Here is a 54873-nt window from a genome sequence, read left to right on the forward strand (position 1 = left end):
GCTACCGCCTGGACGCCTCCCCGTCCGGCGCGAGTTGCACCCCCACCTCGGCTGAAGCCGATCTCGCCCTGGACGTAAGGGAGTTGGGGGCGCTCTACCTGGGCGACGAGTCGCCGGTCCGGCTGGCGGCACTGGGCCCCATCGAGGAACGCACGCCGGGAGCGGTGGCGCTGGCGGAGGGGATGTTCCGGGCGGCGCGGCGGGCCTGGTGCCCGGACATCTTCTAGGACCGGCCCCGGCCTGCCGCCGACGGCAGGTCGCGCCACCGGATGCCAACTGCCGGTGGGGACGAAGGCACCGGTCTTCGCGACCACGAGTTCAGGTTCGGTCTCGAACGGGTGCTGGACGGGACCGAGTCCCTGGTGGAGGCGCGGGCGCGGGGGCGGGGCGGCGAGACGATGACCCTGCGGTCCGTCCACCAGGCGCTTCCGGCTGTCGGCGTCCGGCCCGCCCGTCGCCCGTGCGACCGTTCTCGGACGTCAAGTCCGGTTGAGGTCAAGGCGTACGCTTCATGGTCATGAGCGGAGAGACACCCGAGCCGCCCGCGACGGCGGAGCATGCGGCGCCCGCGCCACATGCGCCGATGAGCCTGCGTGAGCGCAAGAAGCAGCTGACGTACCAGGCGATCTCCGATGCCGCGATCGCGATGTTCGTGGAGCGGGGCTTCGACAAGGTCTCGGTGGCGGAGGTGGCGGCTGCCGCGGACATTTCCAAGCCGACGCTGTTCCGGTACTTCCCGGCCAAGGAGGACCTGGCCCTGCACCGGTTCGCCGACCACGAGGACGAGTCCGCCCGCGTGGTCGCCGCCCGCGCGGACGACGAGTCCCCGCTGGACGCCCTGCGTCGCAACTACCTGGACGGCCTGGAGCGACGCGACCCGGTGACCGGGCTCTGCGACGTGCCGCAGGTGCTGGCGTATCAGCGGATGCTGTACGGGACGCCGTCCCTGGTCGCCCGCATGTACACCTACCAGGGCCGCTCGGAGGCGGCGCTCGCCCGCGCGCTGGGCGACCGGGTGCGGGACAGGCTGGCCGCGGGCCAGATCATCGCCGTACTGCGCATCCTGGCCCTGGAGAACTGGCGGCGGATCGAAGCGGGGGAGAGCGCGGATCAGGTGTACGACGGCGCGGTCGAAGCGGCCGAACTCGCCTTCGTGCAACTGCGGTCGGGACTCGGCGCGCAGTAGCGGCCGGCGTGGTGCGCGGCCTCGGCCGCCCGCCGGGCACGGGGCCGCTCAGGCGGGGACGTCGCCGGCGTGCACCACCGCTTCGGCGATCTCGCGTACCCGGTCGAACGTGATACCGGTGCGCTGTTCCACGGCGAGGGGATGGTCGGTGGGTTCCAGCTCGATCCGGGGACGCAGACCGATCGGGCGGGTGTGGGCGTTCGTCTTGAGGTTGGTCGTGCGGGGCGAGTACAGCCCCAACTCGGTGCTCAGCCACCCGAAGTACGGCTGCTCGGACTCCCGGCCGGGCGTCTCCCACACGTCGAGGGCCCGCCCGAAGTTCTCCCGGCTGAGCGAGACCCAGACACCCCAGGAGAAGGGCTCCTCGCTGCCGAGGACGGGTATCTCGATCAGGCCCTTGATGAAGTAGTGCTCGTGTCTGACGATGCACTGGTCCGAGGAGAGCATGCTGTCGGGATCGTTCTCCAGGCTCGCGTCCCAGACGTCGGGTGCCATGGTCGAGTACCCCATCGGTAGTTCCGCGTGGTGTTCGCCGCAGCAGGAGCAGGTGTAGCCGGGGTCGATATCCATGGGCGGGATCCTAGGCCGTGTGGTTCCGGGGGCGGGCGTACGAGGTCCGTTCCCTTCCCCTGCGTACACCCGCCCTGCGCGCCTACACGGAACGGCCGAGCACGTCCTCCCGTACGTCGGCCCACTCCAGGGAGTGGCGGATGCCCTCCGCCAGCGAGTAACGCGGCTGCCAGCCCAGCAGCCGCTTCGCCCGGTCGCTCCGGGTGTACGCCCCCGCGACATCGCCCGGCCGGGCTTCGGCGTCGACCGCGGGCACGGGTGCCTCGACCACGCTGTTGAAGGCGTCGAGGAGCTCGCGCACGGTGGTGCCCGTGCCGGAGCCCAGGTTGATGACGGTGGAGGTGGCCGCCGGCCCGGCCCCCGCCTCCGGCAGGACGGTGTCGAAGGCACCGAGCGCGGCCACATGCGCGACGGCGAGGTCCCAGACGTGGACGTAGTCGCGGATGCCCGAACCGTCGCGCGTCGGGTAGCCGGTTCCGGTGACCTGGAACGCGGTGCCCTCCTCCTGCGCCTGGATCATCTTGCCCAGGCCGTGGCTCGGGCGCCGCAGCTGAAGTCCCGTACGCATCTTCGGATCTGCGCCGATCGGGTTGAAGTAGCGCAGGGACACAACGCGCAGAGGCTGCGTGGCGGCGATGTCGGTGAACATCGCCTCGCACACCGCCTTGGTGCGCGCGTACGGGCTCTGCGGGGCGACGGGGGAGTCCTCGTCGACCGTCAGATCGGTGTCCGCCCCGTAGATGGAGGCGGACGAGCTGAAGATCATGCGGGTACAGCCGTTGCGCAGGAGGTGGCCGGCGAACTCCAGGCTCTTGGCCACGTTCGCCCGGTAGTAGCCGACCGGGTCGGCGACCGAGTCCGGGACCACGATCAGGGCCGCGCAGTGGACGACGGCGTCGATGTCCGGGTGCTCGGCGAAGACCCGGTCGATCAGCGGGCCGTCCGCGATGTCGCCCTCGTAGAAGGCCCGCCCCGTCGTGAACTCCCGTCTGCCCGTGACCAGGTTGTCGAGGACGACCGGAGTGATCCCCGCGTCCGCACATGCGGACGCGACCGTGCTGCCGATGTAGCCCGCGCCTCCGGCGATCAGGACCTTCATGCCGTGCCTGCCTCTCTGTGGCTTTCCGCGTCGCCGCCTCCGGCCGGTGTGGTGCGCGATGCCGCAGGGCCGGACCGGCGGGCGGAGGCGGAGCTGCTGAGGCGATCCTAGGCGAGCGCGGTCGGCCGCCGGGCCGCATGTCCGGCACCGTTCCATGCAGCCCTCCCGCTGGTCGCGAGATCCGAGCAGCGCCATGTCGTCCTCGTCGAGCGTCTGCCGGCCGGCGGCCATGCCCCGGTCAGGCGCCGACGTAGGCCGCGAGGTGCTCGCCGGTGAGGGTGGAGCGGGCGGTGACGAGGTCGGCGGGCGTGCCCTCGAAGACGATCCGGCCGCCGTCGTGACCGGCGCCGGGGCCGAGGTCGATGATCCAGTCGGCGTGCGCCATGACCGCCTGGTGGTGCTCGACGACGATGACCGACTTGCCGGAGTCGACGAGCCGGTCGAGCAGGCCGAGGAGCTGCTCGACGTCGGCGAGGTGCAGGCCGGTGGTCGGCTCGTCGAGGACGTAGACACCGCCCTTGTCGGCCATGTGGGTGGCCAGCTTCAGCCGCTGCCGCTCGCCGCCGGACAGCGTGGTGAGCGGCTGGCCGAGGCTGAGGTAGCCGAGCCCGACGTCGGCGAGCCGTTCGAGGATGCGGTGCGCGGCCGGTGTGCGCGCCTCGCCGTCGCCGAAGAACTCCTCGGCCTCGGCCACCGACATCGCCAGCACCTCGCTGATGTCGCGGCCGCCGAGGTGGTACTCCAGCACCGACGCCTGGTACCGCTTCCCCTCGCACTCCTCGCAGGGAGTGGCGACACCGGCCATCATCGCCAGGTCGGTGTAGACGACGCCGACGCCGTTGCACGTGGGGCAGGCACCCTCGGAGTTGGCGCTGAACAGGGCCGGCTTCACGCCGTTGGCCTTCGCGAACGCCTTGCGGATCGGGTCGAGCAGTCCGGTGTACGTCGCCGGGTTGCTCCGTCGCGAGCCCTTGATCGGGCTCTGGTCGACCGACACCACACCCTCACCGGCGGGGACCGACCCGTGCACGAGCGAACTCTTGCCGGAGCCGGCGACGCCGGTGATGACGGCGAGCACCCCGAGCGGGATGTCCACGTCGACGCCCTGCAGGTTGTTCGCCGTCGCGCCGCGGATCTCCAGCGCGCCGGTCGGCTTGCGTACCGTCTCCTTGACGGCGGCCCGGTCGTCGAGATGGCGGCCGGTAACGGTGTCACCGGCCCGCAGCTTCTCGACGGTGCCCTCGAAGCAGACGGCGCCGCCCGCCGTACCGGCGCCGGGACCGAGGTCGACGACGTGGTCGGCGATCGCGATCATCTCCGGCTTGTGCTCGACGACGAGCACCGTGTTGCCCTTGTCCCGCAGCCGCAGCAGCAGGTCGTTCATCCGCTGGATGTCATGGGGGTGCAGGCCCGCGGTGGGCTCGTCGAAGACGTATGTGACATCGGTGAGCGAGGAACCGAGGTGGCGGATCATCTTGACGCGCTGCGCCTCGCCGCCCGACAGCGTGCCCGCCGGCCGGTCGAGCGCGAGGTAGCCGAGGCCGATCTCCACGAACGAGTCGAGGGTCTCCTGCAGCGCGGTGAGCAGCGGCGCCACCGAGGGCTCCTCCAGGCCGCGGATCCATTCGGCGAGGTCGCGGATCTCCATCGCGCAGGCGTCGGCGATGTTGATCCGCTCGATCTTCGACGACCGGGCCCCCTCGCTCAGCCGCGTCCCGTCGCACTCGGGGCAGGTGGTGAAGGTGACCGCCCGCTCCACGAACGCCCGGATGTGCGGCTGCAGCGACTCCTTGTCCTTCGACAGGAACGACTTCTGGATCTTGGGGATCAGCCCCTCGTAGGTGAGGTTCACGCCCTCGACCTTCACCTTGGTCGGTTCCCGGTACAGGAAGTCCTGCATCTCCTTCTTGGTGTATTTGCGGATCGGCTTGTCCGGGTCGAGGAGGCCCGACTCGGCGTAGACCCGGACCGTCCAGAAGCTGTCGGACTTCCAGCCGGGGATGGTGAACGCGCCCTCGGCGAGCGACTTGGAGTCGTCGTAGAGCTGGGTGAGGTCGATGTCGGAGACCGTGCCCCGGCCTTCGCAGCGCGTGCACATGCCGCCGGTGCGGGAGAAGGTCGCCTTCACCGCCTTCCTGGCGCCGCGCTCGACGGTGATCGCGCCGCTCGCCCGGACCGAGGCGGTGTTGAAGGAGTACGCGCTGGGCGGGCCGATGTGCGGCTTCCCGAGCCGGCTGAAGAGGATGCGCAGCATCGCGTTGGCGTCGGTGGCGGTGCCGACCGTGGAGCGGGGGTCGCCGCCCATCCGCTGCTGGTCGACGGCGATGGCGGTCGTCAGCCCTTCGAGTACGTCGACCTCGGGACGCGCCAGCGTCGGCATGAAGCCCTGCACGAAGGCGCTGTACGTCTCGTTGATCAGCCGCTGCGACTCGGCGGCGATCGTGTTGAACACCAGCGAGCTCTTGCCCGAGCCGGAGACGCCGGTGAACACCGTGAGGCGGCGCTTCGGGATCTCGATACTGACGTCCTTGAGGTTGTTCTCGCGCGCGCCGTGCACGCGGATCAGGTCGTGGCTGTCGGCAGTGTGCGGCGCGGACGACTGCGTGTCCGTCCTCGGGGCCATGCTCATCGTGTCTCCATCTGTCGGGCGGGGCCGCTTTCGCGGTCCCCGTCGGCATCGCTCGGCTCGATCTGCTTGGCTTCGAGCCGCACGCCTGGTTCTCCTTCGCTCCGGCCGCTCCGCCCGCTTCGGCCCGTGAAGCTTCTGGGCCCCGGCCACGCGGCGTGCCCGGCCGAAGGAAGCGTCGACCGGCCGGCGGCCGTCGTGCAACGGCTCGCGGCCGGGCGTCCCGGTCGCCCCTCGCGCCAGGCCAGCCGCGGCGCGGGGAGAAGCGGAACCAGTGGTACGGGGTGGGCGGCGCACGGGTCGAAGCCGGTGCGCGGGGCGCACCGGTCGCTCCGCTCCTGCGGCAGCGCGTCGACCTCGTGGGCCTCGGCCGTCCCGCGATCATGGACACGCCGCGGGTGTGGGCCCGGCCCCGGTCGAGGATAGCGGCAGGGCGGCGCTACGGCTTCGGTCATGGCTGAGGACGGTAACCCCGGCCCCCCGTCGCGCGTGGGCGTATTCCGGCCGGCAGGTCTTTTACCGGCCACCATTCGACGGTGACCAGGCGTGACGACCGCCGAACCGGGGGCGTCCGGTACCTCGGATCGGCCGAGACTCCCGAGTCCCCGAACCCGCACCACGTCGGCCAGTCGGAAACCGGGTGCGGACTGTCGGCGCGGTGGTGTGTGATCGAGGGCATGGCGATTGTGTTGCGCAAGCCGGGGGTCGACGGGCTGAGCGAGGCCGTGGGCGTGCTGCGGGGGTGGCAGTACGACGGGGCGCCGATGCAACTGCATCCGGGGGACCTGGGCTGGTTCTGCCGGTTGAGTGCCGAAGCGACCGCTGCGGCGGTCAGGACGTGGAGCCGGGACGGACAGATTCTCGCCGTCGGGCTGCTGGACGGCCCCCGGTTGTTGCGGCTGACGATCGCGCCGGACGCTCAGCGGGAGGAGGCGCTGGCGCAGCAGTTGGTCGATGACGTGACCGAGCCGGAGCGCGGCGTGCTGCCCGAGGGGAAGGCGGACATCGAGGCGCCGATGGGTGCACTGGTCCAAGATCTGCTGTTCGAGGACGGCTGGAACGCCGACGAGCCGTGGACGCCGCTGTGCCGCGACCTCACGGAGCCGGTGAACGACCCAGGCGTACGGATCGAGGTGGTCGGGCCGGAGCAGGCGCACGTGTTTGCCGCCGTACATCGGGCAGCGTTCGACGGGTCGAGGTTCACGGATGAGCGCTGGCACGCGATGGCGGCCGGATTGCCGTACGCCGACGCCCGGTGTCTGGTCGCGTACGACGACCAGGGCAACGCGGTGGCGGCGGTGACGGTGTGGTCGGCCGGTCCGGGTAGGCCCGGGTTGCTCGAACCGATGGGCGTGCACCGGGAACATCGCCGTCACGGCTACGGCGAGGCGATCACTGTCGCCGCGGCGGCCGCACTCCAGGAGCTGGGCTCGTCGAGCGCGATCGTCTGCGCCCCGAGTTCCAATGTCGGCGCCGTCGCCACCTACAAGTCAGCCGGCTTCCAGCAGCGCCCCGAGGTCCGGGACCGACACCGGGACGCCTAGTCGCAGAGCAGGTTCGCTGAGACGCGGGCCCGGATCGGATCGGCTTTGGTGAGATGGGAGTGGGCCGCTCAAGACGGGACACGAGGACGGCAGTGTCCTGTCCCGGATAACTGTGGGCATGGTGGGTGAAGCTTCCCCTTGATGTTGGACACCCGGAGACTGGGACGTGAGGTTCCAGAGGAAGTAGTGCCAGGTGGGAAGCAAGAGCAACCGCAGTAGGCGGTACGCGGAGGAGTTCAAGCGCGACGTGGTCGCGCTGGTTCGGTCCTTCGGCAAGACCGTCACCGAGGTGGCCCGGGAGATCGGGGTCGGCGCCGAGGGACTGCGGAACCGGGTCAAGCAGGACACGATCAACCGCGGGCAGGGGGCTCCGGGTTACTTGGACACAGGTCGTTGTCCATGACCCGTGTTTACGCGCGGATCGCCGACCGGACTTTCGCCGATGAGTACTTCGCGGTCTCGGAGAAGGTCGAGGCCCTCTATGACGCCCCGCGCCAGCTGCCGGCCGAGGCTGAGGGCTCGGAGATGGCCAAGCTCCGCAGGGAGATGCATCGCCGGATGCTCGGAAACGGCTACTGCGCTCGCCCCGTCGAGATGGACTGCCACTTCGAGTCGGTCTGCGAATCCTGCACGTTCTTCGTCACCACGATCGAGTTCCGCCCCACTCTCCAACGCCGGCGCGACGGCGCGGCAGCCAAGGGGCAGGTGGCACGGGAACAGATCTTTGACGGACTTCTCAGTCGACTTGATGAGGATGCCTCCTGATCCCCTATCCGAATGGGTCTGCGTCAAGGGGCAGAAGCTGGACCAGACCCACCGAAGTGTTGTCGTTCGGGGAAGCGTGGACGACGCGGACTGTCCAGCGACCTGCTCGTATCGGGAGGGGGGCCTGCTCCGGCAGTCCTCCGCCGTTTGGGTACTCGACGTCCAATTCAGCTCCGGCGGTGACAGAGTCCATGAGCACCGCCGGGCCATCCGTCTCCCAGGCACCGCACTTCTCCCAGGGGGTGGTGGGGTCGGTGAGTACAGCCTTGGCTGCGGCGATCAGGTCGGCCTCGGAGTCGGCGCCGAGCCAGCGGACGAAGGCTTGCTGTTCCTGCAGGTAGCAGGTGGTTGCGGGTTGGTCTGCCAGGACAAGTCCCTTCGCGCCCTCCCCGTCGATAGCAATCACGCCCGCCAGTTCGTCCACCTCGCAAGCGCGGTCGTAGTCGTCCGAGACATCCCCGTCGCCAATGACCATCCCCGACTCCGTGCAGCCACGCCATTTATCCAATACGGAAACTGGTACGGCGATCAGGGGGCCGCCCATCGACTCGACCCAGGTGAGGGAAGATTCGGCTGAACCGACTGTGGTTGAGGAGGACGCCTTCATCGCGCCAGTATCACCCGGCGCTGCCAATGCTTTCCTCCGGCTGCGGAGCAGTCTTAGTGACATCTTGCCGCGGACCGGCCCACCCTCGATGACATCGGAGCGGAGCGAGTGAGGCTGGGCACCTGGCCCCCCACCACGACCGGTGACTTGACATCGAGACCCGCATATTAGAGGCGTGCCGCGCGGACGCATCCGCTACGACAACCTGCGAGCAGCGGTCGAGCGGGTACTGGGGTTCTCCCGCGCCAGGGTGGAATCCGACCGGTGGACGGCGTTCCGCTCGCATTGGGGCATCGACGCGTTCTACTGCCGGCCCGGCATCGAAGGGGCGCATGAGAAAGGCGGCGTCGAGGGGCAGATCGGGTACTTCCACCGCAACCACTTCGTGCCGGTGCCCAAGGTCGCCACGCTGGCGGAGCTGAACGAGAGCTCGACCGTCGCGGCGCGGAACTGCTGTTCCAGGTCCTGACCGAACGCGAGGAACAGCGTCGCCATCGCCTCCAACGAGTCCTTCAGCGGCTGGACGAAGACCTTCACCGACCCCCCGGCTCTGCGCGGCCATCGTGGCCCCGCGACTTTCAACGGCGTCATCATCCAGACCGGCACCGAGTCCTGCCGCCTGGCCCACACCAAGGCCCAGGCCGAACGCGCCGAAGCAAGTTGACCGGCCGCCACACGAGAGGCCCCCGATAACCAGCCCGATCCAGAGCCGGAGTGACCCTCAAGGGTGACCGAAGGTCATCGCCTCGGCGACGCCCAAGGCGCCCTTGACGGGACACGCCAGCTCGCATCATGCCCACACGGGCGTCCCCACAGCACCACCTACTGCCGGGATGGCGCTTGTTGAAAACCGGCATCACCGGCTCAGGGATGGCCGCAGTTGCTTGATGGATCTCCCACCGACGTCACCCTCTGGAGTCCGTTTCCCGAGACTCGCCATGGAACTTTCTCGCTAGGAAAACATGTGCCATGCTGGCAACCTCATCGTTATCTGGCCAGGAAGGTCGTGCGGTTCCGTGTCTCTTGGTGCTCATGGCAGCGGCTCACAGCATGCGGTGGTGTCCGCAGCACAGGCGACGGACGCCCTGGCTCACGTGGAGTCGGTTCGGGGGGAAGTGCGAGGGCGACGCGCTCCCGGATGGTTCCCGGCAGTGGCGGCCCTGCTCGTCGGTCTGGATGTGGCGGCGCTTGCCACCTCACAGGAGGTTCCGCTGCTTTCTCTCCCGGCGGTAGTACTCACCTGGTGCATCGCGTGGCTGGTTCGCCGGATGAGCGTCCAGGCCAGAGGTGTGAAGGAGGCGTTCTCCGAACGCCTGCGCAACCTGCGGATCGTGGGGGAGGCCGTGGGAATCGTCGCGTTGAGCATCGCTGTCTGGGCGGGGTGCCAGCTCGGTGGCGGCGGGCGAGTCACGTGCATCGTGATCCCTGCCATTGTTGGCGCCGTGGCGGCCTGGGGCGTTTTCGTCCGTCGCAACCAGAACCTGACTCCGGGTGCCAAGGGCGGCCATGCCCGTTGAGGGGGGCCTGTCTGAAGCGGGCTTCAACGAACTCATTCATCACCCCAGCCGGCTGGCCGTCATGGCTTTTCTCTCCGGCTGCATCGAGGCGGACTTCGCGCTCGTCCGCGACCGATGCGAATTGTCCGACTCGGCGCTGAGCAAGATTGCCAGGACACTGGAAGAGGCCGGCTACGTCGTTGTCCGCAAGGGCCGTGTCAGCCGCAGGGCCCGCACCTGGCTCTCCTTGACTGCCGACGGCGGCGATGCACTGGCCGCCCACCTCGACACGCTCCGTGCCATTGCCACGGCAGCCCGCTCCGCCGCGCATGACGCCGACACGGGCCACCACACCGCCTGACCCGGCGGCTCACCGCTCGAGTCTCTCCGCTGTTGAGCGGCGAGCCAGCGGGGCAACGAGCGGGGGCTGGCCACTTCTAAAGAGCGCCATCAGCCGCGAGTAACGTCACAACTCACTGACATTGATCACGCCCGCGAGCCCAGAACGACTCCCGAACTCACCGACAAACGACTCCCTCAAGAACACAGCCAGTTGGCCCGTCTGGCCAGGTAGGTGCTCAGCCGGAGCTTGCAGCGCAGACCGGGTCCGGCCCAGAGGCTAGCGGCCGACGGTGCTCCAATCGGCGGGGGCGGGCGGCACCGTACGGCCTGCGGCGTGCTCGCGGAGGCGCCGGGTCAGTTCCGGCAGGTCGTAGGCGGGGAAGCTCACCTGGAGGAGGCGCAGGCCGAAGTGCGATGGCTGGTCCTCCTGGAACATCGCCGTGTCCATCGGCTTGATCTTCACATCCCAGGCGTCCGGGGCGGCCCAGTGAGTCATCCGCACGTAGAAGGCGTCTCGCGGGCCGGCGTTCGCCGCGGCCGAGAGGAAGGCGAGGCCGCTGTCGACCGGGAAGTCGACGAGCATCCAGCCGCGGCGGGACTCCACCCAGTCCGCCATGTGCGGCAGCTTCTCCGGCCAGCCCGCGTTGCTCTCTGCCAGGTCCTGGCAGCAGGTGAACGTGTCGAGGCCGCACTTCCAGATCGCCTGAATCGTGGGTGCGAGCTGTTCGTCGACCTGGGCGTGGCGGCTACCCACCCGGACGAGAACGGTCGGATGCGTTCCTTCGTGAGACGTCATCGCAGGAGCATAGAAGCGGGGTACGGCATCGAGGCAGGCGGAGCCGCCAGGCCGCTTGGGCCGCTCCGCAGGGCAACTGCAGCGCACACCAGCCGTGCGCGTCGCCGCGAACTTGGCCGCCGACCGTGAGTCGATCCGGTTCAGCGGTCGGCAGTCCACCACCAGCCCCCTCCCGTCCTCGAACCGAGCGAAGTAGTCCGGAGCGTGCGAGATCCGCTTGCCCCGCTCGTCTTTCCAGAACAGCCACAGCGGCTGCGAACAGCAGCCCCGTCACCTCCGGGGTGAAGTCGAGCAGCATTGCGTGATCCCGCTCCAGCCAGGACTCGAACCCCACGTGCCCGCCGGTCGTCGCCGACCAATACAACCCCGGAAAATGCCGCTGCCCGCGATACGACGGAAACCCCCGCACCGGCAGCCCTGCCTCGAACTCCACCGAGACCACATCCGCCAACGGCCGCCGATGCTCACCCTCGTCATCCCGCCAACCGGCCTCGAACTGGTCCACGGCTGGCAACGCCTGCTGTGCTGTTCCTTGTTCCCCCATATGAACCACTGTGCAGAAGCGGCGGGACCGAGAAGAAAGAATGGGACCAAACCCCTCATCCGGTTGATCGAACACCGCTGGCATACGGCGAAAATGAGCAGGCGTTCAAGCTCAGCAGCCCATACGTTCGGCCGCATGGCTGACGAATGTTTCGGGCATCCACGGCTCGCCGCGATCTATGACCCACTCGACCCCGATCGCAGCGATCTCGACGCGTACATCCAGATGACGGAGGAGTTCGGGGCACGTCAGGTACTGGACATCGGCTGTGGGACAGGCGTGTTCGCGCTTCTGTTGGCTGAACGCGAGATCGAGGTCGTCGGCGTCGATCCCGCCCAGGCGTCCATCGACGTGGCCCGAGCCAAACCGGGCAGCGGGCGAGTGCGCTGGATCTGTGGCGATGCCGCCACACTCCCGCCGATGCGGGTGGACCTGGCAACCATGACTGCGAACGCCGCCCAGCAGATCCTCGATCCGCAGGCATGGCGGGAGACCCTGCGCGGCGCGTACCAAGCACTACAGCCTGGCGGCCGTCTGGTGTTCGAGACCCGTGATCCAGCCAGACGCGCTTGGGAAGAGTGGAATCGCGAGGCCTCATATCGTGCTTGAATTCGATCGGTGGTTGCGAACATCCAAGGGGAGATGGTTCGCATGCCTCGTGGAGGAGCCAATCGCATGCCGTCGTCGGCCAGACGGCGGTACTTCGAGCTGCGGCGCAAGGGCCTGAAGGGGGCAGCGGCCGCCCGCCAAGTGGGCGTATCGGTGAGCTGCGGGTCCAACTGGTTCATCGATGCTGGAAGCATGATCATTCCTGACCCTCCCATCTCGCCACGCTTCCTGACCCAGGACGACCGGATCGCCATCGCCGACGGTCTGCGCGCCGGGCGGAGCCCGGTCGTCATCGCCGCCGAGATCGGCAAGAGCGTTTCGACGGTCTACCGGGAGATTGGACGCGGCCGGAAGGAGAACGGGGAGTACGAACCCTGGTGGGCACACAACCAGGCGCTCCTGCGTCGCCAACGCCCCAAAGAAGAGAAACTCCGCGACCACGGACCCCTGCGCGCGGCAGTGCGCGAGAAGCTCGACGAGAAGTGGTCCCCGCAGCAGATTGCTCGACACCTCGCACGCGAGCACCCGAACAACCCTCGCATGCGGGCCTGTCCGGAGACGATCTACCGTGGCCTGTTCGCTGGCCTTCTGGGCAAGCGTGAGGGCCGACTGCGCACCGGACGCACCCGCCGCAAGCGGCAACGCCGTGGCGTCGTCTCACCCAACAAGATCAAGAACATGACGCTCGTCCATGACCGACCCGCCACGGTCAACGATCGTGAAACGCCCGGCGATTGGGAGGGAGACCTCATCATCGGACGCGCTCAGCGGTCCGCTATAGGCACCCTCGTCGACCGCACGACCCGCTTCGTTCGCCTGATCCACCTGCCGCACGGCTGGAAGGCCCAGCCGATGCGCGACGCCCTGGTCTCGCAGACCGCCGATCTGCCACGAGCGTTGCGGCGGACCCTGACCTGGGACCAGGGGCGCGAGCTCGTCCTCCATGAAGAGATAGAGGCCCTCTCCGGCTTCCGGATCTATTTCTGCGATCCTCATTCTCCCTGGCAGCGCGGCACCAACGAGAACATCAACGGGCTGCTGCGGCAGTACTTCCCCAAGGGCACCGACCTTACGGTCCACTCCCTGCGCAACCTGACGGCCGTGGCCCGTCAGCTCAACGAGCGCCCCCGAATGGTCCTGGGAGACCGTACTCCGTCCGAGGTCATGCAAGACTGGGGCATAGCATCACAGTTTCCGTGATTCGCAATCACCGCTAGAAACCGCCGTGTGACGGAGATCCCGGATGTCGGCTCCGTCGAAAGCTGGGTCCAGGTGATCGAGGTGAGCGAGCCGCTGGTGACGTTCCGCTGGACCTACGTGTTCGCTGCCGACGGGCAGGTACTCACGTCGGACTCCACCTTGCGCTTCCGTGAGCGGCAGGAAGTCGAGACGGAGCTGATCACGCAGGGCTATGAGGTGGAGGGCGTTCGCGACGCGCCCGACAGACCCGGCAAGGAGTTCGTCTTCGTCGCGCGACGGCTGTAGGCCAACCCACAGAAGCCTCGCCGGGCAGATTGATCGGGACTCGATCACTTCGCGGAGCAGATCCAGCGGGAAACTCTCACAAGCACTGGGAACGGACGTGTCCTGTCCCAGATAACTGTGGGCAGGGTGATGCTCTGACCTGCGCTGCCTACGGTTCAGTGGGACGGATCGGTGGTTGGTGTCCCGCTCAACCGTAGGCAGCGTGAGCGTTCATCCGCGGAGCCGGGCCAGCAGACGACGTGGAGTCGGTTGCGAGGTGCTGGCTGCCCTACCTCGGGGAGCCGGCTCGGGTCCCTTGGCCTGTTGGACGAGACGGTATTCGTCGACTTCGCGGATGAGTTCCTGAGAGCGGATCTGGGGCAACTCGAAGTGCATGCCGCTCGTTCCTACTGCTGGAGCTCCACGACGTCGGCGACCACGCAGCTGATGTTGTCGGGGCCGCCGGAGCCGTTGGCGAGGGCGATGAGTTCGCGGACGGCCCGCTCAGGCTCCCTGACATCGGAGAGCACCCGTCGGATTTCTTCGGTCGGCACGACGGTCGACAGGCCGTCGGAGCAGAGCAGGTATCGGTCTCCCTGCTGCGCGTCGTGAAGGCGCATGTCGGGGATGACATCGGCTCCTTGACCCAGGGCTCGTATCAACAGCGACCGCTGGGGATGAGAGGCGGCTTCCCCCGGGGTGAGGCGTCCTTCGTCGACCATCGACTGCACCAAGGTGTGGTCGTGCGTGATCTGGAACAGCTCTCCGTCGCGCAGGAGGTGGACGCGGGAGTCGCCGATGTGGACGAGGGCCAGTTGCGATCCGGTCCAGAGCATCGCAGTGAGTGTGGTGCCGGCCCCTTCGGATGACGAGCCGGATCCGGCGACGCCGTTGACGGCCTGCTTGGCCTGCTCGATGGCGTTTTCGAGGACGTTGAGGAGATTGCCCGCCGGGATGCTGTCCGTTTCGAGATGCTTGAGGGCGTCGACGGCGGCAGCGCTCGCGGGGGCTCCTCCGCTGCCGAAGCCGTCGGCGACGGCGAGCAGGCGTGACCCGGCGTAGGCGGTGTCCTGGTTGCTCTCGCGGACCAGGCCCGTGTCGGAAAGGGCGGCGTAACGGATTCCCAGGGGTTTGGTGATCGGAGACATAGCGGGGTCCTTCCAGGAAAGATGGTCGATGAGGAAGGAAGCGAGGTCCCGCCGCGCGGCGGTGTCGGCCTCGACCTGGGCCCAGAACGCGCGGATCTCCTGTGCCGCCGCGGCTGACTCCAGCGTGCAGACGTGCTGGATGCGGGCCAGGGGCATCCCTAGGCGCCTGAGCCAGGCGACCAGCCGGGCGTGGTCCAGTTGTTCCGGTGTGTAGAGGCGATAGCCGCTCACCGGGTCGACGCGAGCGGGGGTCAGCAGTCCGAGCTCGTCGTAAAGACGCAGCGCCTTCGGTGACAGGCGGGACGCCTTCGCGAACGTCCCGATGGTCAGCAACCCCATGTTCGCTCCTCCTCATGCCGAGCACATCGCCCGGCCCCACCGATGCTGTGGCTTCCCCCGGGGTGAAGGTCAAGCAGTGTTTTCGCTTCGGCCGCAGGACTGGTAGGCCCGCGTAGGGGTGCCTGGCTTTGTTGGGCGGACCTCAACTCTTGACGGCCTCCGCGATCTGCAGGGCGGCCTGGGCGGGCGTGAGGTGCGTGGTGTCGACGACCTCGGCCTCGCCGTGCAGCCATGTGCGTGCCGCCTCGGCGTAGGGCTCAAGGTATTGGAGACGGAAGGGGGAGTTGGGGCCAAGAACAGTGTCGCCCGCGATGCGCGCGCGGAGGGTGTCCTGGTCGGCATGGAGGACGAAGTGCCGGACTGGAATGGCATGCTCGGCAAGGCCCGAGCTGATCTCGCGCCAGTACTGCTCGACCAGGACGGTCATGGGCATCACCAGGGTGCCGCCGGTGTAGTCGAGTACGCGGCGGGCGGTCTCGACCACGAGCGGCCGCCACGGCGGCCAGTCCTGGAAGTTGCCCGTCCAGGGCAGCCCCGGCTTGATGTCCATGAGTGTCTCACCGACCTTCTCGGCGTCGAACACCCGTGAATCTGGGATCAGCTGCTGCACGAACGCACTGGTCGTCGTCTTGCCCGCGCCGTGAGTGCCGTTTAGCCATACGATCATGGGAGCCCACGCTAGCGCTGTGCGGGCCGCGGGAACGGGCGCAGCAGAAATCCGGAACGGCTTCGGCGCTTCTCGGGGTGGCGCCAACAACCAAGATCAAGGTCACCTGTCCTGTCGCACTGTGTCTGGCGTGTGGTGGGCTGCTGACCTGCGCGGTTGCCAGGTCGTTTGAGACCGCCGGTGACCAGCGTTCTCAAACGACCCGGCTATCGCGGAAGTCTCGTTCGCGACAGATGCAGGAGCACCACCAAAATCGCCAACAGCGTCTGCCGGAGATCGTTGTTCCCCATGGTGCTGCGATGTGGAAAGCCCCGAACCCGCCCTCGCAGCCTGGATCTGCACGTGGTGATGTGCTGTGCGATGTGCACTGTTACCTGTACGCGGTGCTGAGCTGCACTGTTATAAGGGGAGTCGAACCCCCGCGTTGCTCTTCACGCGCCAGGAGTGGGCTGGAAAACCGCCAGCCCTCGGTGTGTGCACGCCTCCGAAGCTGCTACCTGCTCCACATCGTCCCAGCTTGCTGGACTACTCAGTCCAGCAGATCGACCTCCCAGTTCGTACGCTGGATCCGCACATCGACCTCGCGGATCTCCCGGGCGAGCGCATCCGCCTGACCGCGTAGTTCTGCGACCGGAAGCGCGGAAAGCATCATCAGCTCGGACCGAAGCTGCCGGCCGTATCCCCGCTCGCCCTTACCCGCCGCCGCGTCCGCCGCCGCGGTGACCACAGAGTGACGCAACCGCAGGACATCCCGGCGTGCGAGGGCATCGGTGAGCGTGCCGTCCGGACCCATCTCCACGTTGGCATTGGTGCGGTTGATCCGCCGGATCAACGTTTCCAGAGCGTCCAGCACCTCACCGGCCTCAGCCAACAGCTGAGCTGCATCCTCGGCGGGTGTCTCCCCTTCCTGGTACCGCGCACTGCTGACGACACGCGCTCGCAGTTGTTCTACACGGCGCGTCGCCTCCGCACGTTCTGCCAGTGCCTCAGCAAGCTTCACTGTCTCCGCCTCCCCCTCCATGAGGTCGCACGAGTATACGAGTGCGAACCGGCTCATACGCACCTGGATTTTGATCCGCCGGAGCCCTGACCAGCCGCTGGGTGATAGCGGACAGCCGCTCAGAGCGCCACGAAGGAGAACCCGACAGCGCGAACGAGAACGAGTGGGAATCCGACAGTTCCCGCGCGACAGGACATCACCTATGTCGAACCCCATGCCGCCCGCGCGGCTGCCGGTGACAACAAGCCCTGGAAGGTGACACCTAACGCTGGAAGTCACAGAGGGCTGAGACGGAGCGAGCTAGTTGTCGTCAACCCGGCACCCTGACCAGGAGGTTTCTGGACCGCTGAGCACGACAACTGTCGTCAGATTCGCATCGTTCTTGGCATGTACCGCACTTATTGCAAGCAAGTTGTCGCCAACTCCGAAGATCACCGACTCCCGGGAAGGGGGTGCCGTTTGTCTGGGTACATGACTGATCTGCAAGGCATCGCCGCCCCGTACGCCGGGGATAGTGCGTCGTACAGCGCCGGGCCGGTGTGGTCCCACCGGTGTACGTGGGAGGACCTGCTCATACCGGTCTCGGTGGACGCCGGTCGGGCTGGCCTGGATGTGTCGGACGGCTGGGTGGACCGGTGGACGGCGACGTGGAAGTACGCCGGGGACGACGTGACGGGGCCGGTGCGGCATCTGGGGCAGGCGCCGGTGACGGGCCGTGCGCCGATGCGGGGGTTCACCTGGCGGCGCGACCAGCGGCACCGGCCCGGTCTGGAGCCGCTGCTGGCGACGGGGCGCCTTCACGGGTTTGAGAGCCTGGAGGAGGACCAGCTGCTGGTGGCCCTGGACTTTGCTGGTGATCTGGTCGAGGTGCTGTCGCAGCCGTTGTGCATCCGGTTCCGTACGCAGGAGAAGTGGCGCAAGCACACGCCGGACTTCTTCGCGGTCACGAAGGCGGGGGTCTGGCTGATCGACGTGCGGCCCAGGAAGCTCATCGAGCCGGAAGATTTTGAGAGCTTCGCTGCGGCTGCCGAGGTGGCGTTGATCTGTGGGTGGCACTACGTGGTGGCGGCCGAGTGGCGTCCTCATGTGAAGTCCACGCTCAGCGCGATGTATGCACGTCGCCGGCCGCTCCTTGACGTGCTCGGTGTCCAGCCTGGCCTGCTTGCCCATGCCCAAGCGGGACTGCCGTTCGGGGAGTTGGCCCTGACGGAGACGTACTGGCCGGTGGCCCGCGCTCACCTGCTGCACCTGTTGTGGCACCGCCGCCTCGGTGTCGATCTCTCTCAGCCGCTGACGGACAGCTCACGAGTGGTGCTGGCGGGAGGTGCTTCGTGAACGCGTTGGCCGCGCTGGACCTTTCACCCGGAGCCGGCATCGTGCTGGATGACGTGGAGTGGCGGGTCGAGCGGCAGGAACCGCATCTGGGCCGGGTGCAGCTGGTGCGGCCGGACGGTGGCAGGCAGCGGGTGACCTTCCGCTTCCTGGTCAACCATCCGAGGTGCCGTCCGTCGTCGCGCACGGCCGCGGAGGGGGGCAACCGAGGGCGTCAGCCGGCTACGTGAGTGACGTCAAACCGGAGAAACGCCCGCAGGTGGAACAGCGTTTCGAGCACCTCATGGAGGTGAAGTGCGGCTACCGCAGCGGCGATCCGATGCGGCCCGCGCCGGGTGAACCGCGACCCGAGTACGACCCGGACCGCACGACGCTGACCGCGCGCCGGGCGGCGAAGGCCGCTGAACTGGCGGCCCTGCGCCCCCAGGAGGCCAAGCTGCTGCTGGGCGTTGCTCACGTCGGGGTGCGCACGCTGGAGCGGTGGGAACGCCGGCGCAGGAAGTACGGGATGGTCGGCTGCGCCGATCACCGCTGGCTGCGGGAGAGCGGGGGCCATCCGAGCGTCGGTGAGGGGGTCCGTGAGGCGATCCTGGCGGTCAGGGAGGAGACGCGCCACCACCGCTCCAGGGTGAGTGGACGCACCCGGGAGAACGTGATCCACCGCTACCTCCGGGAGACTTTCCCGGAGGAGGAGATCGAGATCCCGAGTTACCACACACTGCTTCGGATCTGGAAGGAGTGGTTCGGGCCGGGCGGGGCCCGGCCGCGCTACGACCGGTCGGCCGAACTGCCCACCAAGAACGGGCATGTGGTGGTGACCCGGCCCGGACAGGTCGTCGCCCTGGACACCACGATTTTGCCGGTGATGGTCCGCGAGAACGTCTTCGGCGACCCGGTGACCGTTCACCTGACCCTGGCCTTGGATGTCTATACCCATTCGATCTGTGCATTCCGGCTCACGCTCGTGTCCGACTCCTCGGTGGACGTGGCGATGGTGTTGCGGGACGTCATGCTGCCGCTGCCGATGCGGTCGGAATGGGACGACGAGATGGAGTGGCCCTATCCGGGCCTGCCGGCCGCAGTGGTCGCGGAGTTCGCCGGGCACAAAGTGGCTGCCCTGCCGTTCTTCACCCCGGAGACGGTCACCTCCGACCACGGCTCCGTCTATCGCAACCACCATCTCGTGGATGTCCAGGAGGCGATGGGCTGCCGAATTCTGCCGGCCCGCGTCTTGCGCCCTACTGACAAGCAGGCGGTGGAACGTGTGTTCGGCAGTGCTCGTTCGCTGCTGTTCGAGAAGCTGGCCGGTTACACGGGGATCGACGTTGCCGATCGCGGCGCCGACCCGGAGGGCGACGCGGTGCTGACCTTGAGCGAGATGGAGCACTTGGTTGCGACCTGGGTCGTGAAGGTGTGGCAGAACCGCAGGCTGGGGGAGTTCGCACCCTGCTGGGACCCGGGCGGCGACCACAGCCCCAACAGCCTGTTCGCGGCCTCCTTCGCTCAGGAGGGCTTCGCGATGGACATTCCGTCGCCGGAGACGTACTACCGCTTCCTGCCCGAGCACCACGTGAAGCGCATCTACCGGCGGGGCGTGAAGATCAAGGGACTTTGGTACGACGCCGAGATCCTGCGCGACCCCGACCGGCACTCCACGCGGGGCGGCCGGTACAAGCAGCAGTGGGTCATCCACCGCGAACCCCGTGACCGGCGCGTGGTGTTCTTCCAAGATCCCGAATCGCACGAGTGGCACACCCTGCGCTGGACGGGCCTGCCGTCCGAAGACGACGTTCCCGCCTTCGGTGACGCCCGCGTGGAAGAGCTCCTGACACGGGTGCGCCAGGCCGGTCTGAAGCCGCGCTCTGATACCGATCTCCTCCCAGTCCTCCTGGAGATGATCGGAGCCGTCGATCCCGTTGAGGGCTGGCCGTCGCAGATGACCAAGTCCCAGCGGATCCAGCACGCTCGGGAGATCACACAGGCTCGGGCAGCGGCCGCTGATCGTCCGCAGGTTCCGAAGCAGCCGGGCGAGGAAGCACACGTGGCGGCCGTTGGTACGCCAGCCTCGCCCTCCAGAGGCGCATCGATTGCCAGCTGTCCGACAACGAGCCCGATGAGACCGCGAGTTGCGGGGAACTCGTTCCGGTTGCTCAGTACTTCATGGACCTGCGTGCCGTCACCGCGCTGATCTTCATCTCCTGGCCCCAGGCGCGTCCTCTGGCGATCACCGAGACCCTGGCGAGGGCGGTCGGCGGTGAAGCCAAACGCCGTCGGCTACGCGTCTGGGACCAGCGAAAACGGGTGAAACATGGGCCCATTGGTGACTTCTTCCATGAGCCTCCCTCGCGGCCGCTGGCCGTCGGGGCCGTTCTGGGGATCGCTGAACGCTTGTTGAGCGCCGCCGACGGTTCCGGGGACCGATCGGCTCTCACGGAGATCTATCAACGGTCGGCACAGATACACCCTGGCGTCAGCGCGAGAATTGGAAAGGCGCCCGGAATCTCGCCGGGCCTGCGCCGTTCCTTCGGCCCCCTGTCACCTCGCGCTGCCGTCGACCTCCCCCACCGCCCTCCGCAGGCAGCAGGAGCCGAGAAGTGAACCACAAGCGGCCGCTGCCCCGCAGCCTTGATCCCCTGGCCGACGAGACCCTCACCGGATTCGTCCTGCGACTCGCCCACCGACTGGGCACGACACCCGGCGAGATCGCCGTCCGCACTGGCCTGGCACCTCAAGGCCGACCGGGCCTGCCCACCCGTCTGCCTCTCGGCTTCCTGCACCACCTCAGCGGGGGACACCTCACCGACTTCGCGCACACGACCCACCTCACTCCTGGCGAAGTCGAAGGATTGCTCCTCGCCCCGCTCGGGAAGCGATACGGACCGTTGAACTCCGCGCTTACCCCACGGAGCACACCAGGGCGGATGATCTACGACAACCCATGGATCCTGACCCGCTCCACCCGCTACTGCCCGCTCTGCCTCGCAGGCGACGGAGACTCTATTCAGGCACTTCACGGCGGTGCCTGGAAGCGGATCTGGCGCCTCCCCGTGGCGTTTCTCTGCCTGCGGCATCGACGCCTCCTTCAGCGCGAATGCCCCGGATGCAAAACGCCCGCCCAGTCCGTCCGAACGGCAAGCGCCATCGCGCGCCTGACCGACGACACACTCCACCCAACACAGTGCCGCTTCACCCCGCGACCGGTACCACTGCAACAGCCCGAAACAGCCTGCGCAGCCGACCTCACCCGGCCTGATCCACACCCCGCCCCCGACACAGCCACCATGAGCGTGCTCCTACGAGTCCAGCAGCAGCTCATGGACCTGCTCACCGCAAGCGGCCCCCCAACAGCGATGAGCGCCGGCTCACCGGTCCCCGTCGCCCACTACTTCGCCGACCTGCGAGCCACAGTCGCCATGATCTTCCGGACCTGGCCCGCGGCCAGCGAGTACGCCAGCACGCCCCGCTTGACCGCTGCCCTCGACGCGGAGTACACCTCTCGCGTCGCGCAGGCCGAGCCCCTGATCAACACCTCGGGCAAGAAGAAGACCTCTAAGCCCTACGCCGCGCCGCCCATGGACTCCCTGGCCACCGGCGCCGTCCTGGACATCGCCTCCCAGCTCCTTCAAGCCCCCGACCCACACGAAGCGCGACAGCGTCTGGCCCCGCTCGTCCAGCACCTTCGCGACGCCGACCGCGCGCTCAGCACCTACCTGCGACGCCCCGCATGGATCTCGCAGCCCTTGCGGGCCGCCGTCAAGGACAACTGGCCCGCCGGAGAGGAACTCGCCGCATGACCACTCGCACCCGAGCGTCAGCTCGGCCACGGCATCACAGTGAGCTCCGGCCACTCGTCCTTCCAGCGCACCGCCTTGGCCTCATAGACCTCCCGCGGGGCAAGCACCGGGTTGGGCCGGACCACGAGGTTGAACACGTCGGACAGCCCGTGGGGCGCATAGACGCGCCACTCACCGTCGAGCTCCAGCCGCACCCCCAGACAGAACGTCGTCGCGGCGAACGAATCGATCGCAGCCTCGGTGGAGTCGTGCGGGGGACAGGGCACGCCGAATTTCTGCTCGTACCAGAGATGGACACGGGCCTCATTACGGATCTCCACCTCGGCCGGCAGACCGGCGAACACCTCCTGCCCCGCCTTGATCACGGCATCCTCCGCCTCCCAGGACAGATCGGTGTCGTCGAAGTAGAAGATGTCGTAGTCCTTGATGCCGCTGGTCGGGGGCCTGCCGGTGACCACGTTCCACACCGTCTGGAACAGGCACCCCGCCGTCACATACCAGCCGGGCAGCTCCAACGTCGCCGCCCTGGTCATCACGTCGGTCAGGACCTCGTTCCGGGAGAGCACGGACCGCAAGCCATCGAGCTGCTCAACGAGAGGGAGTCGACCAAACATCCGTACTCCCTATCACGAACATCCCCTCTCACAAGGCGCGTTGGCCGCAAGCAGGCATCCCAGCCCGAGAGGCGAGAGAGGTCAGGACTGCGAGGTCCGGAACGCGAGATACCGGCTGAAGGCTTCGTGGCTGTCGGGGGTGAAGCGCCACTCCAGCAAAGCCGACCGCAGCTCCGGCTCGGTCAGCCAGCCATGCCAGGCGACCTCATCGGGATCGGGGACCACGGCATCCGGCACCACGGCTTCGTGCACGCCGAGCCAGTGAGGGCTCAAGCCGCTGCGGTTGATGAACGTGAACAGCAGGCGCGGCAGCGCACGAATGCCCAGCTCTTCGGCCAGCTCCCGCGCGGCGGCCTGTTTATAGGACTCGCCGACATTTGCGGCGCCACCGACCCCGACCTCATAGAGCCCGGGGAAGCGCGATACCTGCTCCGACCGCCGGTGGACGAGGATCCGGCCACGATCATCACGACACACCGTCACGGCGACCCGATGCAGCCAACCCTTCCGGATGGCCTCCCGACGGCTGACCACCCCCAGCACGCGATCTTGACCGTCGACACGCTCCACCAATTCATCCATGACGCACACCCTGGCAGAGCCCACCGACAACGCCGTTTCTCGGCGACTCGCGGAGGCTGGCCCAAAAGCATCTGCACCAGGAGGCCGCACGCGGATGACGACAGTTGTCCTGCAAATACGACACCTATCGTGCTCAGGCTCAGAGGGCCGTGTGGGTGGTGTGGTGCACTATTGCAAGCGGGTGCTTGCAATAGTTAGCAGGGCGGGGGCATTATCGAGGTATGGCATCACTCAACGTCGGCAATCTCGGTGAATACCTGCGCGAGCAGCGGCGCAACGCGCAGCTGTCGCTGCGGCAGCTCGCCGATGCCGCGGGGGTGTCCAATCCCTACCTCAGCCAGATCGAGCGCGGGCTGCGCAAGCCGAGCGCCGAGGTGTTGCAGCAGGTCGCCAAGGCGCTGCGGATCTCCGCCGAAACCCTCTACGTGCGGGCCGGGATTCTGGATGAGCGGGAGCGGGAGGAGCTGGAGACGCGGGCGGTGATTCTGGCCGACCCGTCCATAAACGAGCGGCAGAAGAGCGTTCTGCTGCAGATCTACGAGTCCTTTCGCAAGGAGAACGGGTTCGAGCCCGGACCGGAATCCGGCGTCGGAGCCGGATCGGAGACCGGCGGCGGGTCCGGAGCGGGTGCTGGTGCCGACGGCCCCCACAGGGCCGGCGGCAGCGATGCCGACGCGGCTTCCAAGCCTTGAAAGTCTTCAAAACCCTCACACTGAGTCTGATGATCCGGGAGGACCACAGTCATGGCCATCACCGATGACCTGCGCAAGACCCTCACCGACCCGACCCCCCTCTACTTCGCCGCCGGTACGGCCGACATCGCCGTCGAGCAGGCGCGCAAGGTTCCGGCTCTGATCGAGCAGCTGCGCGCGGAGGCGCCGGAGCGTATCGAGGCGGTACGCAACACCGACCCCAAGGCCGTGCAGGAGAAGGTCGCCTCGCAGGCCAAGGAGGCGCAGGCCACCGTGCAGGCCAAGGTCACCGAGGTGATCGGGTCGTTCGACAGTGACCTGCGGAAGCTGGGCGAGAACGCCCAGGACCTGGCGCTGCGGGGCCTGGGCGTGGCCGCGGAGTACGCGGTGCGGGCCCGGGAGACGTACGAGAAGGTCGCCGAGCGCGGTGAGCAGACCGTGAAGAACTGGCGTGGCGAGACGGCCGACGAGATCGTCGAGATCGCCGTCGTCGTCGAGCCGCGCAAGGAGTCACGGCCGACGGGCACCGCGAAGACGCAGCCGGCCGCCAAGCCCGGTCCGGCCGCGAAGCCCGGTCCGGCCAAGGCCGCGCCCGCCCCGAAGGCCGTCCGGCCGGAGAGCAAGGCTCAGGCCGCGCCCGCCAAGAAGGAGCCCGTGCGCAAGCCCACCGCGAAGAAGACCACTCCGCCGACCGCGAAGTAGGACCTCGACGCCCCGGCCGGACGGTGTACCGGGGCACGGGATGGGCACCTTTCGGGGTGCCCGGCTCGTTGTCCCGGTACCTTGGCCGCGAGGCGCTCATCCACTTATTAGGCGGTGCACACCATGTTGCTCACAGGATTCAGCACACTCGTCTGGCTGCTCTACATGGGCATGCTCGTCCTGGCCGTGGTCGCGCTGATCATGGCTGCCACGGCCCGTGAGGACGCCTACCGGGCCGCGGACAAGCAGAAGAAGTCCTTCTGGCTGATCATCCTCGGCATCACCGTAGCCGTGAATCTCTTCGTCCCGATGCTGTTCCTGCAGCTTGCCGGAGCCGTCGCGTCCATCGTCTTCCTGGTGGACGTGCGACCCGCGTTGCAGGCGGTCTCGGGCGGTGGCCGGCGCGGTGGCTCCAGCAGCGACGGGCCGTACGGTCCCTACAACGGCGGGCGTTGACCGCTCGCGGCGGTTGTGGCGCCCGCGGAGGGCGTGGGTGGTGTCGGTTCGGGGCGGGGGCGCGGGATGCTCCGGCCCCGTTCGCCGTTCGCGCCCCACCGGCGGCTGTGCTCCTGGTCGCGGTCGAGCAGCAGGACCGCGACGTCGTCGGTCAGCTCGCCGCCGTTCAGCTCCCGCGCCTCGGTGACCGCAGCCTCCAGGAGGCCCTCGCCGGTGAACCCCTCCGCCAGCCGGCGGTTGATCATCGCGACCATGCCGTCCTGGCCGAGCCGCTGAGTACCGTCCGGTCCCACGCGCCCCTCGATCAATCCGTCCGTGTACATCATCAGGCTCCAGGTGCCGCCGAGGTCCACCTGCCGGCGCGGCCACCGGGCGCGCGGCAGCAGGCCGAGGGCCGGGCCGCCGTCCTCGTACGGGAGAAGGCGCGCGGCCTGTCCGCGCCGGGCGATCAGCGGGGCTGGGTGGCCCGCCAGGCAGAGCCCGGCGCGCCTGCCCTCGGGCGCGATGTCGACGGTGCAGAGCGTCGCGAAGATCTCCTCGCTCTCCCGCTCGTGCTCCAGGACCTGCTGGAGCGTGGAGAGCAGTTCGTCCCCGCAGAGCCCGGCCAGGGTCAACGCCCGCCACGCTATGCGCAGTTCCACGCCGAGCGCCGCCTCGTCGGGGCCGTGCCCGCAGACGTCGCCGATCATCGCGTGGACGGTGCCGTCGGGCGTACGGACCGTGTCGTAGAAGTCTCCGCCGAGCAGCGCGCGGCTGCGGCCGGGGCGGTAGCGGGCCGCGAAGCGCAGATCGGAGCCTTCGAGCAGCGGGGTGGGGAGCAGGCCGCGTTCGAGACGGGCGTTCTCCTGGGCGCGCAGCCGGGACTCGGTGAGCTGGTGCTGGGCGGTGTCGGCGCGTTTGCGTTCGACGGCGTAACGGATGGCACGGCTGAGGAGCAGTCCGTCGAGTTCGCCGCGGAAGAGGTAGTCCTGGGCGCCGACCCGTACCGCCTCGGCGCCCAGTTCGGCGTCGTCCTCCGCCGTGAGGGCGAGGACGGCGTGTCGCGGGGCGATCCGCAGAACGTGCGTGAGGGTGGCGAGCCCGTCGGCCCGCTCGGCGCCCTCGGCCCCTTCGGGCCCGGTCGAGCGCGTCTCGTTGCCGGTGGGCAGGGCCAGGTCCAGCAGGATGCAGTCCACGTCGTCGGTGAGGAGCCGGCCCGCCTCGGTCAGGTTGCGGGCGGTGCGGATGCGGACCCGCGTGCCGGCCACGGCCGGCAGCTCCGGAACGGTGAACGTGCCCGCCGGGTCGTCCTCGATCACCAGGAGGGTGAGGTGGGCGCCGTGGGAGGTCTCCGCAGCGGGAACGGTGTGCTGTTGTTGCTGCGGTACGGGTACGGGTACGGGCATCGGTTTCGGGTTTCCTTCCCTCCCCCCGAGGGCGCGGCGGAACGACGATCGACGACCCGCCAGACGGGGACGATAGCGTTCCACGGCGGGGGAACGGAATGGCGTTCCGCGATCGGCCTCTGTCATATGCACCGCCATAAGCCGCGTCAGGTCACGGATCCGGCGAGATGCGCGGGCATGGAGCCGGATATCAGGGCATGACAAAGGTCACGCGAGGTGGTGGGGGCCGGTGGCGCGGGTCACTCCCACGAGAGCGCGCGTCACTCCCACGAGGGTCGGAGAGGTTTCGCCAGGGTGTCGGGGCGCGCTTCGTCCTCGATCGCGGGCCGCGCCCGACGCGGTCCGCGTCCCGGCGTCCGGCCCGCGTCCCCGCGTCCGGCCGCGTCCCCGCGTCCGGACGCGCCTGCGGATTCGGCCGGTCTCCCTACTTGTCCGGGCGTACGACTCCGAGGATCTGCATCGAGCCCGCGCCCGCCAGGGTGACGTTGCGGCCGGGGCGGGGGGCGTGGACGATCGCCCCGTCGCCGATGTACATGCCCACGTGGCTGGCGTCGCCGTGGTAGATGATCAGGTCGCCGGGGCGCATGTCCTTGACGGCGATGTGCGGCAGCAGCCGCCACTGCTCCTGCGAGGTGCGCGGGATCGGCCGGCCCGCCGCCGCCCAGGCCTGTGACGTCAGCCCCGAGCAGTCGTACGAACGGGGGCCCTCGGCCCCCCAGACGTACGGCTTGCCGATCTGCGCGGTCGCGAAGGCCACCGCCTTCTTGCCGCCGGCGCTCGCCTCGCGGTTGATGTCCTTCAGGGCGCCGGAGCTGAGCCAGGCCGTCTGCTGCTTGTACTCCGCCTCCTGCTCCAGCTTCAGCAGGCGGGCCCGCTCCTCCTTCTTCAGCTGGGATTCCAGCTTCTTCGCCGCGGCGATCTGCGCGTTGATCTTCTTCTTGGCCTCGGCCTGTTTGAGGCGGCTCGCTTCGAGCTTCTCCCAGTTGATGCTCGCGTCCTGGGTGTACGTCTCCAAGTCCTGCTGGGTCCTGGTCAGTTCGCCGAGGACGCCCTGGGCGGCCTGCTGGCCCTCCCTGACCCGGGTCACGCCGTCCAGGAACAGCTGCGGGTCGTCGCTGAGCATCAGCTGGGCGCCGGGCGGCAGTCCGCCGGAGCGGTACTGCTCGCGGGCCTGGGCGCCCGCCTGGCTCTTGAGTTCGGCGATCTTCGCCTGGCCCGCGACTATGGCCCGGGCCAGCCTGACGATCTCGCCGGACTGCTTCTCGGCCTTCTCCTCGGCGAGGTTGTACGCGTCGGTGGCCGCCCCGGCCTTGCGGTAGAGGGCGTCGATCTCCTTGCGTACCTCTTCGAGGGTCTTCTTCGGCTTCGTCGCCTCGGACCCGGAAGGGGGCCGCGACGCGGCGGCGGAGGGGGGCGGGGGCTCGGGCGCGGCGAATGCCTGGACCGGCGCGGTGAGTACGGTCAGCGCGCAGGCCAGAGTGATCGCGGCTGCGGCACAGTGACGTCGGTTCACGAGATCCCCCTCCGAAACAAACCCGATGAAACCTATGGAACCGGTAGATCCACTGAATCTGATTTACCGTCAGTAACTTTGGTCGATGACGAGATCGTGCCATGCCGTCCCGAAAAGGAACAGAGGCACATGGGCGCTTCCGCCGTCCCGGCGGCCCCGTGATCGCTGTCGCTTCCCTTCATCTGGACGAACGATGCCCCGCCCGTGTTCCCGCCCGCTTCCCCGTACGCGCGTTCGCCGGGCCTGTTCAGCGCGTGCTGGGCTGTCGGCCGGGCCGGACGGCGTCCCATTTCACCGTGACTTCGCCCTGGCGCCAGCGCCGCACCCCGTCCGCCAGCGGCCAGTCGGCCGACAGCGACCGCACCGCGGTGATCCAGCGCTGCCGAGCACCCAGCGAGGCGTACGGGGCGGCCGCGGCCCAGGCCCGGTCGAAGTCCCGCAGGAAGGCGTGGACCGGTTCGCCCGGCACATTGCGGTGGATCAGCGCCTTGGGCAGGCGTTCCGCGAGGTCGGAAGGGCGTTCCAGGGAGCCGAGCCGGGTCGCGAACGTCACCGTGCGCGGACCCTCCGGGCCGAGCGCCACCCAGACGTGCCGGCGCCCGATCTCGTCGCACGTCCCCTCCACCAGCAGCCCGCCCGGTGCGAGGCGGCCGCACAGTCGTTGCCAGACCGCGGCGACCTCGTCCTCGTCGTACTGGCGCAGCACGTTCGCCGCCCTGATGAGGTCGGGGCGGGTGGGGAGCGGGATCTCGAAGCCGCCGTGCAGGAAGGTGAGGCCCTCGCGTTCGTACGGTTTCGCCGCCGCGACGCGCTCCGGGTCGATCTCGATGCCGGTCACCGTCGTGCGCGGCTCGGCGGTGCGCAGGCGCTGGAGCAGCTCGACGGCGGTCCAGGGCGCGGCACCGTACCCGAGGTCGACGGCGACGGGGGCGTCGGCGCGGCGCAGGGCCGGGCCGTGGGTGGCGGCGATCCAGCGGTCCATGCGGCGGAGCCGGTTCGGGTTGGTGGTCCCGCGGGTCGCGGTGCCGATGGGGCGCATGACAGCGAGCGTAACGATTCCGCGGGGCCGGCAGGTGGCGCGGGGCCCGGCCCCGCTTCCCGGTCCCGGCGCGCGGCTCCCGCACCGTAATGATTTGGTAAAGCGGAAATGAAAGAAGGCATTCCACTGTTGCAGCCCCTGCGCGAGGGGCTTGAGTCCCCGCGCTGTCATGCCCTGAGTGAGGAGGACCGGACGACGTGAGTCAGTACGTCTCCCGGCTCGGCAGCAGCCGTGTCGCACCGCGCCTCAGGTTCCCCACCGCTTTCCCCGGCGGCCACCGCAAACCCCGCCGTGTCGCGATGCTCTCGGTGCACACCTCGCCGCTGCACCAGCCGGGCACGGGTGACGCGGGCGGCATGAACGTCTACATCGTGGAGCTGGCCAGGCGCCTCGCCGCGATCAACATCGAGGTCGAGATCTTCACCCGGTCCACCACCGGGGGGCTGCCCCCGGTGGTCGAGCTGGCGCCCGGTGTCCTGGTCCGGCACGTCGACGCGGGACCGTACGAGGGTCTGGCCAAGGAGGAGCTGCCCGCCCAGCTCTGCGCCTTCACGCACGGCGTGATGCAGGCGTGGGCCGGTCAGCGCCCCGGCTACTACGACCTGGTCCACTCCCACTACTGGCTCTCCGGTCATGTCGGCTGGCTCGCTGCCCAGCGCTGGGGCGTCCCGCTCGTCCACGCCATGCACACCATGGCCAAGGTCAAGAACGCGTCGCTCGCCGCGGGCGACACCCCCGAGCCGGCCGCCCGCGTCATCGGCGAGACCCAGATCGTCAGCGCGGCCGACCGGCTGATCGCGAACACCGCCGGGGAGGCGGACGAGCTCGTCCGCTTCTACGAGGCCGATCCCGGGGCCGTCGCCGTCGTCCATCCCGGGGTCAACCTGGACCGCTTCCGCCCGGCCGACGGACGGGCGGCGGCGCGTGCGCGCCTCGGACTGCCGCGGGACGCCCTGATCCCGCTCTTCGCCGGGCGCATCCAGCCGCTGAAGGCCCCGGACGTGCTGCTGCGGGCCGTCGCCGCCCTGCTGGACCGCGATCCCTCGTTGCGTACCCGCATGGTCGTACCGGTCGTGGGCGGCCCCAGCGGCAGCGGGCTCGCCAAGCCGGAGGGGCTGCAGAAGCTGGCCGCCCGGCTCGGCATCGCGGACGTCGTACGGTTCCACCCGCCGGTCGGGCAGGACCAGCTCGCCGACTGGTTCCGGGCCGCGTCCGTGCTGGTAATGCCCTCGTACAGCGAGTCCTTCGGCCTGGTCGCGATAGAGGCCCAAGCGGCGGGCACCCCGGTCGTCGCGGCGGCCGTCGGCGGGCTCCCGGTGGCGGTGCGGGACGGGGTCAGCGGTTTCCTGATATCGGGGCACGACCCGCAGGCGTACGCCCAGGCGCTGGGCCGGTTCGCCGAAGCGCCGGAGCTGGTCGCCCGGATGGGCGCGGCCGCCGCCGCGCACGCCCAGGGCTTCGGCTGGGACACCGCCGCGTCCGCGACCGCCGACGTGTACACGGCCGCGATGCACGAACGCCGCCGTCGCGTACGCTCGCACCATGGCTGACGTACCCGACGAAGCGGCAACGGCCGTGGCGGCGACGACGCAGGCCGCGCAGGTCGCGCAGGTCATCGAGGCGACCCTGGAGGACGCCGGGCTCGCCTGGGAGAGCCCCGAACCCGGTGGCTACGTCGTCACACTGCCCGGCACGCGCAAGCTGTCCACCACCTGTTCGCTGCGCGTCGGCAGGCACTCGCTCTCCCTCAACGCCTTCGTCGTCCGCCATCCGGACGAGAACGACGCGGCGGTGCACCGCTGGCTGCTGGAGCGCAACCTCCGCCTCTTCGGCGTGAGTTACGCGATCGATCCGCTCGGCGACATCTATCTCGTCGGCAAGCTGCCGCTCTCCGTCGTCACCCCGCAGGAGCTGGACCGGTTGCTCGGCACGGTCCTGGAAGCGGCCGACGGCTCGTTCAACACCCTGCTGGAGCTGGGTTTCGCGAGCGCGATCCGCAAGGAGTACGAGTGGCGGGTGTCGCGCGGTGAATCCACGCGGAACCTCGACGCGTTCACGCATTTGACCCAGCGCCCGGCCGGCTGACCGTCGGCAGCGGTTCGGCGTCCCGGCCCGCCGGCCTTCGCCAAACGTCCCGGCCCACCGGTCTCCGCCGGGTCGCGGGGCGCGGTTCGCGGCTCGCACCACCCGTACTACTGCCGCGAGGGCTCGCACGACAACCCGATCGAGGACTTCACGATCGAGCAGCGCACCGTACCGGCGCCCGCCGGGACGCAGCTGCACGGCATCAACGTCGAGGGCCTGTCCAGCCACAACGTGTGGTCGCGCGGCGTGATGGAGATGGGGACGTTCGACTCCCACCGGGGCATGCCGTTCACCGACGTCCGTACGGACATCACGGTGAACAACAACGGGCGTCACGGCGGCGACGCGAGCGCGGGGCCGCTCTTCGGCGCCCGCTTCACCCACTGGAACATCCGGGTCGCCAACGGCCGGGCCGGCGGGGTCAGCCCGTTGCCCGCAGCGACTCCACGTCCTCCAGCGCCGATACGAGCTGCGGGGCGACCTCCGTCCAGGCCCAGTCCAGGTGCTCCCGCGGAACGCGGCGCGGGACGGTCTCCACCAGCATGATCAGGTAGAGGTAGCAGCGGTACAGCGCGAGCCGCAGCCGCACGGACGCGTCGAACACGACCGGGCGTCCGGCGCCCTGCGCGTACCCGGCGAGGAAGTCCGCGTCGTCCTCCATGTCCGCGAACAGCGCAAGCGATACGAAGTCGGCGACCGGATCGCCCCAGAACATCCGCTCACCGTCGATGATCCCGCCGATGGTGCGCGCGCCGGGCTCCCCGTCGACGAGCAGGTTGCCCTGCCACAGGTCGAAGTGGACCAGGGCAGGCCGGGTGACGTCGTCGAGTACGGGGGACGCGGCGGCGAACAGCGCACGGATACCGGCCGTCGAGCGTGGCAGCCGGGCGCGGTAGGCGTCGGCGTCGGTGAGGACGGCGTCGGTCATCGCGGTGAAGGCCTGCCGCCAGGTCGGCGACAGCGGCCCCAACGCCTGCCCCGGGTAACCGAATCCGGCGGGGCCCGTGACGGTGTGCAGGCGGGCGACGATCCGTCCCAGCTCGTTCCTGAGCCGGCGCTCCTCCGCGTCGGACATGGCGCCGGGGGCGATCTCGTTCCAGGGCCGGCCCGGGCACGCCGACATGATCACGTACGGACCGGTCGGGGACGCGGGGGACGCGGGGGATGCGGGGGATGCGGGGGATGCGGGAGACGCGGGGGATGCAGGGGACGCGGGGGGCGCGGATGACTCCGGGAACTGCGTGAATCGTGGGGCGAGTTCGCTGTGCAGGACGTGGGGGATCACTGCTGTCGACGCACCCGCGCGGCCGTAGAACTCGATCTCGTTGACCAGCAGGTTGCGCTCATAGCTCATGAGGGTTCCGGCGACGGCGGGCGGCGGTATCTTCACCACCCAGTCGCTGCCGTCGGTGAGAGCGACCCGGGTCACGGCGTTGAACGTGCCTCCTGCAAGGGGAGTGCATGTGGCGATCCGTTCCTCCGTCACGCCAACAGCCCGGAGAACGCGCGAAGTTGTCTCATTCATCTGCATGGTTCGAAATGCCCCTCTGTGTCAGAAATCTTTAGGGCTTGCGGTGATGGGCTGCGCCTTCACGGGATGATCACGGCGCCGTCACGATCGCATGCCGTGCCCTCCTTTGTTGATCAGCAAACCAACTCCCGCTCATAGAGTGGGCAAAACCTGAATACCCCAGCTCAGAGAGACGGACCGGACCCATGCGATCCACCGCCATACGCCGTACCGCCGTTGCCGCCGCCGCGGCGTCCCTGGCCCTGCTCGCCGCCGGTTGCGGCGGTGGCTCGGACTCCGATTCCGGTTCCGGCGGCAAGAGTGCGGATGCCAAGGGCAAGGAGTCCGCAGCCGCGAAGCCGGCGGCCAAGGCGCTGACCACCGCCGAGTTGGAGAAGGTCACGCTCGCCCAGGGTGACGTCAAGGGGCACAAGATTTCCGCGGCCGCGGCCAAGGATGTGGTCCCCGTCGACGACATCAAGGTCGCGAAGGAGGTCTGCGCCCCCCTCGCGCACGCACTGATGGGCGCGGAGGTCGGCGCGCCCGGCGCGTTCACCAAGCGGACCGTCGTCAGTGAGCCCAAGAAGGGCAGCATGGACAAGGACGGCGCGGACGCCGAAGAGGCGTTCAAGGCGGCCTTCGACATCACGACGACGCAGCTGGCCCTCGGCTCGTACGACGGCAAGGGTGCGGAGGAGTCGGTCGCCTCTCTGCGTACCGCGGCCACCGAATGCGCGGGCGGGTTCGACTTCACGGCGGCCGGTGAGAAGCAGAAGGTCAGCAAGATCACCGAGGAGCAGATCAAGGGCGGCGAGGAAGCGGTCGCCTGGACGGTGCAGCTGGAACAGGGCGGGGAAAAGGGTAAGTTGAAGCTGGTGGGCCTGCGCCAGGGTGCCACGTTCGCCTCGTTCTCCTCGATGAACCTGGCCGCGATGGGCGGGGGCGGGGACTTCGAACTGCCGACCGCGGTGGTCCAGGCTCAGGCCGCGAAGCTGGCGTAGGGTTCCTGTACGGACATAAGTGAGTATGCGTACTCATGATCGATGTCTCGTTCTCCGGACAGACTGGTCCGCCAGCCGCCCCGAGGGAGGCAGATGTGCACGGAAGTGAGCGACGCGGCCGCGCGGGCCGGGTCGCGGTCGGCATCGCCCTGGTCTCCGTGACCGCGGCGGTACTGACCGCGGGCTGCTCGCTCCAGGACGCGATCTGCGGCGGCGGCGAATACCCGGTCATGACGGTCGGGAGCACCGGATCGGCGTGCGTGCCCAATGGCGAGGATCCGCCTAAGGGATACGTCAGGTATCCGAAGGGCAAGGTTCCCGAGCACGTGGGCGACAAGTGGGACACGTACTGGGAGACCCACTCCGTGGACGAGAACGGCAGGATCATCGACGTTCCATCGGGCTCCGGGGAGTGAGCAGGCCCCGCGCGTGGGCGCCGGGGCCTGCGCCCGGCACCGGTTTGTTCAGGGCAGCGGAACGAGTCTCACCACGGTGACGGTCAGGACCGACCGGGAGACGTAATAGAGCACGATCGCCCCGGCGACCGTCGCCTCGCGCCGGTCGCGTTCGCTCTTGACGGCCGACGACCCGTGTCCGTACGGGGCGAGGCCCAGGGTGCGTGCCATCTCGTCGCGGAAGGTCTCGCCTTCGCGCATCTTGGCCAGGGTGTCGTCGGCGGGCGGGGCGTAGGAGATGCGGAAGCTCAAGCGACGGTCCGCCTCTCGGCCTCGTCCTGCGCCAGCCGGTCCAGGATCTTCTCGGCCTCCGGATCGGGCACGGCCTCCAGCATCCAGTGCCGCATGACCGCCTGGATCTCGCTCACGCCGGCGTCGTTGATGGCGCGGTCGAACTCCTCGCGCCTCTCCGCGGGAAGGGTCGCCCGGATGTCCGGGATGCTGTTGGGCACGTCGACTTCGGCACCGCCGACGAAGGTTTTCAGGGGCTCGCCCATGGTTGGTCTCCCCGCTCTCCTTGCTCTCTCCGCACGGTCCGCCCGGTCGGCTCCGCCCTTGCGCGGGCCAGTACTTGGGTCACGTTAGCGCCAGGTCCGGAGGTGAGGGCGGAGCCCACGCGATACGTTTGCGCCGGGACCGGATCATCATGGGACATACCGCTGCTCGACGGAGCGTCAGGTGGCGGCGAGAGAGCCGGACGGTCCGCCCATTGGCCGCTGACGCGGAGGGATTCGTGGCCGATTTCGACGACGTGGTGAGCGCCGTCGAGGCCGTGACGGCGGCGGAATGCCATCCCGGCCTCCACTCATTCGACGGCATTCCCGAGATCGCACAGCTCGCCATCGAGCAGGAAGCAACGATCGCGACGTCGACGCACCACCGCCAACCGTGTCGTCCGCCTGCCGCCCGCTGCCCGCTGCCCGCCGCCGGGACGTTACCGGGACGGCTCGCGCCGCCCCGGTCGGCTCACCGTTACCTGACGTCGGCGTAGTTGTCGGCGGCCGTCGCGTCGCACCTGGTGTGACCGGCGGGGTCGCACGGCCTGGTGTCGCCGAGCGGTCATACCCGTAAGGTGCGGTTGCATGAACATCGGCTTCCGGCGCCTGGGCGATTCCGACGCTGATGCCCTCATCCGCTTTCTGACCGGAGAGAGGTGGCCCTTCCACGTGATCAGCGAGGTGGACGATGCGACAGCGCGTCAGTGGGCCACCGAGGGTCGCTTTACGGGCGAGGAGAACCGCAGCTTCTGGATCGTTGCGGACGGGACGCCCGTCGGTCTGGTCCGGCTCATGGAGCTGACCGACGATACGCCCATGTTCGATCTCCGGATCCGGGCCGCGTACCGGGGCAACGGCATCGGCGCGCAGGCCGTGACGTGGCTGACGCGATACCTGTTCACGGAGTTCCCGGAGGTACGTCGCGTCGAGGGCACTACCCGACAGGACAACATCCCGATGCGGCGCGTCTTCCTGCGCTGCGGCTACGTCAAGGAAGCGCACTACCGCGACGCGTGGCCGGCACACGACGGAACGGTTCACGACACCGTCGGCTATGCGATCCTGCGCCGCGACTGGACGGCGGGTACCGTAACGCCTCTCCCGCGGGACGACGATCCGGTCGACTAGACGGTGCGACACCAGGGATGCGTGATCGACGGCTCGCGCCGTCGTGTCCGGTAGGTGTGCCCGCAATGTTGGCGGTGGTCAGGCCAGATCGAGGAAAAGCTTCTCCAGCTCTTCTTCCGACAGGGGGGCGTCGTCGGCGCTTTCTGCGCGACATCACGCGCGCACCCCGTGGGCGCGCGCGTGCGGGATCAGCGCGCCACGCGGGCCACACCGACGACGAACACGGGCGCCGCGATGACCAGGGCGGTCATGACGTGCCTCGCAGTTCCGCGATCACGCTGCGGATGTCGGTGCGCGGTCCGCGGTTGTAGGGGAGCTTGGACAGCAGGACGCCCATGGCGCAGGAGTTGCTCAGCGCCGCGTACGTCAGGCCGGCGCCGACCGCGGTGCCGATGAGGTGCGAGCCGGGAACGAAGAGGCCCACCACTCCGGTCGCAAGGACGATCGAACCGGCGACGAGCCGGACCTGGCGCTCCATGTCCCAGCGATCGGCGCCGCGGTTCGCGGGAGCGCCTGCCATCTCCCAGGCGTTGATGCCGCCCTCCAGCACACGGAGGTTCGGCAGGCCGGCCTCGGCCAGAGCCTTTTCGGCCTGGGCGGCACGGGTTCCGGAGCGGCAGACCAGGATGACGTCCTCGTCGAGGTGGGTCAGCAGTTCGTTCCGGTGCTCGCGCAGGGTGGCGAGAGGCACGTTGCAGGCGCCGGGGATGTGGACCGTGCGGAACTCGCCGGGCGTGCGCACGTCGAGGATTCGCGGTGCGCGTTCCTCCTGTACGAGGCGGTGCAGGACGGCGGGGGTGATCGAGGAGATCTGGGCGGACTTCTCAGTCATGGGAGGCTCCGTTCAAGAGAGTTGGATACCCAGGGGGTATTCGTCGGAATCGGCTGGGTGACCGTCCCGGTCGGGGGATGACCCCCGCCCGGGACGTGCCGGGAGGTCGCGGGAGGAGGGCGGTCAGACGCCGGCGGGTTCCGCCGACAGGGCCCAGGCGGCGTAGCCGCCGAGAAGGTCGGAGACGTCCTCGAAGCCGCGGTGGCGCAGCAGGCTGGCCGCGATCGAGGAGCGGTGGCCGCCCGCGCAGTGCAGGACGAGGGGCCGGTCGGTGGGGATCTCGTCCAGGCGGGTGGGCAGTTCGCTCAGGGTGATGTGCGTGGCGCCTTCGATGAAGCCGTTCGCGCCGCGCTCTCCGCAGGTGCGTACGTCGACGACGAGCGGGGGGTTCTCTCCTCGCAGGGCGGTGCGCAGTTGTGCAGCGGTCAGGCGGCTCGCGGGAGCGGCCTCCTCAGCCAGTTCCTTCAGGGCGTCCTCGGGGTTGCGGAGGTAGCCCATTGCACGGTCGAAGCCGATGCGGGCGAGGCGGGTGACGACTTCCTCCTCCCGGTTCTCCGGAGCCATGACGATCAGCTTGTCGGCCGGGTCGAGGACGGTGCCGGCCTGTTCGGCGAACCGGCCCTCGGCGGGTACGTTGACCGCCCCGCGCAGGTGACCGTTGGCGAACTCCTGCGGGTCCCGGGCGTCGACCACGACCGCCCCCGCCCGCCGCAGCTCGGTGAACTCGGCCAGGGACAGCGGGCGGGGCGCCGCCGCCGAGTCGAACAGGACATGGTCCTTGCGGTTGAGTTCCGCGTCGAAGGCGAAGTACCCGGGTGCGGCGGACTGGCCGGCGGTGACGAGTGCGACGAAGTCCTCGCGGCTCATCGGCGCGCAGGCGTAGTTGGTGGCGCGCTGTTCTCCGATGGTGGACTGCTTCTCGGTGGAGAGGTTCTTGCCGCAGGAGGAGCCGGCACCGTGGGCGGGGAAGACCCGGACCGCGTCGGGCAGCGCCATCAGCTTGTTCTGGACGCTGTCGTGAAGCATCGCGCCGAGTTCGTCCGCGGTCACGCCCACGGAGGCGAGCAGATCGGGGCGGCCGACGTCGCCGATGAACAGCGCGTCGCCGGTCAGCACTCCGTAGGGAACCGTGTCGTCGGCGTGCTCGTACACCAGGACGCTGATCGACTCGGGGGTGTGTCCGGGGGTCTCCATGATCTGCAAGGTGACGTCGCCGAGGGAGACGCGTTCGCCGTCGGTGAGCTTGCGGATGGGGTACTCGGTCTCGGCACGGTGGCCGTAGCCGATCCAGGCACCGGTGTGGTCGGCCAGCTCCAGGTGGCCGGCGATGAAGTCGGCGTGGAAGTGGGTGTTGATGACGCCCACGACGGTGAAGCCGCGCGCCTGGGCATCGGCCAGGTACTCCGAGACGTCTCTGCGCGGGTCGACGACCACGGCCCGGCCGGTCGTCTCGTCGGCGATCATGTACGACGCCTGGGAGAGGCAGTCGAGGTAGTACTGGGTGAAGAACACGGCAAACCCTCCGTCGGGGGACGCGCACCCGGCCGGGTGCGGAAAGTTGGTCGAAGGCGCGGTGGCGCCTTCCTGATGGGCCCGGGGTCCGGGCTTCAGACGGCCTCGGTCGCAGCGCCGCGGTCGATGGGGCGACCTGCCCGGGCCCAGGCGGCGGTGCCGCCCGCGACCGAGACGGCGTCCACGCCGAGTGCCTGGAGGTGCTCGGCGGCCCGGCCGCTGCGGTTGCCGCTCGCGCAGATCACGTAGACGGTCCGGTCCCTGGGCAAAGCACTCACGACGGCGTCGAGCGTGGACAGCGGTGCGAGGCGGACGCCGGGCACGTGGCCGGCCCGGTACGCGTCCGGCTCCCGGACGTCGATCACGAACGCGCCGTTCGCGAGCTCCGCCGCGAAGACGTTCAGATCCACCTCGCGCATGAAGATTCCTCGCTTCCAGATACCCCCCTAGGTATGTGTGTCTTCGACCGTAGGTGGGGTCGCGACAGGAAGTCAAATACCCCCATGGGTATTTCCCGCCACACGCGAAAAATACCCATGGGGGTATACTGACCCTGCGAGTGATCGGATCTTGAGAGGGAGGGCGGGGCGATGGAACAGCGGACGGGCGCGGTCTCGCCCCGCCCTCCTCGGGTGGAGTGCGGCTGGGCCTCCGGGAGAACTGGGCTCAGTTCTCGGCTACGCGGCCGGAGCTCTCCTCGCGGGCGTCCTCGCCGGCGCACTCGGCCTGCAGGCGACCGTCTACCCCTCGCCGGCGCACTCGGTCTGCAGGCGACCGTCTACCCCTCGCCGGCGCACTCGGTCTGCAGGCGACCGTCTACCCCTCGCCGGCGCACTCGGTCTGCAGGTGACCGTCCATGCCGCCGCCCGCACCGCGCTGTCCGGTCTGCTCGCCGCGCGCTGGATCACGGAACGACCGGGCCGCGAGTACGGCCCGGGATCGGCCCCAGAAAAGCAACAAGCCCCCTGCCTGCGGGAAAACCGCGGGTAGGGGGCCGGAAGCGGTCGAACTACTTCTTCCTGCCCTGGCGTCTTGCGGGAGATCTCGCCGACCAGGGTTTTCGCAGGTGGGGACGCTGATCGACTCCGGGTGAGTAGTCGCTATCGGTCGTCATCGGGTGCCCTTGAGCAACCTCGGACGGCCCCAGACAGCTACCCGTCGGCCTAGGAGCTGATGGGCAACTCGCGAGCTCGCCGGCGTGCTTGGGCCCGTAGCTCATGGCGGCTTCGCCTGCCTTGCCGGAGGTCATCCGCTTACCGCTGCCCACGCGGCGCAGTTCAAGTCCGAGCAGGCACCCCAGAGTGAGCCGCAGCGTCGAGCCGGCCGCGTTGCCTCGGTAGTGATAGCGCACCCGCTTGCGCAGGTTCTGGGCACTGGTCCGGTTCGCCATGTACCGCGGGGCTATTCCGACGTAGAGCAGACGCCCGGCGTCCAGGTCCGGATGGGGTGACTGCTTGAAGTGCCACCCGTATACCCCTGCCGTCGCCGGAACAGGGGTCGGATCATGGGGCAAGGCGTTTGCGGGGTCACAGGGCTTATCGCCCCCGACCGTGTGGTGGCGATACGCCCTGCCGCGCCGCTGGCTAACCCATAGTCTTGGCCCCGTCCAGGGACTCGCGGATGATGTCGGCGTGGCCGGCGTGCTGGGCGGTCTCGGCGATGATGTGCATCAGCACCCGGCGGGCCGACCATCGCGCGCCCGACTCGGACCACGGGGCCTTCGGTAGTGGTTGTGTGGCGTCCAGGTCGGGCAGGGTGACGACCAGTTCGTCGGTTTGACGGGCTACCTCGGCGTAGTCGGCGAGCACGCCGGTCAGCGTCTCGCTGGGCAGCATCCGGAACTCGTCGGCCCGCCGGGCCCAGTCGGCCTCGGTCATGGTGGTGAAGTCGGGCATCGCCGACGGGCCGTCCAGGATGAACTGCACCCAGGTCCGCTCGACCGCAGTGACATGTTTGATCAGGCCGCCCAGGCACAGCTGGCTGGCAGTGGTCCGGCGCCCGGCCTGCTCGTCGGTGAGGTCGCGGGTGGTGAATCGCAGGAAACGTCGATGGTTGGCCAGCGCCTCCAGCAAGTCGGCGCGCTCGACGGTGGCGGTCGGCTCATGGGCCGGGTCGTGGGTGGCCAGTTCGTTGACAGTCACGGTCTCGCTCATGGTCGCTGCCTTCCGTGGTTTGTGTTCCGCCGGGCAAGGAGGACGCTAGGGGCCGTAGAGGCCAGATTCTGACCTAATTGACTGGAGAGGTGAGATTTCCATGATTCATTCCCTGCTCGCTCCCCAGACGCCTTCCAAGGACGCATCAGGCCCGGCCTCCTGAAAGGAGGGGGGCCTGACCTGGTGTTTCACCTGTCGGGGCGGCCGGATTTGAACCCACGACCTCTTCGTCCCGAAGCAACTTGGGCGGGCGCTTGAACTTGGGTTGGTGTGCTTCTCACCTGCGGCGACGGTCCACCGGTGCGCGTGCATGTCCGCCGCTGTTCGGCGGCGTTGTCACGCAGTCAGACACTCACTGTTGCTGCCCCGATTCCCGCTCAATCGGGCATACGGTGGATACGACGGAGTCGATAGGCGCGGATCTCGCCGTAGAGCACGGATGCCGCAAGTATGAAGAGCACGGTCTCTATGCTCGCTGACCATGGTTCAGGCACCCACCAGTGACCTATGACCGCACAGGCGGCGGAGATCGGCACGGCGAGGAAGTAGCTGCGCAGACGCACACGCAGCCGACGCACATCGTGCCGTGGTTCAACTGCCATGATGGCCCTCTGTCATCGCGGGGTGATGCCTGAGTGCAAGCGTATGCTGCCCACCTTTGCCCGGTAGGACAATGCTCCAGCAGGGACTCGGCGTTGGATCACGTATTGGCTCGTTCTTCCAGTTCTTGCCGGGGATCTTGGGGAGCTGGGCTTTCCTTGGTCGCGGACGGGCCTTCGGTGACCAAGCGGCTGATCTTCACCGGGCCGCGCGGGGGCATGTCTGGCGGACGTCGCTCAATGAGGAGGCCTGGAAGCGGGCCCTCGCCTCGGCCGGGGTGATCCCCAAGCGGAAGCCTGGCGGGTCTTACGCCGAATCTCGCGAGAACGGTATGCACGCGCTCCGCCACTTCTACGCCTCGCTGCTCCTGGACGCCGGAGAGAACATCAAGGCCCTCGCCGAGTACCTCGGCCACTCAGACCCTGGCCTGACCCTTCGCGTGTACGCGCACCTCATGCCGTCCAGCCAGGAGCGCACCCGCAAGGCCGTGGCCGCCGTCTTTGGCAGCGCAACGCCCGGTGCCTGAGACGGCTCAGGCACTTACGCTCCTGATCAGAAACGGGAGGGTGACTGTGCCTGTTTCTTCGGGAGTCGTTTGGCGGTGACTTCGGGAGTCACTCAAGGAGGTGTCGGCTTGATCAACGTTAATGACTTTTGATGTCACTCGGCGGCTCGCGTGCCGCAAGCGGCAGATGCACGGGCGAGCCGAGTTACCCCTGCTCCGCCAGCGCATCCTCCTCCAGTGATCACCACACAGTGCTACCACCGATTACGAGAGCCGTTGGCCTGGACGCACCCGCCGATCGCAGCCCAGGAGATCACTGACACTGCTTCCAGGCCAGGTGGTACACGGTTTTGGTTTTGATCCCGCCGTCCGTCGAGTCCATCTCCATGAAGCTGGTGGCGCTCGGGCTCGAAGTGCCGCGCTCGACCCGCAGTTCAGTGTTGATGTTGAGGTTGCGCTCCTCCCCGCAGGGGGCGAAGACCCGGGCGGCGACGTCCACGGTGTCGGTCGTCTGCCAGTTGCCGTTGAACCCGCCCTTGAAGTGATGGGTCGAGTTGGTGGTGTGGGCGTTGCCCTGGAAGTGGTAGCTGGCCCGCTGGGTCCCGGACGCACCCGGCGCCAGTGACGCGAAGCCGTGGTAGCCGGCGGACACGATCGCGTAGGTGTGGCCACCGGGGACGTGCACGCGCAGGTTGAGCTGACAGTTCTTCTTCCGGTCGGTCGGCGCCGACCCGGGCCCCACCTGGGCGAGGTAGTTACTGTAGGTGACGGTGAAGGTGGTGTTGTCAGGGGACACGGTCACGGCGGCCGTCCCCGCCGGGCAGCCGGAACCGTTGACCGCCACGGTGTCGATGACGATCCGGTCCGGCGGCGGGGACGGGTTGCCGCCGAAGGCCGAGCCGAACAATGATGTGGCGACACCAGTCGCGGCCAGCGCACGGAGCACCATGGGCTTCCCTTCAATCGTCCACGGATCCAGGGCGGCCGTCGCTTTCCGAGCCCGACCCCCGGATTTCACGTGGGCATCGCACCACACGTTGCGTGTCCGCGTGCAGAAGGTGACGCTCCAGTCACTCAAACGGCCTTCAGGGTGGAGACCTCGTTCACCCACGCACGGGACAGAGCGGCGCGCGAGCTCGGATACACCGGCAGACTCAATCTGCTCTACCGCTACATCACCCAGGGGGCGCGCCGAGGGTGACAAGCCGGTGGCTCTCCACCAAGCGGTCATGGATGCGCTGGGTAGTGCGCCGCTGTTCGGGAGGAGCATCCAGGTCAGCCCGCAGCATGCCGTCGATCAGCGACTTGTAGGGATCGAGCCGGGACTGCTTCCTCCTTATTGCTCGTTGTTGAGCATTCGGATATTTCGCTGGGGGTCACGTTGCCTTGGATGCGGGCGAACGGCCAGCCCGTGACCAAACGCCTGATCTTCAGTGGGCCCAACGGCGGGCACGTCTGGCGTACGTCGCTGAACGAGGACCACTGGAAGCCCGCCCTCGCGAAGGTCGGCGTCATCCCGAAGGCCGAGAGCCGCGAGCACGCCGCCGCCCGCGAGCACGGCATGCACGCCCTGCGGCACTTCTACGCGTCCGTCCTCCTGGACGGACGCGAGAGCATCAAGGCCGTGAGCGAGTACCTCGGGCACTCCGACCCTGGCCTGACCCTGAAGGGCTCATGCCCAGTAGCCGGGACCGCGCCCGGAAGGCTCTCGGCCAGGCGCTCCGGCCGCAAGGCTCGGGGGACTGAGGGCCCACAGTGGGCCCGGGCCGTGAAAATGCCCCCGATCCGCACCATAAGCGCAGGTCGGGGGCATGATCACGCCACCTACTTCTTCTTGCCCTGGTTCTTCACGGCCTCGATGGCGGCCTTCGCCGCGTCCGGGTCGAGGTACGTGCCGCCCGGCTTGACCGGGCGGAAGTCGGCGTCCAGCTCGTAGGCGAGCGGGATGCCGGTCGGGATGTTCAGGCCCGCGATGTCGGCGTCGGAGATGCCGTCGAGGTGCTTGACCAGGGCGCGGAGGCTGTTGCCGTGGGCGGCGACCAGGACCGTGCGGCCGGCCAGGAGGTCCGGGACGATGCCGTCGTACCAGTACGGCAGCATGCGGACGACGACGTCCTTGAGGCACTCGGTGCGCGGGCGCAGCTCCGGCGGGATCGTCGCGTAGCGCGGGTCGTCGCTCTGGGAGAACTCGGTGCCGTCCTCCAGGGCGGGCGGCGGGGTGTCGTACGAGCGGCGCCAGAGCATGAACTGCTCCTCGCCGAACTCGGCGAGCGTCTGCGCCTTGTCCTTGCCCTGCAGGGCGCCGTAGTGGCGCTCGTTCAGCCGCCAGGAGCGGTGGACGGGGATCCAGTGGCGGTCCGCGGATTCCAGCGCGAGCTGCGCGGTGCGGATGGCGCGCTTCTGGAGGGAGGTGTGCAGGACGTCGGGGAGCAGGCCGGCGTCCTTGAGCAGCTCACCGCCGCGGACTGCTTCCTTCTCGCCCTTCTCGGTGAGGTTGACGTCCACCCAGCCGGTGAACAGGTTTTTCGCGTTCCATTCGCTCTCGCCGTGGCGGAGGAGGATCAGCTTGTACGGTGCGTCGGCCATGGCTCCGAGCGTAATCGACGCCGTACGGGCGCTGCGCGGCCGGTCACGGAGCGGACAGGCGCGGGGAGCAGGCGGGGATGGATGGGGGACGCGGGGCGGACGAGGGGGGTGTGACGGGCTCGGGGGCGTGACGATTGACGGGCGGCGTCAATTGAGTAGCGGACCGGAATCCGGGGTTCGTAATGTTCGGGTGACTGTCGGACCTCTTACCGATGGTGTCCGTTCTGTACTTCCCTGGGGGATTCCGTATGTCTGTCGCCGGTTTCAGACGGGCCGCACGTGAATCCGTGTCCGGTCTCCCCAGGGAGTTCTGGTGGCTGTGGACCAGCACGCTGGTCAACCGCCTCGGGGCGTTCGTCGCGACGTTCATGGCGCTCTACCTGACCCTGGACCGGGGCTACTCCGCCTCGTACGCCGGTCTGGTCGCGGCGCTGCACGGGCTCGGCGGGGTCGTCTCCTCGCTCGGGGCGGGGGTGATGACCGACCGGCTCGGCCGGCGGCCGACCATGCTCATCGCGCAGACCTCGACCGCCGTGTCCGTGGCCGTCCTCGGGTTCATGGTCCACCCGGTGGCGATCGCGGGCGTCGCCTTCGTCGTCGGCATGGCCAGCAACGCCTCGCGGCCCGCCGTGCAGGCCATGATGGCGGACATCGTCCGGCCCGAGGACCGGGTGCGGGCGTTCTCGCTCAACTACTGGGCGATCAACCTCGGCTTCGCCGTCTCCTCGGCCGGGGCCGGGTTCGTCGCCGAGTACAGCTATCTCGCCGGGTTCCTGGGCGAGGCCGCGATGACGCTGGCCTGCGCCTTCGTCGTCTTCATGAAGGTGCCCGAGTCGCGGCCCGAGAAGGCGGCGGCGGTGCCCGGCCGCGCGGTCGGCGGCGCGGACGAGGTCCGGCTCTCCACGGTGCTGCGTGACGGACGGTTCATGAGCGTCGTCGGGCTGTCCTTCGTGATCGCGCTGATCTTCCAGCAGGGGTACGTGGGGCTGCCGGTGGCCATGGGGGCGGACGGGTTCTCCAGCTCCGACTTCGGTACCGCCGTCGCCGTCAACGGGGTGCTGATCGTGGTGCTCCAGATCCCGGTCACCCGCTTCATCCAGCACCGCGATCCGCGCCGGCTGCTCGTCGTGTCGTCGCTGCTCGCGGGGTACGGGTTCGGGCTGACCGTGTTCGCCGGGTCCGTCGCCGTGTACGCGCTGACCATCTGCGTCTGGACGGTCGCCGAGATCGTCAACTCGCCGATCCAGACCGGGCTCGTGGTCCGGCTCTCGCCGGCCCAGGGCCGCGGCCGCTATCAAGGCATGTACACGATGTCCTGGTCCGCGGCGGCGTTGATCGCACCACTGATGTCGGGTGTGGTGATCGACCGCTTCGGCGCGGAGTGGCTGTGGGGCACCTGCGCCGTCCTGGGGACCGGGGCCGCGCTCGGGTACTGGCTGCTGATGCGGAATCTGCCGGGGGAGGACGGGGCGGCCTCCGGGGGCGGCAGCCGGGTGGCGGAGAGCGGCGGGGGCGAGGGGAGCGGTGTCCCCGCCGCCGGGGCCGGTGCCGAGCCTTCCGTCGAGCCGGCGGGCTGAGACCGAACGAGGCGGGCCGGGGCGAGGCTGAGCGAAACGGACTGGGATGGGACGGGACGGGCCGGGGCGGCAGCGCGACAACCGCCCGGCCGTCCCGGCCCGTCCCGCCCGCCTGCTCGCGGTTACGGGGCCGTGCTCGCCGCGCCGGCTGTCGCGGCCGGCGAGCCCCGCGCGGAGCAGCGAGCAGCCTGCTCCGCGCGGGGCGCCCTTCGGCTTCCGTGACGGCCGGTCAGCCGCAGCAGCCACCGCACTGGCACGGGGCCCCGGACTGGCAGCCGCATCCGCAGCCCGAGCCGCAGCCGCAGGCGCCGAGCACGGTCAGGTGCACCACGTCGGCGGGTGCCTCCTGCTGGGGGTCGGTCGTGGGGGAATCGGTCATGGTTCCTCCTCTGGACGTACGACAGGGCCGTACGCCACAGCGACGCGCGCACGACCGGGGCGTACGGACAAGACGTGCCGCCCCACCCCATTGCACGCCCACCCGGGCGGGCGCATCAACGGCGCACACGCGCAGAGACACATGTGCGACCGAATGCGACCGCGTACGCCCGGCAACCCTGCGTCACGGCCCCACGGTCTGGCGGCCTCATGTTCCCCACACGCCCCGACAGCCCCCCCATCCGCCACGACACTCGCACCCGCCCCGACAGCAGCCCCGCTACGCGCCCTCCACCGCCGCCTGCTGCTGCTGGATCTCGTCGGCGTGCTCACCCGTCACCAGGTAGACGACCCGCTTGGCGACCGACACCGCGTGGTCGGCGAAGCGCTCGTAGTAGCGGCCGAGCAGCGTCACGTCGACGGCCGTCTCGATGCCGTGCTTCCAGCGGTCGTCCATCAGGTGCTGGAACAGCGTGCGGTGCAGCAGGTCCATCTCGTCGTCGTCCTGCTCCAGCTGAAGCGCCAGATCGACGTCCTTGGTGATGATCACCTCGGCGGCCTTGGCCATCAGACGCTGCGCCAGCTGCCCCATCTCCAGAATGGTGGCGTGCAGGTCGTGCGGCACCGCCGATTCCGGGAACCGCAGCCGGGCCAGCTTGGCGACATGCTGGGCGAGGTCCCCGGAGCGCTCCAGGTCGGCGCTCATCCGCAGCGACGTGACCACGATCCGCAGATCCGTCGCCACGGGCTGCTGGCGCGCGAGCAGGGCGATGGCCCGCGCCTCCAGGTCGTGCTGGAGGTCGTCGACCTTCTGGTCCGCGGCGATCACGCTCTCCGCGAGCTTGAGATCGGCGTCGAGCATGGACGTCGTCGCCCGGCCGATCGCCGACCCGACGAGCCGGGCCATCTCGACCAGTCCCTCGCCGATCGAGTCGAGTTCCTCGTGGTAGGCGTCACGCATGGAAGTCCCTCTCCAGTCCTCTGTCTAAGGCCGGGGCCAGGTATGAACCCCACGCTGCCACCTTGGGCGGCGTACGCGTCGGGTTCCGGCCGACCAAGTGAACCAACCCTTGCCCCTCGGTGAACTCTGGGCGACGAGTGTTCGGATAGGCGCTCGGATGGCTGGGAGAGTCCTCCCGGACCCGCATAACCTTGACGTATGGACGTGAACGCGGCAGTCGCCGCAGCTGCGGCGATCGGCGGTGCGTGTACCGGCGTGATCGCCATGCTGGCGTTCCGCTGGAGCGAGCGCGACCAGAAGAAGCCGACGCGCACGTCCTTGCGGCCCGACAGCAACGCCCCCCTTCCTCCGGGGGTGGACACGGTCCTGTCCGTGCTCAGCTCCTCCGCGGTCGTGCTCGACGAGAGCGACAGCGTGGTCAAGGCCAGCTCCGCCGCCTATGCGCTGGGACTGGTCAGGGGCGGGAGGCTCGCCGTCGAGGCGATGCTGACCATGGCCCGCGACACCCGTCGTGACGGTGAGATACGCCAGGTCGAACTGGACCTTCCCCGGCGCGGTACGGGGCGCGGCGAGGCCCTCGCGGTCTCCGCCCGGGTAGCCCCGCTGGGCTCCCGGCTGGTGCTTCTGCTGGTCGAGGACCTCACCGAGGCCCGCCGTATCGAAGCGGTACGGCGGGACTTCGTCGCCAACGTCAGCCATGAGCTCAAGACCCCGGTCGGCGCGCTCTCGCTGCTCTCCGAGGCCGTGATGGACGCCTCCGACGACCCGGAGGCGGTGGAGCGGTTCGCGGGGCGGATGCAGATCGAGGCGACCAGGCTGACCAACCTCGTACAGGAGATCATCGACCTCTCCCGGGTGCAGAACGACGACCCGCTGGAGGACGCCGAGCCGGTCCGGGTGGACGAGCTGGTGGCCGAGGCCATCGACCGCTGCCGCCAGCAGGCCGGCTCGAAACAGATCACCATGGCGTCGGGCGGCACCGCGGAGCTCCGTATCTGGGGCAACCGCGGCCAGCTCGCCGCGGCGCTCGGCAATCTCGTCGAGAACGCCGTCAACTACAGCCCCGCCCGTACCCGAGTGGGCATCGCCGCCAGGCGGCTGTCCGTACCCGGCGGGGACCAGATCGAGATAGCCGTGACCGACCAGGGCATCGGCATCTCGGAGAAGGACCGCGAGCGGGTCTTCGAACGCTTCTACCGCGTCGACCCGGCCCGCTCACGGGCCACCGGTGGCACCGGCCTCGGCCTCGCCATCGTCAAGCACGTGGCCGCCTCGCACGGCGGGGAGGTCACGGTCTGGAGCTCGGAGGGCCAGGGCTCCACCTTCACCCTGCGGCTGCCCGAAGCGGGCTCCGTACGGGAACGCGACCGCAGCCCGGGCGGACCACTCATCGTCAACGGCGACGAGGGCCCCTACGGACCCGCTCACCCCGACACCCCCGAACCATTTCCTGCCCCGGAGGTCCTTCCGTGACCCGAGTGCTTGTCGTCGAGGATGAGGAATCCTTCAGCGACGCCCTGTCGTACATGCTCCGCAAGGAGGGCTTCGAAGTCGCCATCGCGGCGACGGGCCCGGACGGCCTCGACGAGTTCGAGCGCAACGGCGCCGATCTCGTGCTGCTCGACCTGATGCTGCCGGGCCTGCCCGGTACGGAGGTCTGCCGTCAGCTGCGCAGCCGTTCCAACGTCCCCGTGATCATGGTCACGGCCAAGGACAGCGAGATCGACAAGGTCGTCGGCCTGGAAATAGGAGCCGACGACTACGTCACCAAGCCGTTCTCCTCGCGGGAGCTCGTCGCCCGCATCCGCGCGGTGCTGCGCCGCCGCGGTGAGCCGGAGGAGGTCACGCCGGCCGCCCTGGAGGCGGGCCCGGTCCGGATGGACGTGGACCGCCACGTCGTCACGGTCTCCGGCGGCAAGGTCGACCTCCCGCTCAAGGAGTTCGACCTGCTGGAGATGCTGCTGCGCAACGCGGGCCGGGTCCTGACCCGCATGCAGCTGATCGACCGGGTCTGGGGCGCGGACTACGTGGGCGACACCAAGACCCTCGACGTCCACGTCAAGCGCCTGCGCGCCAAGATCGAGCCCGACCCGGGCGCGCCGCGCTTCCTGGTGACGGTGCGGGGCCTGGGGTACAAGTTCGAGCCGTAGGCCGGCCCGTACACGACGGCGGAGGGCGCCCCCCGAAAGGGAGGGCGCCCTCCGCCGTTCACGTGCCTGGGTACGCGCGTACCCGCGTAGGTCGGCCCGTCAGCCGGTCTGCGCCGAGGCGGACGCGGCGTCGGTCGGGGTGACCGCCTCGTCCGTGGAGCCGGAACCGGACTCGGCCCCGGGCTCGCCCGGCGTCCCCGGCGTCGCGGAGGCGGAACCGGAAGGCGTTGCGGGCGACGGCGCCACCGGCAACGAACTCGGGCCGAAGCCCGTGAAGTAGCTGGTCGCCGGAACGACGAGCGCGCCGAGCGGGATCTCCCCCGTCGAGCTGAACTTGAAGACGACGGCCTGCACATTGCCCGCCTGCGCGGCCTCGCGGCCCTTCTCGATCACGGCGGACGCGTTGCCCTTGCCGCCGAGGACCACCTTGCCGCCGGCCGGGACCACGACGGGCCCCGCGCCCCCGGCGGCGTGCAGCTGCACCGCGGCGCTCGTACCCGGCAGGGTGATGGCGTCCAGGGTCTGCTGCTTGGTGCCGTTGTTGAAGAGCGTCGCGGAGACGACGGCAGGGCCCTCGGCGTTGCGCTCGGGCTGGGTGATCACGTTCGCGTTCTGGATGCTGATGTCACCGGACCTGGCGGCAGCACTGTCCGGCCTGACCTTGAGCGTCGCTGCGTCATTGCCCGCACCGCACGCGGCGAGCGAGGCGATCGAGAACACGATGGCTGTGGCGGCGAGAGCGCCGTGTCGAAGGCTGCGGCTCACGGCGGCGGCAACTCCTTGATCGTTCGGACTGCGGACGGGAGGGGCGAGCGGCGTAAAGCCGCCCTAAGGGTCTGTCAGCGGCCTTAGGCTACCGAGCCGTCTCTCCCGCCCCGCACCCGACCCGCCCCTACGCGCTCCTTCGTGTTCCGGCACTCCCCGGGGCCGGTGCCGTTCGGGACCCGCCCCGGGGCCGGGGTTCCCGGAACGGGGCACCGCCGAACCATCCGAAACCATCGACACGTGCCGTTCGCATATCGCGGGTGATCAATTCATGGAGCGCGTCATGGAGCGCGTCATGGAGCGTGGCGCATTCCGTTCGCATTAACCGATCGCATCGGAGTGCTGATCAATATCCATTGATCAACCACACGTGCGTCCGAGCGGGTGATCGATCTCCGAACGGAGTACGTAAAGTTCATCATCCTGAACCAGGCAAAACGGGACGTTCAACCACTTCGGGGCCGGGTTCCGGTGTGTGTGACGTGCGTGTTTCGCCTCGCCCGTACAGCCGCTCCGACCTGCGAATACCGTCCCCCGTGAGCCTTCCGCAGCACGTACGTGTTGCTGTTGTCAAGCCCTGAGATATGCCCTGACCTGCGAAAACGCCATTCAGGAGAAGCTGTTCTCGTGTTACTCTTGATAGCCACGGAAGGGGTACCTGTCACATGACGTTCAAGGTTGGCGACACCGTGGTCTATCCCCATCACGGGGCCGCGCTGATCGAGGCTATCGAAACTCGCCAGATCAAAGGCGTGGACAAGACCTACTTGGTGCTCAAGGTCGCCCAGGGCGACTTGACGGTTCGTGTGCCGGCGGACAATGCGGAGTTCGTGGGCGTACGCGATGTGGTCGGGCAGGAGGGGCTGGACCGGGTCTTCGAAGTGCTGCGCGCACCGTATGCCGAAGAGCCGACGAACTGGTCCCGGCGCTACAAGGCAAATCTGGAGAAGCTCGCCTCCGGCGATGTCATCAAGGTCGCCGAAGTGGTTCGCGACCTGTGGCGTCGTGAGCGCGAGCGCGGACTCTCCGCAGGTGAGAAGCGGATGCTCGCCAAGGCTCGCCAGATTCTGGTGAGCGAGCTCGCTCTCGCGGAGAACACGAACGAGGACAAGGCCGAGGCTCTGCTCGACGAGGTACTCGCGTCCTGAACCGGCTCACGCCGACCGTAAATAATGTGCCGCGGTGCCCGCTGACAACCGTATTCACGGGATGTTGTCGGGCGCTGCGGCATGTTGGATTCGGCCACGGCATGGCCGGATTTCGCCCCGACTCACCGATGCGTTGGCTTCATCGGCAATCCCCCGGATACGTTGCTCGCGATCTTGCGCAGCCGATCCCGAGCGGCCGGTGCGGCGTGTCCGTCGTCGACCGGGTGTCACGGAAAGGGCCCGGTCGAGTCATGGCGTGGCGCCCGGCTCGCTTGTGGCCATACCCATGTCGGCCGTGGAAACAAACATGCCGAAGCTTCGGAGTGCAACCGATGTCTGATCAATCGCGTCCGTACCGCACAGCCGCCGTGATCCCCGCGGCCGGCCGCGGCGTGCGGCTCGGCCCGGGCGCCCCCAAGGCGCTCCGTGCGCTGGGCGGGACGCCCATGCTCATCCATGCGGTACGGGCCATGGCCGCGTCCCGTTCCGTTTCCCTGGTTGTCGTCGTGGCGCCGCCGGACGGCGCCCCCGAGGTCAAGAACCTGCTCGACGAGCACGCCCTGCCCGAGCGCACCGACTACCTCGTGGTGCCCGGTGGTGAGACCCGCCAGGAGTCGGTACGGCTCGGCCTCGACGCCCTGCCCGAGGGCATCACCACCGTCCTCGTCCACGACGCGGCGCGCCCGCTGGTGCCCGTCGACACCGTGGACGCGGTGATCGAGGCGGTACGGGACGGCGCGCCCGCCGTCGTGCCCGCGCTGCCGCTCGCCGACACCGTCAAGGAGGTCGAGCCGGGGGCGCCGGGGGAGCCGGAGCCGGTGCTCGGCACGCCCGTGCGGGCAAGGCTGCGCGCCGTACAGACCCCGCAGGGCTTCGACCGCGACACGCTGGTGCGCGCGCACGAGACCGTCGCGGTCAGCGGCGAGGGCGCCACGGACGACGCGGGCATGGTGGAGCGGCTCGGGGCGCCGGTCGTGGTCGTACCCGGGCACGAAGAGGCGTTCAAGGTGACCCGGCCGCTGGATCTGGTGCTGGCCGAGGCGGTACTCGCACGCAGGAGGGCGAACGATGGCTTCTGAGGAACGGACCGGGCCCGTGATCCCGCTCGTCGGGATCGGCACGGACATCCACGCCTTCGAAGAGGGCCGCGAACTGTGGTGCGCGGGGCTGCTGTGGGAGGGCGAGGGCCCCGGTCTGGCCGGGCACTCCGACGCCGATGTCGTCGCGCACGCCGCGTGCAACGCGCTCTTCTCCGCCGCCGGGCTCGGCGACCTCGGCCAGCACTTCGGCACCGGGCGGCCCGAGTGGTCCGGCGCCGCCGGGGTCACCCTGCTGACCGAGGCGGCGCGGATCGTGCGGGCCGAGGGCTTCGAGATCGGCAATGTCGCCGTGCAGGTCGTCGGCGTGCGGCCGAAGATCGGCAAGCGGCGCGACGAAGCGCAGCGGGTGCTGTCGGCCGCCGTGGGCGCGCCCGTCTCGCTCTCCGCCGCCACCTCCGACGGCCTCGGCTTCACCGGACGGGCCGAGGGCCTCGCCGGGATCGCGACCGCATTGGTCTACCGCACCGGCTGACCGCCGCGCTGCCGCTGCCGTGCTCACGCCCCGACGCCGTCGCCCCGCGCTGCCGCGGACCGCGAAGAACGCGACGGGGGCAGGAACGGGAAGCGGAAGCCGTGACGCGGGGTTGTCGTACGGGTAGGAGCACCACCGATGCCAACTGGAGGACGTACGCCATGACCGCCGCACTCTCCGCAGAACTCAAGGCGCTTCTCGGCACGCCCGTCTTCGTCACCGTCGCCACCATCCAGCCCGACGGCTCCCCGCAGGTCTCCCCGGTATGGGTGAAGCGGGACGGCGACGACCTGCTCATCTCGACGACGGTCGGCCGCCGCAAGGAGCAGAACCTGAGCCGCGACCCGCGTGTCTCCGTCGTCGTACAGCCCTTCGACGCCCCGTACACGTACGCCGAGATCCGCGGCACCGCCACACTCACCACCGAGGGCGGCCAGGCGCTCATCGACGAGCTGTCCGTGAAGTACACCGGCAAGAAGTACGCGGAATTCAACCCCACGGCCGGGGACGACGACGAGCGCGTCGTCGTCCGCATCACGCCCCGCAAGGTCGTCGGACGCATCTAGGAGGGTGCCCGGCGTCCCCGAACTTTTCCCCGCGATCCCCAAGGGGTCGCGGGGCACTGGTGCGCGCCCACTACCCTTGAGACGTGACTATTCGCCTGTACGACACCAGCGCCCGGCAGATCCGTGATTTCGTCCCGCTCACAGCGGGCTGTGTCTCGATCTACCTCTGTGGCGCTACCGTCCAGGCCGCCCCGCACATCGGGCACATCCGGTCCGGGCTGAACTTCGACATCATGCGCCGCTGGTTCGAGTACCGCGGCTACGACGTCACGTTCGTCCGGAACGTCACCGACATCGACGACAAGATCATCGCGAAGTCGGCCGAGCAGGGCCGCCCGTGGTGGGCCATCGGGTACGAGAACGAGCGCGCGTTCAACGCCGGATACGACGCACTCGGCTGCCTCCCGGTCACCTACGAACCGCGCGCGACCGGCCACATCCCCGAGATGATCGAGATGATGCGCGGCCTGATCGAACGCGGTCACGCCTACGCCGCCGACGGCAACGTCTACTTCGACGTGCGCTCCTTCCCCGGCTACCTGGAGCTCTCCAACCAGGACCTGGACGATCTGCGCCAGCCGTCCGGCGAGGGCGAGACCGGCAAGCGCGACCAGCGCGACTTCGCGATGTGGAAGGCGACCAAGCCCGGCGAGCCCAGCTGGGAGACCCCGTGGGGCCGCGGCCGGCCCGGCTGGCACCTGGAGTGCTCCGCCATGGCCCACAAGTACCTCGGCACCGCCTTCGACATCCACGGCGGCGGCATCGACCTGATCTTCCCGCACCACGAGAACGAGATCGCCCAGGCCAAGGCGTACGGCGACGAGTTCGCCAAGTACTGGGTGCACAACGGCTGGGTCACCATGTCCGGCGAGAAGATGTCGAAGTCGCTCGGCAACTCCGTGCTGGTCGGCGAGATGGTCAAGCACTGGCGCCCCATCGTGCTGCGCTACTACCTCGGCACCCCGCACTACCGGTCGATGATCGAGTACAGCGAGGAGGCCCTGCGCGAGGCCGAGTCCGCGTTCGCGCGGATCGAGGGCTTCATACAGCGCGTCTCCGAGAAGGCGGGCGAGACGGTCGAGCCCGCCACCGAGGTGCCGCCCGCGTTCGCCGAGGCGATGGACGACGACCTGGGCGTCCCGCAGGCGCTCGCGATCGTCCACACCACCGTCCGCCAGGGCAACTCCGCACTCGCCGCCGACGACAAGGAAGCCGCCGTCGCCCGGCTCGCGGAGGTCCGTGCGATGCTCGGTGTCCTCGGCCTCGACCCGCTCGACGAACACTGGGCGGGCGAGAGCGACCGCGGCGACGATCTGCACGGCGTCGTCGACACGCTCGTACGCCTCGTCCTGGACCAGCGGCAGTCGGCCCGCGAACGCAAGGACTGGCCCGCCGCCGACGCCATCCGCGACCAGCTCAACCAGTCCGGGCTCGTCATCGAGGACAGCCCGGCCGGACCACGGTGGACACTCGGCCCGCGCCAGTAGTCCCCCCATGTGCCGCCCGGCGATCCGGGCGGCACACTTCACTTATACGTACGCACGTCTGAGAAGCAACGAAACAGGTAGGTCATGGCCGGGAACAGCCAGCGCAGGAACCGCCGCACGTCCAACAAGAAGGGCGCGCAGGTCGGCAGCGGTGGGCAGCGACGCCGTGGCCTCGAAGGCAAGGGCCCGACGCCGCCCGCCTCCGCCCGCAAGGGACACAAGAAGAACCGCGTCGCCAACGCCCAGGCCAAGCAGGCCGCGGCCCGCCGCCCCGCCCCCCGGCGCGGCGGCGCCAAGGGCACGTCCGAGATGGTCGTCGGCCGCAACCCGGTCTACGAGGCTCTGCGCGACGGCGTCCCGGCGACGACCCTGTACGTCCAGCAGTACATCGACAACGACGAGCGGGTCCGCGAGGCGCTCCAGCTCGCCGGTGAGCGCGGCAACATCAACCTGATGGAGGCCCCGCGCCCCGAGCTGGACCGGATGACGAACGG

Annotated in this window: 56 protein-coding genes and 7 pseudogenes (2 of these 63 only partly in view); 37 read left to right on the forward strand and 26 right to left on the reverse strand. The window is 69.0% G+C overall.

The genetic code is table 11. The features are described from left to right. Together OG306_RS20775 and OG306_RS20780 are read left to right on the forward strand one after the other, a co-directional pair. Window positions 1-227, forward strand: partial view of a GNAT family N-acetyltransferase gene (locus OG306_RS20775; RefSeq protein ID WP_371665545.1) — the 3' end only. 1024 nt of this gene lie to the left of the window's left edge; only the last 227 of its 1251 coding nucleotides appear in the window; its start codon lies beyond the left edge, outside the window; the stop codon is at window positions 225-227. A 284-nt stretch (window positions 228-511) separates the two neighbouring features. Next, on the forward strand, window positions 512-1186 hold the full coding sequence (locus OG306_RS20780; protein ID WP_371665546.1) for a TetR family transcriptional regulator: 675 nt from the start codon (window positions 512-514) through the stop codon (window positions 1184-1186). Window positions 1187-1234: 48 nt separating this feature from the next. On the opposite strand, the gene OG306_RS20785 is transcribed toward OG306_RS20780, so the two are convergent. The 3 genes from OG306_RS20785 to OG306_RS20795 all read right to left on the reverse strand — a co-directional run bounded on the left by OG306_RS20785 (window position 1235) and on the right by OG306_RS20795 (window position 5484). After that, window positions 1235-1756 carry a DUF2199 domain-containing protein gene (locus OG306_RS20785; RefSeq protein ID WP_266747581.1) on the reverse strand — a complete coding sequence of 174 codons (522 nt, stop codon included), beginning with the start codon at window positions 1754-1756 and terminating at the stop codon, window positions 1235-1237. 82 nt (window positions 1757-1838) lie between these two features. After that, a complete protein-coding gene (gene galE / locus OG306_RS20790) occupies window positions 1839-2855 on the reverse strand; it encodes a UDP-glucose 4-epimerase GalE (RefSeq protein WP_266747582.1) in 1017 nt (338 codons plus the stop codon). 238 nt (window positions 2856-3093) lie between these two features. After that, a complete protein-coding gene (locus OG306_RS20795; RefSeq protein WP_371665547.1) occupies window positions 3094-5484 on the reverse strand; it encodes an ATP-binding cassette domain-containing protein in 2391 nt (796 codons plus the stop codon). Window positions 5485-6158: 674 nt separating this feature from the next. On the opposite strand from OG306_RS20795, the gene OG306_RS20800 reads away from it, so the two are divergent. The 3 genes from OG306_RS20800 (at window position 6159) to OG306_RS20810 (ending at window position 7790) form a co-directional block, all read left to right on the forward strand. Then, window positions 6159-7025: a GNAT family N-acetyltransferase gene (locus tag OG306_RS20800; protein ID WP_371665548.1), complete on the forward strand. Its 867-nt coding sequence runs from the start codon at window positions 6159-6161 to the stop codon at window positions 7023-7025. 193 nt (window positions 7026-7218) lie between these two features. Continuing rightward, window positions 7219-7428 (forward strand): transposase, encoded by a 210-nt coding sequence (locus OG306_RS20805; protein WP_266747584.1) that lies wholly within the window; start codon window positions 7219-7221, stop codon window positions 7426-7428. Continuing rightward, entirely contained in the window at window positions 7425-7790 is a 366-nt protein-coding gene (locus OG306_RS20810; protein ID WP_266747585.1) for a hypothetical protein, read from the forward strand. The genes OG306_RS20805 and OG306_RS20810 overlap by 4 nt, the downstream gene beginning before the upstream one ends. A 4-nt stretch (window positions 7791-7794) precedes the next feature. Here the strand turns inward: OG306_RS20810 and OG306_RS20815 are convergent, their stop codons facing one another. Beyond that, window positions 7795-8397, reverse strand: a complete 603-nt coding sequence (locus OG306_RS20815) for an Imm21 family immunity protein (RefSeq protein WP_371665549.1) — start codon at window positions 8395-8397, stop codon at window positions 7795-7797. A 166-nt stretch (window positions 8398-8563) separates the two neighbouring features. Here OG306_RS20815 and OG306_RS20820 point away from each other — a divergent pair. The 4 genes and pseudogenes from OG306_RS20820 to OG306_RS20835 form a co-directional block, all read left to right on the forward strand. Further along, a pseudogene (locus tag OG306_RS20820) lies at window positions 8564-8824 on the forward strand (IS21 family transposase); the annotation flags it as partial. Further along, window positions 8824-9061: pseudogene (locus OG306_RS20825) on the forward strand (ATP-binding protein); the annotation flags it as partial. The pseudogenes OG306_RS20820 and OG306_RS20825, both read left to right, overlap by 1 nt. Before the next feature lie 487 nt (window positions 9062-9548). Then, window positions 9549-9914 carry a hypothetical protein gene (locus OG306_RS20830; RefSeq protein ID WP_266747587.1) on the forward strand — a complete coding sequence of 122 codons (366 nt, stop codon included), beginning with the start codon at window positions 9549-9551 and terminating at the stop codon, window positions 9912-9914. After that, entirely contained in the window at window positions 9904-10254 is a 351-nt protein-coding gene (locus OG306_RS20835) for a transcriptional regulator (protein WP_266747588.1), read from the forward strand. Before OG306_RS20830 ends, OG306_RS20835 begins: the two co-directional genes overlap by 11 nt. Before the next feature lie 258 nt (window positions 10255-10512). On the opposite strand, the gene OG306_RS20840 is transcribed toward OG306_RS20835, so the two are convergent. Then, the gene (locus OG306_RS20840) at window positions 10513-11031 is read right to left on the reverse strand and encodes a hypothetical protein (protein WP_266752746.1); all 519 of its coding nucleotides are present in this window, start codon (window positions 11029-11031) and stop codon (window positions 10513-10515) included. Window positions 11032-11710: 679 nt separating this feature from the next. Between OG306_RS20840 and OG306_RS20845 the strand changes: the two are divergent. From OG306_RS20845 to OG306_RS20855, 3 genes and pseudogenes are all read left to right on the forward strand, one after another. Further along, window positions 11711-12178, forward strand: a pseudogene (locus OG306_RS20845) (class I SAM-dependent methyltransferase); the annotation flags it as partial. 48 nt (window positions 12179-12226) lie between these two features. Then, window positions 12227-13384, forward strand: coding sequence for an IS30 family transposase (locus tag OG306_RS20850; RefSeq protein WP_432762221.1), 1158 nt, complete (start codon window positions 12227-12229; stop codon window positions 13382-13384). Between the two features lie 18 nt (window positions 13385-13402). Further along, window positions 13403-13669, forward strand: a pseudogene (locus tag OG306_RS20855) (SAM-dependent methyltransferase); the annotation flags it as partial. 386 nt (window positions 13670-14055) lie between these two features. Here the strand turns inward: OG306_RS20855 and OG306_RS20860 are convergent. From OG306_RS20860 to OG306_RS20870, 3 genes are all read right to left on the reverse strand, one after another. Further along, a complete protein-coding gene (locus tag OG306_RS20860; protein ID WP_266747590.1) occupies window positions 14056-15135 on the reverse strand; it encodes a MerR family transcriptional regulator in 1080 nt (359 codons plus the stop codon). Between the two features lie 142 nt (window positions 15136-15277). After that, a complete protein-coding gene (locus OG306_RS20865) occupies window positions 15278-15802 on the reverse strand; it encodes an ATP-binding protein (protein WP_266747591.1) in 525 nt (174 codons plus the stop codon). Window positions 15803-16331: 529 nt separating this feature from the next. Beyond that, window positions 16332-16802, reverse strand: a complete 471-nt coding sequence (locus OG306_RS20870; protein WP_266752338.1) for a DIP1984 family protein — start codon at window positions 16800-16802, stop codon at window positions 16332-16334. 471 nt (window positions 16803-17273) lie between these two features. On the opposite strand from OG306_RS20870, the gene OG306_RS20875 reads away from it, so the two are divergent. From OG306_RS20875 to OG306_RS20890, 4 genes are all read left to right on the forward strand, one after another. Further along, complete coding sequence (locus OG306_RS20875; protein WP_327258952.1) at window positions 17274-18137, forward strand: TnsA-like heteromeric transposase endonuclease subunit; 864 nt, start codon at window positions 17274-17276, stop codon at window positions 18135-18137. After that, window positions 18134-18364 carry a hypothetical protein gene (locus OG306_RS20880; RefSeq protein WP_266747593.1) on the forward strand — a complete coding sequence of 77 codons (231 nt, stop codon included), beginning with the start codon at window positions 18134-18136 and terminating at the stop codon, window positions 18362-18364. The genes OG306_RS20875 and OG306_RS20880 overlap by 4 nt, the downstream gene beginning before the upstream one ends. Next, window positions 18361-20322: a transposase gene (locus tag OG306_RS20885; protein ID WP_371665550.1), complete on the forward strand. Its 1962-nt coding sequence runs from the start codon at window positions 18361-18363 to the stop codon at window positions 20320-20322. The genes OG306_RS20880 and OG306_RS20885 overlap by 4 nt, the downstream gene beginning before the upstream one ends. 406 nt (window positions 20323-20728) lie before the next feature. Further along, a complete protein-coding gene (locus OG306_RS20890; RefSeq protein WP_371665551.1) occupies window positions 20729-21928 on the forward strand; it encodes a TniQ family protein in 1200 nt (399 codons plus the stop codon). A gap of 17 nt (window positions 21929-21945) precedes the next feature. Here OG306_RS20890 and OG306_RS20895 read toward each other — a convergent pair whose 3' ends face one another. Both OG306_RS20895 and OG306_RS20900 read right to left on the reverse strand, forming a co-directional pair. Next, complete coding sequence (locus OG306_RS20895; protein WP_266747597.1) at window positions 21946-22542, reverse strand: nucleotidyltransferase family protein; 597 nt, start codon at window positions 22540-22542, stop codon at window positions 21946-21948. Between the two features lie 81 nt (window positions 22543-22623). After that, window positions 22624-23124, reverse strand: coding sequence for an NUDIX hydrolase (locus tag OG306_RS20900; RefSeq protein ID WP_266905941.1), 501 nt, complete (start codon window positions 23122-23124; stop codon window positions 22624-22626). A gap of 221 nt (window positions 23125-23345) precedes the next feature. Between OG306_RS20900 and OG306_RS20905 the strand changes: the two genes are divergently transcribed. From OG306_RS20905 to OG306_RS20915, 3 genes are all read left to right on the forward strand, one after another. Further along, window positions 23346-23816, forward strand: coding sequence for a helix-turn-helix domain-containing protein (locus tag OG306_RS20905; RefSeq protein ID WP_266747599.1), 471 nt, complete (start codon window positions 23346-23348; stop codon window positions 23814-23816). 51 nt (window positions 23817-23867) lie between these two features. After that, the gene (locus OG306_RS20910) at window positions 23868-24518 is read left to right on the forward strand and encodes a hypothetical protein (RefSeq protein WP_266747600.1); all 651 of its coding nucleotides are present in this window, start codon (window positions 23868-23870) and stop codon (window positions 24516-24518) included. Between the two features lie 123 nt (window positions 24519-24641). Continuing rightward, the gene (locus OG306_RS20915) at window positions 24642-24974 is read left to right on the forward strand and encodes a DUF2516 family protein (protein ID WP_266747601.1); all 333 of its coding nucleotides are present in this window, start codon (window positions 24642-24644) and stop codon (window positions 24972-24974) included. Here OG306_RS20915 and OG306_RS20920 read toward each other — a convergent pair. The 3 genes from OG306_RS20920 to OG306_RS20930 form a co-directional block, all read right to left on the reverse strand. Further along, window positions 24956-26359: a PP2C family protein-serine/threonine phosphatase gene (locus tag OG306_RS20920; protein ID WP_371665552.1), complete on the reverse strand. Its 1404-nt coding sequence runs from the start codon at window positions 26357-26359 to the stop codon at window positions 24956-24958. The genes OG306_RS20915 and OG306_RS20920 overlap by 19 nt on opposite strands. 424 nt (window positions 26360-26783) lie before the next feature. Continuing rightward, the gene (locus OG306_RS20925) at window positions 26784-27872 is read right to left on the reverse strand and encodes a C40 family peptidase (protein ID WP_266905939.1); all 1089 of its coding nucleotides are present in this window, start codon (window positions 27870-27872) and stop codon (window positions 26784-26786) included. A 247-nt stretch (window positions 27873-28119) separates the two neighbouring features. Beyond that, window positions 28120-28911, reverse strand: a complete 792-nt coding sequence (locus OG306_RS20930) for a class I SAM-dependent methyltransferase (protein WP_266747604.1) — start codon at window positions 28909-28911, stop codon at window positions 28120-28122. A 197-nt stretch (window positions 28912-29108) separates the two neighbouring features. On the opposite strand from OG306_RS20930, the gene mshA reads away from it, so the two are divergent. The 3 genes and pseudogenes from mshA to OG306_RS20945 form a co-directional block, all read left to right on the forward strand. Beyond that, window positions 29109-30461 (forward strand): D-inositol-3-phosphate glycosyltransferase, encoded by a 1353-nt coding sequence (mshA, locus tag OG306_RS20935; RefSeq protein WP_266747605.1) that lies wholly within the window; start codon window positions 29109-29111, stop codon window positions 30459-30461. Further along, window positions 30454-30996 (forward strand): YbjN domain-containing protein, encoded by a 543-nt coding sequence (locus OG306_RS20940; RefSeq protein WP_266747606.1) that lies wholly within the window; start codon window positions 30454-30456, stop codon window positions 30994-30996. The genes mshA and OG306_RS20940 overlap by 8 nt, the downstream gene beginning before the upstream one ends. Before the next feature lie 72 nt (window positions 30997-31068). Further along, window positions 31069-31434 (forward strand): annotated as a pseudogene (locus tag OG306_RS20945) (hypothetical protein); the annotation flags it as partial. Here the strand turns inward: OG306_RS20945 and OG306_RS20950 are convergent. After that, window positions 31418-32527, reverse strand: a complete 1110-nt coding sequence (locus tag OG306_RS20950; protein ID WP_371665553.1) for a phosphotransferase family protein — start codon at window positions 32525-32527, stop codon at window positions 31418-31420. The pseudogene OG306_RS20945 and the gene OG306_RS20950 overlap by 17 nt on opposite strands. 185 nt (window positions 32528-32712) lie before the next feature. On the opposite strand from OG306_RS20950, the gene OG306_RS20955 reads away from it, so the two are divergent. Together OG306_RS20955 and OG306_RS20960 are read left to right on the forward strand one after the other, a co-directional pair. Further along, window positions 32713-33507 carry a hypothetical protein gene (locus OG306_RS20955; protein WP_327258947.1) on the forward strand — a complete coding sequence of 265 codons (795 nt, stop codon included), beginning with the start codon at window positions 32713-32715 and terminating at the stop codon, window positions 33505-33507. A gap of 95 nt (window positions 33508-33602) precedes the next feature. After that, window positions 33603-33923: an SCO0607 family lipoprotein gene (locus OG306_RS20960; protein WP_371665554.1), complete on the forward strand. Its 321-nt coding sequence runs from the start codon at window positions 33603-33605 to the stop codon at window positions 33921-33923. 48 nt (window positions 33924-33971) lie between these two features. Here the strand turns inward: OG306_RS20960 and OG306_RS20965 are convergent, their stop codons facing one another. Continuing rightward, complete coding sequence (locus OG306_RS20965) at window positions 33972-34214, reverse strand: hypothetical protein (RefSeq protein WP_266747609.1); 243 nt, start codon at window positions 34212-34214, stop codon at window positions 33972-33974. Next, window positions 34211-34459: a hypothetical protein gene (locus tag OG306_RS20970; RefSeq protein ID WP_266747610.1), complete on the reverse strand. Its 249-nt coding sequence runs from the start codon at window positions 34457-34459 to the stop codon at window positions 34211-34213. Before OG306_RS20970 ends, OG306_RS20965 begins: the two co-directional genes overlap by 4 nt. A gap of 236 nt (window positions 34460-34695) precedes the next feature. On the opposite strand from OG306_RS20970, the gene OG306_RS20975 reads away from it, so the two are divergent. Then, window positions 34696-34953 (forward strand): hypothetical protein, encoded by a 258-nt coding sequence (locus OG306_RS20975; protein WP_266747611.1) that lies wholly within the window; start codon window positions 34696-34698, stop codon window positions 34951-34953. A gap of 91 nt (window positions 34954-35044) precedes the next feature. After that, window positions 35045-35587 (forward strand): GNAT family N-acetyltransferase, encoded by a 543-nt coding sequence (locus OG306_RS20980; protein WP_266747612.1) that lies wholly within the window; start codon window positions 35045-35047, stop codon window positions 35585-35587. A gap of 247 nt (window positions 35588-35834) precedes the next feature. Here OG306_RS20980 and OG306_RS20985 read toward each other — a convergent pair whose 3' ends face one another. The 5 genes from OG306_RS20985 to OG306_RS21005 form a co-directional block, all read right to left on the reverse strand. Continuing rightward, window positions 35835-36419, reverse strand: a complete 585-nt coding sequence (locus tag OG306_RS20985; RefSeq protein ID WP_266747613.1) for a rhodanese-like domain-containing protein — start codon at window positions 36417-36419, stop codon at window positions 35835-35837. Window positions 36420-36542: 123 nt separating this feature from the next. Next, window positions 36543-37931: an MBL fold metallo-hydrolase gene (locus OG306_RS20990; RefSeq protein WP_266747614.1), complete on the reverse strand. Its 1389-nt coding sequence runs from the start codon at window positions 37929-37931 to the stop codon at window positions 36543-36545. A 95-nt stretch (window positions 37932-38026) separates the two neighbouring features. Further along, entirely contained in the window at window positions 38027-38350 is a 324-nt protein-coding gene (locus OG306_RS20995; RefSeq protein WP_266747615.1) for a rhodanese-like domain-containing protein, read from the reverse strand. 590 nt (window positions 38351-38940) lie between these two features. Beyond that, window positions 38941-39444 carry a GIY-YIG nuclease family protein gene (locus OG306_RS21000; RefSeq protein ID WP_371665555.1) on the reverse strand — a complete coding sequence of 168 codons (504 nt, stop codon included), beginning with the start codon at window positions 39442-39444 and terminating at the stop codon, window positions 38941-38943. A gap of 70 nt (window positions 39445-39514) precedes the next feature. Continuing rightward, the gene (locus OG306_RS21005) at window positions 39515-40084 is read right to left on the reverse strand and encodes a DinB family protein (RefSeq protein ID WP_266747616.1); all 570 of its coding nucleotides are present in this window, start codon (window positions 40082-40084) and stop codon (window positions 39515-39517) included. 761 nt (window positions 40085-40845) lie between these two features. On the opposite strand from OG306_RS21005, the pseudogene OG306_RS21010 reads away from it, so the two are divergent. Then, a pseudogene (locus OG306_RS21010) lies at window positions 40846-41210 on the forward strand (tyrosine-type recombinase/integrase); the annotation flags it as partial. Window positions 41211-41502: 292 nt separating this feature from the next. On the opposite strand, the gene OG306_RS21015 reads toward OG306_RS21010, so the two are convergent. Next, window positions 41503-42138, reverse strand: a complete 636-nt coding sequence (locus tag OG306_RS21015) for a DUF4360 domain-containing protein (protein WP_266747617.1) — start codon at window positions 42136-42138, stop codon at window positions 41503-41505. Between the two features lie 426 nt (window positions 42139-42564). Here OG306_RS21015 and OG306_RS21020 point away from each other — a divergent pair. Beyond that, window positions 42565-42935 (forward strand): annotated as a pseudogene (locus OG306_RS21020) (site-specific integrase); the annotation flags it as partial. A 78-nt stretch (window positions 42936-43013) separates the two neighbouring features. On the opposite strand, the gene OG306_RS21025 reads toward OG306_RS21020, so the two are convergent. After that, window positions 43014-43775 (reverse strand): phosphoglyceromutase, encoded by a 762-nt coding sequence (locus OG306_RS21025; RefSeq protein WP_266747618.1) that lies wholly within the window; start codon window positions 43773-43775, stop codon window positions 43014-43016. A 248-nt stretch (window positions 43776-44023) separates the two neighbouring features. On the opposite strand from OG306_RS21025, the gene OG306_RS21030 reads away from it, so the two are divergent. After that, window positions 44024-45352 carry an MDR family MFS transporter gene (locus OG306_RS21030; protein WP_371665556.1) on the forward strand — a complete coding sequence of 443 codons (1329 nt, stop codon included), beginning with the start codon at window positions 44024-44026 and terminating at the stop codon, window positions 45350-45352. A 229-nt stretch (window positions 45353-45581) separates the two neighbouring features. Here the strand turns inward: OG306_RS21030 and OG306_RS21035 are convergent, their stop codons facing one another. Both OG306_RS21035 and phoU read right to left on the reverse strand, forming a co-directional pair. After that, on the reverse strand, window positions 45582-45731 hold the full coding sequence (locus OG306_RS21035; protein WP_266747620.1) for a hypothetical protein: 150 nt from the start codon (window positions 45729-45731) through the stop codon (window positions 45582-45584). A gap of 279 nt (window positions 45732-46010) precedes the next feature. After that, window positions 46011-46691, reverse strand: a complete 681-nt coding sequence (phoU, locus tag OG306_RS21040) for a phosphate signaling complex protein PhoU (protein ID WP_266747621.1) — start codon at window positions 46689-46691, stop codon at window positions 46011-46013. Between the two features lie 198 nt (window positions 46692-46889). On the opposite strand from phoU, the gene OG306_RS21045 reads away from it, so the two are divergent. Both OG306_RS21045 and OG306_RS21050 read left to right on the forward strand, forming a co-directional pair. Continuing rightward, window positions 46890-48164 (forward strand): sensor histidine kinase, encoded by a 1275-nt coding sequence (locus OG306_RS21045; protein ID WP_327349504.1) that lies wholly within the window; start codon window positions 46890-46892, stop codon window positions 48162-48164. Then, entirely contained in the window at window positions 48161-48841 is a 681-nt protein-coding gene (locus tag OG306_RS21050; RefSeq protein WP_030977814.1) for a response regulator transcription factor, read from the forward strand. The genes OG306_RS21045 and OG306_RS21050 overlap by 4 nt, the downstream gene beginning before the upstream one ends. Window positions 48842-48940: 99 nt before the next feature. Here OG306_RS21050 and OG306_RS21055 read toward each other — a convergent pair whose 3' ends face one another. Beyond that, on the reverse strand, window positions 48941-49606 hold the full coding sequence (locus tag OG306_RS21055) for a DUF461 domain-containing protein (RefSeq protein WP_266905929.1): 666 nt from the start codon (window positions 49604-49606) through the stop codon (window positions 48941-48943). Between the two features lie 665 nt (window positions 49607-50271). Here OG306_RS21055 and OG306_RS21060 point away from each other — a divergent pair. The 6 genes from OG306_RS21060 to rlmB form a co-directional block, all read left to right on the forward strand. Then, entirely contained in the window at window positions 50272-50754 is a 483-nt protein-coding gene (locus tag OG306_RS21060) for a CarD family transcriptional regulator (protein ID WP_006380568.1), read from the forward strand. Between the two features lie 332 nt (window positions 50755-51086). After that, window positions 51087-51833: a 2-C-methyl-D-erythritol 4-phosphate cytidylyltransferase gene (gene ispD, locus OG306_RS21065; RefSeq protein WP_266747624.1), complete on the forward strand. Its 747-nt coding sequence runs from the start codon at window positions 51087-51089 to the stop codon at window positions 51831-51833. Continuing rightward, window positions 51823-52326 carry a 2-C-methyl-D-erythritol 2,4-cyclodiphosphate synthase gene (ispF, locus tag OG306_RS21070; RefSeq protein WP_266747625.1) on the forward strand — a complete coding sequence of 168 codons (504 nt, stop codon included), beginning with the start codon at window positions 51823-51825 and terminating at the stop codon, window positions 52324-52326. The genes ispD and ispF overlap by 11 nt, the downstream gene beginning before the upstream one ends. Before the next feature lie 161 nt (window positions 52327-52487). Then, entirely contained in the window at window positions 52488-52892 is a 405-nt protein-coding gene (locus OG306_RS21075; protein WP_266747626.1) for a PPOX class F420-dependent oxidoreductase, read from the forward strand. Between the two features lie 83 nt (window positions 52893-52975). Then, a complete protein-coding gene (cysS, locus tag OG306_RS21080; protein WP_266747627.1) occupies window positions 52976-54379 on the forward strand; it encodes a cysteine--tRNA ligase in 1404 nt (467 codons plus the stop codon). Between the two features lie 84 nt (window positions 54380-54463). Continuing rightward, a protein-coding gene (gene rlmB, locus OG306_RS21085) for a 23S rRNA (guanosine(2251)-2'-O)-methyltransferase RlmB (protein ID WP_266747628.1) crosses the window boundary here: on the forward strand, window positions 54464-54873 show its start. The gene runs 547 nt beyond the window's last position; 410 of the gene's 957 nt are visible here — the first part of the coding sequence; the start codon lies at window positions 54464-54466; its stop codon lies off the right edge, out of view.

This window comes from Streptomyces sp. NBC_01241 (assembly GCF_041435435.1).
GTDB lineage: Bacteria > Actinomycetota > Actinomycetes > Streptomycetales > Streptomycetaceae > Streptomyces.

Coding starts and splice junctions, on each gene's coding strand:
- OG306_RS21015 (WP_266747617.1), bottom strand. CDS start 42,138: ATGGTGCTCCGTGCGCTGGCCGCGACTGGTGTCGCCACATCATTGTTC.
- OG306_RS21005 (WP_266747616.1), bottom strand. CDS start 40,084: ATGAGCGAGACCGTGACTGTCAACGAACTGGCCACCCACGACCCGGCC.
- OG306_RS20875 (WP_327258952.1), top strand. CDS start 17,274: ATGACTGATCTGCAAGGCATCGCCGCCCCGTACGCCGGGGATAGTGCG.
- phoU (WP_266747621.1), bottom strand. CDS start 46,691: ATGCGTGACGCCTACCACGAGGAACTCGACTCGATCGGCGAGGGACTG.
- OG306_RS21075 (WP_266747626.1), top strand. CDS start 52,488: ATGACCGCCGCACTCTCCGCAGAACTCAAGGCGCTTCTCGGCACGCCC.
- OG306_RS20985 (WP_266747613.1), bottom strand. CDS start 36,419: ATGACTGAGAAGTCCGCCCAGATCTCCTCGATCACCCCCGCCGTCCTG.
- OG306_RS20850 (WP_432762221.1), top strand. CDS start 12,227: ATGCCTCGTGGAGGAGCCAATCGCATGCCGTCGTCGGCCAGACGGCGG.
- OG306_RS20810 (WP_266747585.1), top strand. CDS start 7,425: ATGACCCGTGTTTACGCGCGGATCGCCGACCGGACTTTCGCCGATGAG.
- OG306_RS20815 (WP_371665549.1), bottom strand. CDS start 8,397: ATGAAGGCGTCCTCCTCAACCACAGTCGGTTCAGCCGAATCTTCCCTC.
- OG306_RS20860 (WP_266747590.1), bottom strand. CDS start 15,135: ATGGGGTTGCTGACCATCGGGACGTTCGCGAAGGCGTCCCGCCTGTCA.
- OG306_RS20785 (WP_266747581.1), bottom strand. CDS start 1,756: ATGGATATCGACCCCGGCTACACCTGCTCCTGCTGCGGCGAACACCAC.
- OG306_RS20950 (WP_371665553.1), bottom strand. CDS start 32,527: ATGCAGATGAATGAGACAACTTCGCGCGTTCTCCGGGCTGTTGGCGTG.
- galE (WP_266747582.1), bottom strand. CDS start 2,855: ATGAAGGTCCTGATCGCCGGAGGCGCGGGCTACATCGGCAGCACGGTC.
- OG306_RS20895 (WP_266747597.1), bottom strand. CDS start 22,542: ATGTTTGGTCGACTCCCTCTCGTTGAGCAGCTCGATGGCTTGCGGTCC.
- OG306_RS20780 (WP_371665546.1), top strand. CDS start 512: ATGGTCATGAGCGGAGAGACACCCGAGCCGCCCGCGACGGCGGAGCAT.
- OG306_RS21035 (WP_266747620.1), bottom strand. CDS start 45,731: ATGACCGATTCCCCCACGACCGACCCCCAGCAGGAGGCACCCGCCGAC.
- ispF (WP_266747625.1), top strand. CDS start 51,823: ATGGCTTCTGAGGAACGGACCGGGCCCGTGATCCCGCTCGTCGGGATC.
- OG306_RS21025 (WP_266747618.1), bottom strand. CDS start 43,775: ATGGCCGACGCACCGTACAAGCTGATCCTCCTCCGCCACGGCGAGAGC.
- OG306_RS20920 (WP_371665552.1), bottom strand. CDS start 26,359: ATGCCCGTACCCGTACCCGTACCGCAGCAACAACAGCACACCGTTCCC.
- OG306_RS21060 (WP_006380568.1), top strand. CDS start 50,272: ATGACGTTCAAGGTTGGCGACACCGTGGTCTATCCCCATCACGGGGCC.
- ispD (WP_266747624.1), top strand. CDS start 51,087: ATGTCTGATCAATCGCGTCCGTACCGCACAGCCGCCGTGATCCCCGCG.
- OG306_RS20840 (WP_266752746.1), bottom strand. CDS start 11,031: ATGACGTCTCACGAAGGAACGCATCCGACCGTTCTCGTCCGGGTGGGT.
- OG306_RS20910 (WP_266747600.1), top strand. CDS start 23,868: ATGGCCATCACCGATGACCTGCGCAAGACCCTCACCGACCCGACCCCC.
- OG306_RS20930 (WP_266747604.1), bottom strand. CDS start 28,911: ATGCGCCCCATCGGCACCGCGACCCGCGGGACCACCAACCCGAACCGG.
- OG306_RS20835 (WP_266747588.1), top strand. CDS start 9,904: ATGCCCGTTGAGGGGGGCCTGTCTGAAGCGGGCTTCAACGAACTCATT.
- OG306_RS20900 (WP_266905941.1), bottom strand. CDS start 23,124: ATGGATGAATTGGTGGAGCGTGTCGACGGTCAAGATCGCGTGCTGGGG.
- OG306_RS20800 (WP_371665548.1), top strand. CDS start 6,159: ATGGCGATTGTGTTGCGCAAGCCGGGGGTCGACGGGCTGAGCGAGGCC.
- OG306_RS20970 (WP_266747610.1), bottom strand. CDS start 34,459: ATGGGCGAGCCCCTGAAAACCTTCGTCGGCGGTGCCGAAGTCGACGTG.
- OG306_RS20795 (WP_371665547.1), bottom strand. CDS start 5,484: ATGAGCATGGCCCCGAGGACGGACACGCAGTCGTCCGCGCCGCACACT.
- OG306_RS20865 (WP_266747591.1), bottom strand. CDS start 15,802: ATGATCGTATGGCTAAACGGCACTCACGGCGCGGGCAAGACGACGACC.
- OG306_RS20915 (WP_266747601.1), top strand. CDS start 24,642: ATGTTGCTCACAGGATTCAGCACACTCGTCTGGCTGCTCTACATGGGC.
- OG306_RS20995 (WP_266747615.1), bottom strand. CDS start 38,350: ATGCGCGAGGTGGATCTGAACGTCTTCGCGGCGGAGCTCGCGAACGGC.
- OG306_RS20940 (WP_266747606.1), top strand. CDS start 30,454: ATGGCTGACGTACCCGACGAAGCGGCAACGGCCGTGGCGGCGACGACG.
- OG306_RS20980 (WP_266747612.1), top strand. CDS start 35,045: ATGAACATCGGCTTCCGGCGCCTGGGCGATTCCGACGCTGATGCCCTC.
- OG306_RS20905 (WP_266747599.1), top strand. CDS start 23,346: ATGGCATCACTCAACGTCGGCAATCTCGGTGAATACCTGCGCGAGCAG.
- OG306_RS21045 (WP_327349504.1), top strand. CDS start 46,890: ATGGACGTGAACGCGGCAGTCGCCGCAGCTGCGGCGATCGGCGGTGCG.
- OG306_RS20955 (WP_327258947.1), top strand. CDS start 32,713: ATGCGATCCACCGCCATACGCCGTACCGCCGTTGCCGCCGCCGCGGCG.
- OG306_RS21030 (WP_371665556.1), top strand. CDS start 44,024: ATGTCTGTCGCCGGTTTCAGACGGGCCGCACGTGAATCCGTGTCCGGT.